Origin of the sequence: Clostridium sp. chh4-2, assembly GCF_002899675.1 — a bacterium.
Lineage (GTDB): Bacteria > Bacillota > Clostridia > Lachnospirales > Lachnospiraceae > CHH4-2.
The window spans coordinates 230,321-284,073 of sequence record NZ_PKUU01000005.1 but is presented as its reverse complement, the minus strand read 5'-3'; the positions used below and the strand labels follow the sequence as shown (position 1 = coordinate 284,073).

The 53,753-nt window shown below is 43.9% G+C and carries 51 protein-coding genes and 2 pseudogenes (1 of these 53 cut by a window edge); 24 read left to right on the top strand and 29 right to left on the bottom strand.

Going from position 1 to position 53,753, the window contains the following annotated elements:
* Window positions 1–972: 972 nt before the first annotated feature.
* The gene (locus C0033_RS07650; RefSeq protein WP_103227274.1) at window positions 973–2,268 is read right to left on the bottom strand and encodes a HAMP domain-containing sensor histidine kinase; all 1,296 of its coding nucleotides are present in this window, start codon (window positions 2,266–2,268) and stop codon (window positions 973–975) included.
* Complete coding sequence (locus C0033_RS07645) at window positions 2,265–2,948, bottom strand: response regulator transcription factor (protein ID WP_103227273.1); 684 nt, start codon at window positions 2,946–2,948, stop codon at window positions 2,265–2,267. Before C0033_RS07645 ends, C0033_RS07650 begins: the two co-directional genes overlap by 4 nt.
* A 226-nt stretch (window positions 2,949–3,174) precedes the next feature.
* Between C0033_RS07645 and C0033_RS07640 the strand changes: the two genes are divergently transcribed.
* The 6 genes from C0033_RS07640 (at window position 3,175) to C0033_RS07615 (ending at window position 11,385) form a co-directional block, all read left to right on the top strand.
* Complete coding sequence (locus tag C0033_RS07640) at window positions 3,175–5,436, top strand: hypothetical protein (RefSeq protein WP_242984439.1); 2,262 nt, start codon at window positions 3,175–3,177, stop codon at window positions 5,434–5,436.
* On the top strand, window positions 5,399–6,265 hold the full coding sequence (locus C0033_RS07635; RefSeq protein WP_103227272.1) for a sugar ABC transporter permease: 867 nt from the start codon (window positions 5,399–5,401) through the stop codon (window positions 6,263–6,265). The genes C0033_RS07640 and C0033_RS07635 overlap by 38 nt, the downstream gene beginning before the upstream one ends.
* Window positions 6,262–7,101, top strand: coding sequence for a carbohydrate ABC transporter permease (locus tag C0033_RS07630; protein ID WP_242984438.1), 840 nt, complete (start codon window positions 6,262–6,264; stop codon window positions 7,099–7,101). The genes C0033_RS07635 and C0033_RS07630 overlap by 4 nt, the downstream gene beginning before the upstream one ends.
* Window positions 7,102–7,105: 4 nt before the next feature.
* Window positions 7,106–8,818 (top strand): HlyD family secretion protein, encoded by a 1,713-nt coding sequence (locus C0033_RS07625; protein WP_103227270.1) that lies wholly within the window; start codon window positions 7,106–7,108, stop codon window positions 8,816–8,818.
* Window positions 8,815–9,807 carry an ABC transporter permease gene (locus C0033_RS07620; RefSeq protein ID WP_103227269.1) on the top strand — a complete coding sequence of 331 codons (993 nt, stop codon included), beginning with the start codon at window positions 8,815–8,817 and terminating at the stop codon, window positions 9,805–9,807. Before C0033_RS07625 ends, C0033_RS07620 begins: the two co-directional genes overlap by 4 nt.
* 402 nt (window positions 9,808–10,209) lie before the next feature.
* Window positions 10,210–11,385, top strand: coding sequence for a malic enzyme-like NAD(P)-binding protein (locus tag C0033_RS07615; protein WP_103227268.1), 1,176 nt, complete (start codon window positions 10,210–10,212; stop codon window positions 11,383–11,385).
* Between the two features lie 7 nt (window positions 11,386–11,392).
* Here the strand turns inward: C0033_RS07615 and C0033_RS07610 are convergent, their stop codons facing one another.
* Entirely contained in the window at window positions 11,393–12,298 is a 906-nt protein-coding gene (locus tag C0033_RS07610) for a radical SAM protein (RefSeq protein WP_103227267.1), read from the bottom strand.
* Window positions 12,299–12,432: 134 nt separating this feature from the next.
* Here C0033_RS07610 and C0033_RS07605 point away from each other — a divergent pair, with 134 nt between their 5' ends.
* On the top strand, window positions 12,433–13,134 hold the full coding sequence (locus C0033_RS07605) for an AzlC family ABC transporter permease (RefSeq protein ID WP_103227266.1): 702 nt from the start codon (window positions 12,433–12,435) through the stop codon (window positions 13,132–13,134).
* Window positions 13,127–13,459 (top strand): AzlD domain-containing protein, encoded by a 333-nt coding sequence (locus tag C0033_RS07600; RefSeq protein WP_103227265.1) that lies wholly within the window; start codon window positions 13,127–13,129, stop codon window positions 13,457–13,459. The genes C0033_RS07605 and C0033_RS07600 overlap by 8 nt, the downstream gene beginning before the upstream one ends.
* A gap of 18 nt (window positions 13,460–13,477) precedes the next feature.
* On the opposite strand, the gene C0033_RS07595 is transcribed toward C0033_RS07600, so the two are convergent.
* Window positions 13,478–14,362, bottom strand: a complete 885-nt coding sequence (locus tag C0033_RS07595; protein ID WP_103227264.1) for a helix-turn-helix domain-containing protein — start codon at window positions 14,360–14,362, stop codon at window positions 13,478–13,480.
* A 478-nt stretch (window positions 14,363–14,840) separates the two neighbouring features.
* Here C0033_RS07595 and uxuA point away from each other — a divergent pair, with 478 nt between their 5' ends.
* A complete protein-coding gene (uxuA, locus tag C0033_RS07590) occupies window positions 14,841–15,887 on the top strand; it encodes a mannonate dehydratase (RefSeq protein ID WP_103227263.1) in 1,047 nt (348 codons plus the stop codon).
* Between the two features lie 79 nt (window positions 15,888–15,966).
* Window positions 15,967–16,815 carry an SDR family oxidoreductase gene (locus tag C0033_RS07585; protein ID WP_103227262.1) on the top strand — a complete coding sequence of 283 codons (849 nt, stop codon included), beginning with the start codon at window positions 15,967–15,969 and terminating at the stop codon, window positions 16,813–16,815.
* A 125-nt stretch (window positions 16,816–16,940) separates the two neighbouring features.
* Here C0033_RS07585 and C0033_RS07580 read toward each other — a convergent pair whose 3' ends face one another.
* The 4 genes from C0033_RS07580 to C0033_RS07570 all read right to left on the bottom strand — a co-directional run bounded on the left by C0033_RS07580 (window position 16,941) and on the right by C0033_RS07570 (window position 20,841).
* On the bottom strand, window positions 16,941–18,314 hold the full coding sequence (locus C0033_RS07580) for a [FeFe] hydrogenase, group A (protein ID WP_103227261.1): 1,374 nt from the start codon (window positions 18,312–18,314) through the stop codon (window positions 16,941–16,943).
* 400 nt (window positions 18,315–18,714) lie between these two features.
* Window positions 18,715–18,870 (bottom strand): hypothetical protein, encoded by a 156-nt coding sequence (locus C0033_RS26930; protein ID WP_180994616.1) that lies wholly within the window; start codon window positions 18,868–18,870, stop codon window positions 18,715–18,717.
* The gene (locus C0033_RS07575; RefSeq protein WP_103227260.1) at window positions 18,867–19,064 is read right to left on the bottom strand and encodes a hypothetical protein; all 198 of its coding nucleotides are present in this window, start codon (window positions 19,062–19,064) and stop codon (window positions 18,867–18,869) included. Before C0033_RS07575 ends, C0033_RS26930 begins: the two co-directional genes overlap by 4 nt.
* A 178-nt stretch (window positions 19,065–19,242) precedes the next feature.
* Window positions 19,243–20,841: a CTP synthase gene (locus C0033_RS07570; protein ID WP_103227259.1), complete on the bottom strand. Its 1,599-nt coding sequence runs from the start codon at window positions 20,839–20,841 to the stop codon at window positions 19,243–19,245.
* Window positions 20,842–21,389: 548 nt separating this feature from the next.
* Here C0033_RS07570 and ftsH point away from each other — a divergent pair.
* From ftsH to C0033_RS07555, 3 genes are all read left to right on the top strand, one after another.
* On the top strand, window positions 21,390–23,360 hold the full coding sequence (gene ftsH, locus C0033_RS07565; RefSeq protein WP_103227258.1) for an ATP-dependent zinc metalloprotease FtsH: 1,971 nt from the start codon (window positions 21,390–21,392) through the stop codon (window positions 23,358–23,360).
* Window positions 23,361–23,557: 197 nt separating this feature from the next.
* A complete protein-coding gene (locus C0033_RS07560) occupies window positions 23,558–24,172 on the top strand; it encodes a sugar O-acetyltransferase (RefSeq protein ID WP_103227257.1) in 615 nt (204 codons plus the stop codon).
* 107 nt (window positions 24,173–24,279) lie between these two features.
* Window positions 24,280–24,681, top strand: coding sequence for a CBS domain-containing protein (locus C0033_RS07555; protein WP_103227256.1), 402 nt, complete (start codon window positions 24,280–24,282; stop codon window positions 24,679–24,681).
* A gap of 9 nt (window positions 24,682–24,690) precedes the next feature.
* On the opposite strand, the gene C0033_RS07550 is transcribed toward C0033_RS07555, so the two are convergent.
* Entirely contained in the window at window positions 24,691–26,073 is a 1,383-nt protein-coding gene (locus tag C0033_RS07550; protein ID WP_103227255.1) for a GGDEF domain-containing phosphodiesterase, read from the bottom strand.
* Between the two features lie 226 nt (window positions 26,074–26,299).
* Window positions 26,300–26,605, bottom strand: coding sequence for a hypothetical protein (locus C0033_RS26925; RefSeq protein WP_180994615.1), 306 nt, complete (start codon window positions 26,603–26,605; stop codon window positions 26,300–26,302).
* A gap of 326 nt (window positions 26,606–26,931) precedes the next feature.
* On the opposite strand from C0033_RS26925, the gene C0033_RS27415 reads away from it, so the two are divergent.
* The 3 genes and pseudogenes from C0033_RS27415 to C0033_RS07530 all read left to right on the top strand — a co-directional run.
* The gene (locus tag C0033_RS27415) at window positions 26,932–27,405 is read left to right on the top strand and encodes a spore coat associated protein CotJA (protein ID WP_103227254.1); all 474 of its coding nucleotides are present in this window, start codon (window positions 26,932–26,934) and stop codon (window positions 27,403–27,405) included.
* Entirely contained in the window at window positions 27,405–27,662 is a 258-nt protein-coding gene (locus tag C0033_RS07535) for a spore coat protein CotJB (RefSeq protein ID WP_103227253.1), read from the top strand. The genes C0033_RS27415 and C0033_RS07535 overlap by 1 nt, the downstream gene beginning before the upstream one ends.
* 1 nt (window position 27,663) lies before the next feature.
* Window positions 27,664–27,858 (top strand): annotated as a pseudogene (locus tag C0033_RS07530) (manganese catalase family protein); the annotation flags it as partial.
* A 28-nt stretch (window positions 27,859–27,886) separates the two neighbouring features.
* Here the strand turns inward: C0033_RS07530 and C0033_RS07525 are convergent.
* A complete protein-coding gene (locus C0033_RS07525) occupies window positions 27,887–29,464 on the bottom strand; it encodes a recombinase family protein (protein ID WP_103227252.1) in 1,578 nt (525 codons plus the stop codon).
* Window positions 29,465–29,590: 126 nt separating this feature from the next.
* Here C0033_RS07525 and C0033_RS07520 point away from each other — a divergent pair, with 126 nt between their 5' ends.
* Window positions 29,591–29,785: a hypothetical protein gene (locus C0033_RS07520; protein WP_103227251.1), complete on the top strand. Its 195-nt coding sequence runs from the start codon at window positions 29,591–29,593 to the stop codon at window positions 29,783–29,785.
* A 75-nt stretch (window positions 29,786–29,860) separates the two neighbouring features.
* Here C0033_RS07520 and C0033_RS07515 read toward each other — a convergent pair whose 3' ends face one another.
* Both C0033_RS07515 and C0033_RS07510 read right to left on the bottom strand, forming a co-directional pair.
* Window positions 29,861–30,313 (bottom strand): VanZ family protein, encoded by a 453-nt coding sequence (locus tag C0033_RS07515; RefSeq protein WP_103227250.1) that lies wholly within the window; start codon window positions 30,311–30,313, stop codon window positions 29,861–29,863.
* Between the two features lie 195 nt (window positions 30,314–30,508).
* Window positions 30,509–30,655 (bottom strand): AE-binding protein, encoded by a 147-nt coding sequence (locus C0033_RS07510; RefSeq protein ID WP_103227249.1) that lies wholly within the window; start codon window positions 30,653–30,655, stop codon window positions 30,509–30,511.
* Window positions 30,656–30,913: 258 nt separating this feature from the next.
* Here C0033_RS07510 and C0033_RS07505 point away from each other — a divergent pair, with 258 nt between their 5' ends.
* From C0033_RS07505 to C0033_RS07495, 3 genes and pseudogenes are all read left to right on the top strand, one after another.
* The gene (locus C0033_RS07505) at window positions 30,914–31,153 is read left to right on the top strand and encodes a helix-turn-helix transcriptional regulator (RefSeq protein ID WP_103227248.1); all 240 of its coding nucleotides are present in this window, start codon (window positions 30,914–30,916) and stop codon (window positions 31,151–31,153) included.
* A gap of 86 nt (window positions 31,154–31,239) precedes the next feature.
* A pseudogene (locus C0033_RS07500) lies at window positions 31,240–31,668 on the top strand (manganese catalase family protein); the annotation flags it as partial.
* 431 nt (window positions 31,669–32,099) lie between these two features.
* Window positions 32,100–32,264: a DUF1540 domain-containing protein gene (locus C0033_RS07495; protein ID WP_103227246.1), complete on the top strand. Its 165-nt coding sequence runs from the start codon at window positions 32,100–32,102 to the stop codon at window positions 32,262–32,264.
* Between the two features lie 482 nt (window positions 32,265–32,746).
* Here C0033_RS07495 and C0033_RS26915 read toward each other — a convergent pair whose 3' ends face one another.
* Complete coding sequence (locus C0033_RS26915) at window positions 32,747–32,890, bottom strand: hypothetical protein (protein WP_180994614.1); 144 nt, start codon at window positions 32,888–32,890, stop codon at window positions 32,747–32,749.
* Window positions 32,891–33,144: 254 nt separating this feature from the next.
* Here C0033_RS26915 and C0033_RS26910 point away from each other — a divergent pair, with 254 nt between their 5' ends.
* The 3 genes from C0033_RS26910 (at window position 33,145) to C0033_RS07480 (ending at window position 35,069) form a co-directional block, all read left to right on the top strand.
* Complete coding sequence (locus C0033_RS26910; protein ID WP_180994613.1) at window positions 33,145–33,297, top strand: hypothetical protein; 153 nt, start codon at window positions 33,145–33,147, stop codon at window positions 33,295–33,297.
* A 257-nt stretch (window positions 33,298–33,554) separates the two neighbouring features.
* Entirely contained in the window at window positions 33,555–34,358 is an 804-nt protein-coding gene (locus C0033_RS07485) for a gluconate 5-dehydrogenase (protein ID WP_103227244.1), read from the top strand.
* A gap of 24 nt (window positions 34,359–34,382) precedes the next feature.
* Window positions 34,383–35,069: a GntR family transcriptional regulator gene (locus C0033_RS07480; RefSeq protein ID WP_103227243.1), complete on the top strand. Its 687-nt coding sequence runs from the start codon at window positions 34,383–34,385 to the stop codon at window positions 35,067–35,069.
* A gap of 308 nt (window positions 35,070–35,377) precedes the next feature.
* On the opposite strand, the gene C0033_RS07475 is transcribed toward C0033_RS07480, so the two are convergent.
* A complete protein-coding gene (locus tag C0033_RS07475; protein WP_242984437.1) occupies window positions 35,378–35,692 on the bottom strand; it encodes a hypothetical protein in 315 nt (104 codons plus the stop codon).
* Window positions 35,693–35,951: 259 nt separating this feature from the next.
* Between C0033_RS07475 and C0033_RS26725 the strand changes: the two genes are divergently transcribed.
* Window positions 35,952–36,146 carry a hypothetical protein gene (locus C0033_RS26725; protein ID WP_146043748.1) on the top strand — a complete coding sequence of 65 codons (195 nt, stop codon included), beginning with the start codon at window positions 35,952–35,954 and terminating at the stop codon, window positions 36,144–36,146.
* A gap of 91 nt (window positions 36,147–36,237) precedes the next feature.
* On the opposite strand, the gene C0033_RS07470 is transcribed toward C0033_RS26725, so the two are convergent.
* The 14 genes from C0033_RS07470 to C0033_RS07410 form a co-directional block, all read right to left on the bottom strand.
* A complete protein-coding gene (locus tag C0033_RS07470) occupies window positions 36,238–37,035 on the bottom strand; it encodes an N-acetylmuramoyl-L-alanine amidase (protein WP_103227241.1) in 798 nt (265 codons plus the stop codon).
* Window positions 37,036–37,095: 60 nt separating this feature from the next.
* On the bottom strand, window positions 37,096–37,197 hold the full coding sequence (locus C0033_RS27620) for a CD1375 family protein (protein WP_278320744.1): 102 nt from the start codon (window positions 37,195–37,197) through the stop codon (window positions 37,096–37,098).
* A gap of 3 nt (window positions 37,198–37,200) precedes the next feature.
* Window positions 37,201–37,602, bottom strand: coding sequence for a hypothetical protein (locus C0033_RS07465; RefSeq protein WP_180994612.1), 402 nt, complete (start codon window positions 37,600–37,602; stop codon window positions 37,201–37,203).
* 10 nt (window positions 37,603–37,612) lie between these two features.
* A complete protein-coding gene (locus C0033_RS07460; RefSeq protein WP_180994611.1) occupies window positions 37,613–38,932 on the bottom strand; it encodes a hypothetical protein in 1,320 nt (439 codons plus the stop codon).
* A complete protein-coding gene (locus tag C0033_RS07455) occupies window positions 38,925–39,551 on the bottom strand; it encodes a hypothetical protein (RefSeq protein WP_103227240.1) in 627 nt (208 codons plus the stop codon). Before C0033_RS07455 ends, C0033_RS07460 begins: the two co-directional genes overlap by 8 nt.
* Window positions 39,538–41,070, bottom strand: coding sequence for a DUF5048 domain-containing protein (locus C0033_RS07450; RefSeq protein ID WP_103227239.1), 1,533 nt, complete (start codon window positions 41,068–41,070; stop codon window positions 39,538–39,540). Before C0033_RS07450 ends, C0033_RS07455 begins: the two co-directional genes overlap by 14 nt.
* 8 nt (window positions 41,071–41,078) lie before the next feature.
* Window positions 41,079–41,993 (bottom strand): hypothetical protein, encoded by a 915-nt coding sequence (locus tag C0033_RS07445; protein WP_103227238.1) that lies wholly within the window; start codon window positions 41,991–41,993, stop codon window positions 41,079–41,081.
* A gap of 5 nt (window positions 41,994–41,998) precedes the next feature.
* A complete protein-coding gene (locus tag C0033_RS07440) occupies window positions 41,999–43,081 on the bottom strand; it encodes a hypothetical protein (RefSeq protein ID WP_103227237.1) in 1,083 nt (360 codons plus the stop codon).
* A 57-nt stretch (window positions 43,082–43,138) separates the two neighbouring features.
* A complete protein-coding gene (locus C0033_RS07435; RefSeq protein WP_103227236.1) occupies window positions 43,139–44,308 on the bottom strand; it encodes a hypothetical protein in 1,170 nt (389 codons plus the stop codon).
* Between the two features lie 387 nt (window positions 44,309–44,695).
* Window positions 44,696–46,144 (bottom strand): hypothetical protein, encoded by a 1,449-nt coding sequence (locus C0033_RS07430; RefSeq protein WP_103227235.1) that lies wholly within the window; start codon window positions 46,142–46,144, stop codon window positions 44,696–44,698.
* A gap of 17 nt (window positions 46,145–46,161) precedes the next feature.
* Window positions 46,162–47,241, bottom strand: coding sequence for a hypothetical protein (locus C0033_RS07425; protein ID WP_103227234.1), 1,080 nt, complete (start codon window positions 47,239–47,241; stop codon window positions 46,162–46,164).
* A gap of 17 nt (window positions 47,242–47,258) precedes the next feature.
* On the bottom strand, window positions 47,259–48,122 hold the full coding sequence (locus C0033_RS07420) for a hypothetical protein (RefSeq protein ID WP_103227233.1): 864 nt from the start codon (window positions 48,120–48,122) through the stop codon (window positions 47,259–47,261).
* A gap of 147 nt (window positions 48,123–48,269) precedes the next feature.
* Window positions 48,270–48,581, bottom strand: coding sequence for a hypothetical protein (locus C0033_RS07415; protein ID WP_103227232.1), 312 nt, complete (start codon window positions 48,579–48,581; stop codon window positions 48,270–48,272).
* Window positions 48,582–48,634: 53 nt separating this feature from the next.
* Window positions 48,635–53,753: the 3' portion of a DUF6273 domain-containing protein gene (locus C0033_RS07410; protein WP_103227231.1), read on the bottom strand. It continues 1,862 nt past the right edge of the window; the window shows 5,119 of its 6,981 coding nt (coding positions 1,863–6,981); its start codon lies off the right edge, out of view; its stop codon occupies window positions 48,635–48,637.

Sequence of the window (53,753 nt, the reverse complement as noted above, 5' to 3'; positions counted from 1 at the left end):
GGCGGAACTGGAGAAAGACAGGGGATTCGGGTTACGACCAAGTATCACTAAGGGTCTGCACACGATCCCCTGTCTTTCTCCAGTTCCGCCGCCCGCCCAGGTTTCCCCTTCTTTCCGGCTGTTGATTGGCTAGCTGAGGGTAAAAAAGATTTGGTGGATTGTGAGTAAATTTTACATCAAGGGTGAGGTCTTTTCGCGAAATGCCTTGACGTTTAAAGTAAAACCCGAAAGCATTTCTGAAAATCCCTTAACGATTAATGTAAATGTGATGCTGCATAAATAACTAGGCACTCATATTGTTTTTAACCAGGCTAGTGAAAATCAGCACGGAATGGGGAGGCGGAGCCGGGAGAGGCAGGTCGGAGGAGCCGTCCGGTCCGGGGAAGAGGATGTTAATTGTGCGAAAACTAGAGAATAGTCTGAAAATAATAAAATTATAAAAAAGAGTATTGACAAATGAGAGGGTATTGGATATAATAAAGACAACAAAAAGAAATACGAAACAAAATCTAAACAAGGAGGTACGGACCACCAAAATATTAAGCTTCGTTTAGTTTATTACTTAATAAACTAGACAATAGGACAAACCAATCTACCAAAGCAAAAAACAAAAGATGAATCAAATCTAAGAATAGTTTATCTAATGAAATACGAAATGGATCGTTTGGTGATATGACGAGAAAGTATTGCTGATGCGATAAGAATTTTCGAAAAGTTACAGATAACACTTAGAAAAGAAAATGGAAAGAAAAGTGATTCGAAAAGGTTTGCAGCAGAGGAGAATGGGTAACAATTAAATAAAGAAATGTACATATCTACAAAAGATAAGAAGATGTACAACATACTAAAGAATTGAGAGGTATATACTCCAATGGACGAGATAGTTTGAGAACGAGTATCGAATGAAAGTTAAATCGATACTCGTTCTTATTTTTTTGTTTTAGAAGAAGCGGTGATTCTTTACCGGCTCCCCTATTTAACAGGAAGCCGGATGAGAAATCGGGCGCCGCCGATGCTGCTGTCTGTTACTGAGATGGTGCCGCCATGTAATGAAACTAATTCTTTTGCAATACTCAGACCAAGGCCATAGTGCTGCTTTCCGGTTCTGGAATCATCTGCCCGGTAAAAGCGTTCAAAGATATGTTTTTTAATTTCATCCGGTATTCCGCAGCCTTCATCTTCCACAGCCAGAATCAGGCTGCTTTTTTTTTCGTTTAATGCGGCGGATATCCGTATGGTTCCTCCGGCCGGAGAATAGGTAAGAGCATTGTCCAACAGAATGGTGAGCACCTGTAACAGGCGGTGTTTATCGCCCATAATGTGAGGCAGGGAGGATTCCGGAAGATCCAGGGACAGCTTTAAGTTTTTTTCAAGGCAGATCGGTTCAAAACATTCGTAGGTTTCGATGAGAAGCGTGTCCACGTCCAAGGGTTCCGGACGGAAAGACCAGCTGCCGGCATCTGCGGAGGCCAAAAGCAGCATGTCGTTGATTAAGTGGGACATGCGGCAGCATTCGTTGTCTATATTTTTTAAAAACTGCTCCTGACGGTCCGGGGCGGCCGGAATTGCCGACAGGCTGGACCGTATCACCGACAGGGGAGAGCGCAGCTCGTGGGATGCGGCAGCGATGAATTCATTTTGCTTTTTTCTGCTCATTTCAATGGGCTTTAATGATCTTCCAACGAAAAACCAGCTGACAGTAAAGAGGGCTGCAAGTCCGGCAGCTTCTAAAAACAGCAGGAAAAAACGCTGCTTATATAAGCCGGATGCGGCCGGGTTCTGATAGGACAGCAGGATCAGGCTTTGAAAGCCATTTTGTGAAGGGAAGACAAGGGCGGAAGCGTAATAGTGGTCATTCTGATCTCCGGCAATTGTGAATACGGAACTACGGAGAAGGGAAGAGGAGACAGGAGGAACGCTTGTATTAATTCCTTCCGAAAGCGCCTGTTCACGGGCCCGTTCCAGCAAAACGGAACGGGCGGTTAATGGAGTCCAGGAACCGGAATAGAGAAATGGAGTTCCGTTGTCTTCAATATGTATGATAAGGTCTCCCGAATTTTCCATCTTGGACAGCCAGGTCCAGTCGATCGTCGTTCCCGCCTGAATCCTGGCGGCGATATTTAAAATGTTATTCTGAAAGTTTTCCAGACTTTTTTGTCTGGCATCTCTGGTGCTGGCGGCCAGGACTCCGATCACAACCGCTGTCAGAATCAGGCCGGTGGTGATGGTATATAGGGCGGTCAGCTGTTTGCGCAGTTTTTTTATCATGAAGTGCCACCTTCTTCCAGCCGGTAACCGACTCCGTGTACGGTTTTAATCTGTGCGGCTGCCTGTACGGATTTTAAACGCCTTCTTAAAAAATAGATGTAATTGTCCAGGTTGCCTTCTTCCACCTCCGAATCAGGCCCCCATATGTAGGACAGAATCAGGCCTCTGGGCAGAATCTGTCTGGCATTGCGGATCAGATATTCTAAAAGGGCGGATTCCCGTTTGCTTAAAGACACCGTGCCTCCGGGGCCGGTCAGTTCGTGCCTGTCCGTATCCAGGCTGATATTGGAAAAGGATTGGTTTAAACTGTGTTCCAGTCTGGCAGGACGTCTTGCGATGGCGCGGATGCGGGCCAGCAGTTCTTCTACTGCATAGGGCTTTACCAGATAGTCGTCGGCTCCGGCGTCCAATCCATCAATTCTGTCGTTGATTCCGTCTAAAGCGGTGGTGATGATTACCGGCGTGGAGATCTGCTGGTTTCTCAGACTTTTTAAAAGGCTGATTCCATCGATGACCGGAAGCATCCGGTCCAGGATGATCACGTCATAAGGGTGTTCGGAAGCATAGTAAAATGCGTCCTGTCCCGTATAGCAGGCATCCGTATCATAACCTGCGTGAATCAGCTGTAATTTTACCGTATCGCATAATTCTCTGTCGTCTTCTACCAATAGAATTCTCATAATAAATTCCCCATTTATAAATAGATTTATTTCTTGCTTATGTTTCGGGAGGCAAGACCTTTTGCACCCCAATCTACTTAATAGTATAGCAGACAAATCTCTAAAAAATCTAAAAGAAATTATTACCATTTTCCAGTTTTTTTAGAGATCTGTTTGATATGATAATGGCAGAAACAAATAAACGGAAAGGAAATTTTCGTCAAAAGGACGGGAAGAGGGAGAAGTTATGATAAGAAAGAAGATTATATCAGCAGCGCTCGCAATGAGCATGGCCGTCGGTTTGCTTGGCGGATGTTCTTCTGCATCAAATACAGATACGAATACAGGCACAACCGCCGGTACAACGCAGGCACAGACAGAGGAAAAGCCGCAGGCGATGGGAAGATATGCGGAAAGCAGCGTGGAGTTTCCGGGAGAAAGCGGGGACAGGATTGTGGATATGATACAGTTGGAGGATAGAAGCCTCGAACTCTATATAAAAGAAAGCAGTGGAATTAACCGGTATCTGCTTCGTGACGGTCAGTGGGAAAAACAGGAGAAGTCATTGCTGGAGGAATTAGAATTTCCATATTATTTTAATATGATATATGGGGAGGATAAAAACAGGTATGTTTCCTATCATGACGCAGAAGAGTATAAGGCTCATCTGGTGAAGCTGGAAGAAGGGCAGCCGCCTAAAGAACTGTTGGAAGACATTTTGTCGGTGAAAAAAGACAGTGGATATTATGCAGTCTATCCGGATTATTATGGTATCACGGCGGACGGAACCATATTGATGTCTGACAAAGATAAGACTGTTGCATATACCCAGGACGGAAAAGAACTGTTTTCCATGCCCCAGATTTGGAGTTCGATGGAATGGAGGCCGGGCGGATTTCTCTATGATGATATTTATCTGACCATCGGAAATAACTGCTTCTTAAAATATGATGTAAAAGAGCAGTCGGGAATTGCCAAAGAAGAGATTCCCTATCAGTCCCATTCTGAATACGGCGACAGTTCATCTCCGACGGCTGCCGACCGTAAAGGCGGTTTCTTTGTGGCCAATGCAGATGGAATTCATCATATGGCACAGGGGGGCAGCATTTGGGAAACGATTGTGGACGGAAAGCTGAATTCTTTGAGCATGCCCAGCGTTTATCTCAATAAATTATTTGTGGGCAATGAGGACGATTTTTATGTATGGGTAGGAACCGGGGAAAATGACCAGCTGAAACACTATGTTTTTGACCCCAACATGCCCTCTGTGCCCAGCCGGACGTTAAATGTATACGGGCTGGATCTCAGTAAAGATGATACGATCCGTCAGGCTGCATCCATGTTCCAGCTGGAACATCCCGATGTTATTGTGGAACTGATCGATGGGGCGGAAACTTCGGGAAGCACCACAGTTTCCGATACAATCAGGGCTTTGAATACGGAACTTTTGGGAGGAAATGGGGCGGATATACTGGTTTTGGACGGCCTTCCAGTGGACTCCTACATAGATAAGGGGATTTTGGCGGATATGAAGGATGTGCTGAAACCGATGATTGATTCAGGCGAACTGATGGGAAATGTTGCCGCGCCTTTTACTGAGGCGGATGGAAGCATCTATCAAATGCCTTCCAGGATGACCCTTCTGGTGGCATATGGTGATCAGAAGGCCATTGACAGCCTGGGTTCGTTGGAAGGGATTAAAACTTATCAACAGAATCCGTCCAATCTGCCGATCCGGCCTAAGACAACGTATGAAAACCTGCTGAGACAGATAACAACGATTTCTTATAATGAAATTGTGGATGGACAACAGAAAAAACTGGTTCCGGGAAAGATAAAGGAACTGCTTGAGACGGTTCAGACCGTTGGAGAAGCCTGTGGGGCCCAGCCATCGTTTGGCGAAGACGAGGAGTCCGGAATGGGGCGGGTCTATAATATGAGATTTGGCGCCAGTGGATTTATGGACAGTGAATACGAACGGGTGGATACGGGAAAAAGCAGCATAGCCATCGACAGTGCCAATGGTTTGAGCGGGCTGATAATGTCATTTGCAGTTATTAATAAGAACCAGTTTACTTTGCAGTCCGTTAATAATTCTTATATTCCAAAAGGCGTGCTCGGCATTAATAAAGGGAGTCAAGATATGGAACTTGCTCAGGAATTTGTCCGCTATGTGCTGGGCAGCCAGGTTCAGGGCAGTGATTTATCAGACGGGCTTCCTGTTAACTTAAAGGCTGTGGATGAGTGGATGGTCGACAAAAAGAGCAGTGAATACATGGTTGCCGTGTCGGGCGGCGATGGATATGAACTGGCCGGATCATGGCCTAATAAAGAAGAAAAAACGCAGCTGTTCCGTCTGGCAGAAGGGGCGGACCGTCCGATCATTGTGGACCGCGTTTTGTTGGGGATTATTATAGATGAGACGAAAGGATTCTTCGACGGAAGCCTGTCGCTTGAACAGGCGGCACAAAATGCAGAAAACAAAGCGAACCTGTATTTCTCAGAATAAAAAAGCCTTTTTGTTCCTGGCCCCCAGCCTGATAGGAGTTACTGTCTTTGTGTTGATTCCATTTTTGAACGTAATGTACAGATCCTTTTATCAGGCGGTCGGCGGAACCTTTGTAGGGCTTCGTAATTTCAGGGAGGTTTTAAGCAGTCAGGCATTTCGCCTGGCTGTTTGGAATACATTCCGTTTTACTGCGGTCTGTATTCCCACCCTGTTGGTTTTATCCCTTTTCCTGGCACTTCTGGTGCTGGGAATAAAAAAGGGAACGGGGCTGTATAAAACCAGTATCCTGCTGCCCATGGCAATTCCGGTGGCGTCCATTGTGCTGCTGTGGAAATTAATTTTTCATTCCAAAGGACTTTTCAATCAGCTCCTGTTACTGTTTGGGGTGACGGGAGGGGATTGGATGGGAGATAAAAGCGCATTTTATGTGCTGGTTGCCACCTATCTGTGGAAAAATACGGGATATGATATGGTGCTGTGGCTGGCCGGGCTGGATGGAATCTCCAAAGAGCTGTATGAAGCTGCGGAGGTGGACGGAGCCGGAGCATGGCAGAAATTTATCTATATCACCATGCCCGGGCTGAGGCGTACGGTGCTTTTGGCGGGCATTTTATCCGTGGTTAATTCATTTAAAGTGTTCCGGGAGGCCTATCTGGTGGCAGGTGACTATCCAAATGAAAGCATCTATATGCTGCAGCATTTGTTCAACAACTGGTTTGTATCCCTGGATATTCAGAAAATGAGCGCGGCCTCTGTTTTAATCGAAACGGTGGTTCTGGTTCCTATTGTTTTATGGATTCTTGTGAGAAAGAGGAGGAAGAGCCAATGAAAAGGTTTTGCATGAAAGCAATTCTGACCTTTTTCTGTATTCTGGTGTGGATGCCCCTCCTCATGATGGCAGGCAATTCCCTGATGTCGGAAAGCGAGATGCTGGACCGGTTTGCCATAATATTTGGAACAGGAATGACTCCGGTAAAGGAAACGCTGATTCCGACTTATCCTACGCTGCGGCCATATATTGAGCTGCTCTTTGATTCACCAGGATTTTATGTGATGTTTTGGAATTCCTGCTTCCAGACGGGAGCTGTTTTAGCGGGACAGATGGTAGTTGCCCTTTTGGCGGCCTGGGGATTTGCCAATTATAACTTTCGGGGAAAAGGGGTTCTGTTTTTTATCTATATCGTTTTGATGATTTTGCCGTTTCAGGTAACCATGGTGCCTAATTATCTGGTGCTTAAAAATTTAAAACTTTTGAACAGCCATTTTGCGGTGATTCTGCCAGGGATTTTCTCTACGTTTCCTGTATTTATCATGACGAAATTCTTTGAAGGAATACCGGTTCCGCTTTTGGAGGCGGCAAAGCTGGACGGAGCCGGGGAATTGACCGTGTTTTTCAAGGTGGGAATTCCCCTTGGGATGCCGGGAATTATATCCGCAATGGTTTTAGGGTTTTTGGAATACTGGAATGCGATCGAACAGCCGATGGCATTTTTAAAGGAAAGGCGGTTGTGGCCTTTGTCGCTTTATTTGCCGGAGATCACTTCGGATAAGGCGGGGGTTGCGTGGGCTGCTTCGATCGTTATGATGATTTTGCCGGTTACTCTGTTCATACTGGGACAGGGAAATTTAGAGCAGGGAATTGCTGCTTCCGGAATAAAGGAATGAGGAAATGGATAAAGAGAGAATCAGTAAGGAAAAAATAGGGATTTTATGCAAAAAAACATTGATTATTTTTCTCGTATCCATGGTGATCCTCACTTTTTTGTCCAGGGCGATGGATGCGGTGACCGTTGCGAAAGTACAGACCGAAAGGGCCAAACAGGGAGTGGTGGACTATGAATTTAAAGGGGAAGGAACTTACGCGGCGGATAATATGGTTTATATAAGCCTTCCGGAAGGGCTGAAGGTGGGAAAGATCGAGAAGATGCCGGGACAGGAAATAAAGGCTGGGGAAAATGTGCTGACAGTGCAGCAGGAATCGTTAGAGGAGGAAAGGGAACGGCTTCAGACCGAACTGGAGAAGGCGAAGCTTTTGCTGGAGCAGGAAAAACTGTCGGCCACGCCGATACCAAAAGTGACCCAGGAAACTCTGGCGCTTCAGGCCATTGAGGCGGATCAGAAGGCGCTGGAACTGGGAAATCAGGATTTGACGGAAGCATTGGATGAGTATTCCATTAAAACAGCTGATTTAAAGCAGGAATATCAGAGAAAGCTGGGAAGGTCCCGGGAAGAAGTGAAGGAAGAGGCGAAGAGGACATTTAAAAGTGCGAAACGCATGTATGAAACCGCGCAGATCAGCCGGGATTCCGCGGTGAGACGGGCGGAGAGGGAAGTGGATGACAAACAGAAGAAGCTGGATAAGCTGATAGAAAAGGATGAATCGGAAGAGGCCATCGCCGATGCGGAGTTGGCGTTAGAGAGAGCCGAGGAGGATTTGGAAGAGACAAAGGATGAACAGGATGTGCTGGTTGAAGAGGCCAGAGCGAAGATGTATGCAGCTGAATCGGATTACGAAGATGTGGATTATGGCAGCGAAGAGGCTAAGGAAGAATTGAGGAAAAATTATGAGACGGCCATGGAGGCGGAGGAAGACAAGTTAAAAGAAGCAAGGCGCAAGGTCAACAGTTTGGAGGAAAACCTGTACCAGTCCATGCAGAAACTGGAGAATGCCAGAGTTTCTGATGCGGGCGCAATGGCCGAAGAACAGGTGCAGAGGGAATCATCCCGCCTGAGACAGCGGTCCATGGAACTTGACCTTCAGGCAATTGAAAAGAAGCTGGAAAAAATCGACCGGCTGGCCGGACAAAACGGTCAGATTCTGGCCTCATCCGATGGGATTATGGTGGATTCAGGGCTGAATGACGGAGATTCCATTCCGGAAGGGAAGCAGATAAAAATGGCCTGTGGAAGCTTGAAGCTCAAAGCACAGATCGATAAAGAGGATTCCAAGCTGATAAAGCCGGGGCTGAAGATGAAGGTGAAAAATCCCGGAGAACAGGTCGGTATTGAGGCGGAGATTGAGACGGTGAATCAGATGTCCGAAGAGGATAAAGCGGAAATAACGGCAGTGATGCCGGAAGGCCAGGGTGTTTTAGGCGGAAGCGCCAGTTTCAGCATCAGGATGGAATCCGGAATATATCCAACCGTCATCCCTATTGAAGCGCTGAGAGAGGACAATACCGGATATTTCTGTCTTGTGGCGGAACCTAAGAAAACCATATTAGGTGAAGAGCTTGCTGCGGTGAGAGTTCATCTGGATGTGATTGAGAAAAGCAGCACGTCTGCCGCCGTATCAGGACCTTTAGGGGCGGATACAAAAATCATCACATCCGGAAATAAAGAGGTCAGGGAAGGCGACCGGGTACGGGTGGTGACAAAATGAAGCGATGGATAAGCATTGGGGCGGCTGTCCTCCTGCTGGGAATCAGCATGGCGGCCGGTTCCTCCGTTCTGAATCACAGCGGCCAGGTATTTTTTCATTATGCCGCCCAAAAAGGGCCGGATCAAAAAGCGTTGGAAGAGATGGAAAGCCGGGAGAAAGAAGACGCCATACGGGAACTGCCCCAGTTTGCCGCCTGGAGAGTGGAAGAAGGGGTGGAGATAAAAAGCGGCACATTGGGAAAGCGGATTCTGGCGGATTGCGTGACTGTATATGGGGCCAAGGAGCTGGCGAATCCGGTGCGTTTATCCGTTGGAAGTTTTGGGTATTCCAAGGATAAAGGCGGCTGCGTAGTCAGCCGCGGCCTTGCCATGGAATTGTTCGGCTCCGATCAGGTTATAGGAATGGAGCTTCTCTGTATGGGAAAATCATATAAAATCAAGGGCGTTATGGATGAAAAGAAAAAGCTGGTGCTGGTGCCGTCCGATGGTCAGGAGAAGTTTGAATATCTCCTATTCGATTACGGAAAAGGAGAGAACGGAAAAACAGAAGCGCAGACGCTTTTATTCCGCTATGGGATCGGTTCGGAATCCGTGTGCGCAGACGGTGCGCTTTTTGGCGCGGGTTCCGTACTTTTTCTTTATGGGGCCATTATTTCTTTTTTTTTCTGCGGCTTGTATGAATTCAGAAGACAATATAAGAAAAGCAGTTCCATGGACGGAATACCGATATTTTTAATTCTGTTTTCGGCCCTGGCATTTTTCTTTCTGTTAAACAGCCAACAGATGACATTTCCCCAGGAGTTCATACCTACCAAATGGTCGGATTTTGATTTCTGGGCGGCGAGGTGCAGGGAGATAAAGGAGAATATGAGCCGTCTTTTCTCTGTACCTTCCGCTCAATGGGTCCGGATTGTGGTGAAAAAGACCGCGGTGGGAATGGGGGCTTCCCTGCTTTCCATTCTATGTGTGGTGAAAATGATTTTTGGGTAACAGTTCAGCCTTCCGATACCTGCGCGGGCTCCGTCTGTTTCCATGGCCTTTCCTGTTCCAGTTTCGGGTATAAGCACTTCTAAACGTACAGGATTTTTCTAAAAGCCAAGGAAAATGTCCAAACTCGCTCCGCTCAAACAGGTGGACATTTCCCTTGAACGAAAAATTCTGCGCGTTAAGAAGTTCTAATACCCTGCAAAGTCACAGGAAAGGCCATGGAAACAGACAGAGCCCGCGCAGGTATCGGAAGGCTGAACTGTTACATTTTTTGGCCTGGAAGAGCATAAAACATTTACAAATCATGCCATTTGGGGTATTCTTTTAAGTAAGGAAATTGCAAAGTTTTATGCCGCGTCAGGATGGCGGTAAAATCGCGGACATGCGGTGAGAATGGAGGAAAACATGAATTACAATGAAGAAGCGCTGAAATTGCATGAAGAAAACAAAGGAAAGATCGGTGTGGTCAGCAAGGTGCCCGTTCAGACGAGAGATGATCTGAGCACAGCATATACTCCCGGCGTTGCGGAACCATGCAGGAAGATTCATGCGGATAAAAAGGATGTATATAAATATACGGCAAAAGGCAACCTGGTAGCAGTCGTATCCGACGGAACCGCTGTTTTGGGACTTGGCAACATCGGGCCGGAGGCGGCTATGCCGGTTATGGAAGGAAAGGCGATTCTGTTTAAAACATTTGGCGATGTGGACGCATTTCCCATCTGTCTGGATACAACGGATACGGAAGAGATCATAAAGACGGTAAAATATCTGGCTCCTACATTCGGCGGAATTAATCTGGAAGATATCGCTTCTCCCAAATGTTTTGAGATCGAAGAGAGGCTGGAAAAAGAATTGGATATTCCGGTATTTCACGATGACCAGCATGGAACGGCTATCGTTGTCACAGCGGCTTTAATCAATGCATTAAAGGTTGTGGATAAGAAGATGGAAGAGATTCACGTGGTTTTAAACGGACCCGGTTCAGCGGGTACGGCGATCATCAAGATGCTGTTAGCGGCAGGTGTGAAACATATTATCGCCTGTGATGAGAACGGAATTTTATATAAAGAGCGGGAAGTGGGAATCAAGGATCATAAAAAGATGCTTTGCGATATCACCAATTTAGAGGATAAGAGAGGAACCCTGGCGGATGCTCTTGTGGGAGCGGACGTGTTTATCGGTGTTTCCGTGGCCGGAGCGTTAAAGCCGGAGATGGTGAAGAGCATGAACCAGGATCCGATTGTATTTGCCATGGCAAACCCAACTCCTGAGATCATGTATGAAGAGGCGATTGAAGCCGGGGTTAAGGTGATGGGAACAGGGCGTTCCGATTTCCCAAATCAGATCAACAACGTGCTGGCATTTCCGGGAATTTTCCGCGGAGCGCTGGATGCGGGAGCGCGGGATATCAACTATGATATGAAGGTTGCCGCAGCTTATGCAATTGCCGAACTGGTAGAACCGGAAAAATTATGCGCGGAATATATCATTCCGGCGGCATTGGACCCAAGAGTGGCTCCTCATGTGGCAATGAGAATTGCAGAAGCTGCTGTTAAATCAGGAGCGGTGAGAAAATAGGGATTGATTACTGGACTCCTTCCAGGTTAAAAGGCGGTGTGTATTCTTCTTTCGCACTGCTTTTTTCCTGCATAAAACCCTGATCCAGCCCAAGCTCCAGCGCCAGGTCCACCACCTTCTGATATTCATAGGAAGTGATCCTCCGGTTGATTTCCGGGAAATCTTTGCTGTGGTAAAAAGGGGTGTACTGGCTCATAAGGCTGATGTAATACCGGCCTTTAGGCAGGTTTTCGCTGATCCAGTGGAGGAGTGCAAAGGAATCGGCTTTGCATCCGGGCAGGACCATGTGGCGGATGATTACGCCCTTTTTCATGAGGGGCTGGCCGGATGACTGGCAGTCAAAAACAGGCTCGCCGGTTTTCTCTATCATCCGGGCGATGGCTTGGGAAGCTGTTTCAAAGTAGTCGGCTGCATTGGAGTAACGTTTGGCCAGATCATTGTTATAATATTTAAAATCGGGAAGCCAGATATCCACATAGCCGTCCAAGCGGTCGATGGTTTCTGTCCTTTCATATCCGCCGCTGTTATAGACCACCGGGATTGTGAGCCGGTGTTTTACCAGATCGAGGGCTTTCATAATGGAAGGCAGAAATTGGGTGGCGGTGACCAGGTTGATATTATGGGCGCCCTGATCCTGAAGCCGGAGGAAAAGATCGGAAAGCTGGCGGATGGAGATCTCTTTTCCGAAGCCTTCCTGGCTGATCTGATAATTCTGGCAGAAACAGCAGCCCAGTGTGCAGCCGGAGAAAAAGACGGTGCCGCTGCCATTGGCGCCGCTGATACATGGCTCTTCCCACATATGAAGAGCGGCTCTTGCTACTTTGACGGCGGAGCCGCTTTTGCAGTATCCGGTGGTCTGGGTGCGGTTTACGCGGCATTTTCGGGGGCATAACTGGCAGGATTCGTAGTTCATGTTTAAACCTCGTTTCTTACTTTTGAGTTTTATTGACAAAGAATGAAATTCTCTATAAAATGATTTTTAATGGCCTTATTTTGTATACCCAGTATACGAAAATTAGCAGAATAACGCAAGAAAAAGGGAGTATTATGGAAAATAAAAGGATAGCGGCATTAAAATATGCGTTCCCACGTACCGTCCCGGTGATGGTGGGGTATCTGTTTTTGGGGGCGGCATACGGAATCTTAATGAATGTAAATGGATATGGAATCTGGTGGGCGCTGGCGATGAGCGTCTTTGTCTATGCGGGAAGCCTGCAGTATGTGGGAATTACTCTTTTGGTGGCGGCGGTGAGCCCGTTGACGGCATTTTTGATGGCCTTGATGATCAATGCCAGGCATCTGTTTTATGGGCTTTCCATGCTGGATAAATACAGGGATGTGAAAAAGTTCAAGCCATATCTGATCTTTTCCCTGACGGATGAAACATTTTCTGTTTTGTGCAATGAACGGGTGCCGGGGACGCTGGATAAGGATTGGGTTTATCTTTGGGCTTCGCTGCTGGATCAGTGCTACTGGGTGGCCGGGACTCTGATCGGCGTGCTTTTGGGAAATCTGATCACATTTGATACCACAGGACTTGATTTTGCGCTGACAGCCTTGTTTGTGGTGATCTTTGTGGATCAGTGGAAGGCGAAAGAAGGCCATGCATCGGCGGTGATCGGCATATTGGCTTCCGTGGTCTGTCTGGTGATATGGGGGGCGTCCGCCTTTATCATTCCGGCCATGATTTTGATTCTGCTGGTTCTGACGGTAAAATATAAGAGGGAAGGGGAGAAAGAACGTGATTGATGTGACTCTTGGAATTTTGATAATTGGAGCGCTGGTGCTGGGTACGGTGATCACCAGGTTTCTTCCGTTTCTTTTGTTTCCGGCGGGAAAGAAGACTCCTAAATATGTGGAATTTCTCGGAAAAACCCTGCCTTATGCGACGATCGGGCTTTTGGTTGTCTATTGTTTAAAAGGGATTTCCTTTCAGGCTTATCCCCACGCACTGCCGGAGCTGATCGCAGTGCTTGCCATCGTGATTCTTCACCGGTGGAAAGGGAATTCTCTGCTGAGCATCGGAGCGGGAACCATTCTCTATATGATATTGGTTCAGGTTGTATTCGCTTAAAACGGCTGGGCCGGAGGGTTACATGACGTAATCCTCCGGCATTTTATGTTGTTCTTTAAATTCTTTTGGTGAGGAGCCGAATTCTTTTTTAAATGCCCGGTAAAAGCTGGTGTAATCGTTAAATCCATACTGCTGATAGACCTGTCCAAACGGAATTCCGGAAAGAATTCCGTTTTTGCTTGCCTGGAGACGTTTTTTGGTGATGTACTGATGGAGGGAAATTCCCATATTATCCTTAAAAATGTGGGAAATATGGTATTTGCTCACATAGAAAAAGGATGCCAGCTGCTCTAAGGAAAGATCTTCGTCCAAATGGTTGTTGATGTAATCACAGAGATTCAGATAGAGCACATTTTCATAGGAAGGAGAAACCTGATGCAGCAGATCATAGCTTAAACGGTTGATATAGAGCAGAAAGGAAGCGCTCATCAGCTGTGTCTTCATCTCCTTAAACGGCCGGTTTCCATTGCATTCTTCTATTAAATCCAACAGATACCCCTGAATTTCCTGCGCGGTAATAAAATCAGGCCGGAAGTGATAATGCTGGTTTTTCAGGGCATAATCATAACCATAGGCAAAATCACGGTCCGTTTGGCAAAGCTTGTCAAAATAAGCCGGGCTCATCCAGAAAACAAAACGCCGGTACGGAATATCATCGCTGTGAAAATGGGGCTGGTGGAGGATTTGGGGCGGAATCAGCATATAATCCCCGTATTGAAGGGAATAGGTGATTCCATTTACCTCATAATCCATGTTGCCTTCCAGAAAAAAATAAAATTCATAGTGGCTGTGGGAATGCGCCGAGATCCGGTTGATCTTAGCATCATTATAATAGAAGATTTCATAATTTCCGGGCATCATATATTGCCTGGTATCAAATCCGGTGGAGAGATCTTTTTTCATCAGAGTTCCTTTCTATAGGGATTGGTTGTTACTGTTTACATTCCCGGCGGTCTCTGCCGTCCGTTCCGGTTTTGGCAGTTTGCAGGAACTTTCCAGTTCCGGTTTCGGGCATAAGCACTTCTAAACGTGCAGGATTTTTCTAAAAACCAAGGGAAATGCCCAAACTCGCTACGCTCAAACAGGTGGACATTTCCCTTGAACGAAAAATTCTGCGCGTTAAGAATTGCTAATGCCCTGCAAAGTCACTGGAAAATTCCTGCAAACTGCCAAAACCGGAACGGACGGCAGAGGCCGCCGGGAATGTCAACAGTAACGATTGATTGTATTTATTATAGTGCATAACAGCAACTTTTGCAATGTGAACGGCAATTATCTCAATGGTATTTGAAGGCAGTTTTGTTATAATGAGATCAGAAACAAGAAAACGTGAAATGCTCAAAACAGAGCAGGCCGTTAACGCGGCAGAATGGAGGAAAAGATGAAATTATCATTCAGATGGTATGGCGAGGACGATAAAGTTACCTTGGAGAATATCAGACAGATTCCAGGTATGAATTCAATTGTAACAGCGGTTTACGATGTTCCTGTCGGTGAGATTTGGAGCAAAGAGAGCATCGCAAAGCTGAAAAAGCAGGTGGAAGATGCGGGACTTGCATTTGACGTAATTGAAAGTATCCCGGTACACGAAGATATTAAGTTAGGTAAACCGAGCCGTGATAAATACATCGCCAACTACTGCGAAAACATCCGCCGCGTTGCGGAAGCCGGAATCAAATGTATCTGCTACAACTTCATGCCGGTATTCGACTGGACAAGAACCCAGTTGGATCATGTGTTAGAGGATGGTTCCACATCCCTGGTTTACTATCAGGAGCAGGTGGACAAAGTGAATCCGCTTGAAAGCGAAAGCGATTTAACCCTTCCCGGATGGGATTCCAGCTATACAAGAGACGGTTTAAAGGCAGTGGTAGCGGAATACAATGCGATGACGGAAGAGGATCTCTGGAACAACCTGAAATATTTCCTGGAAGCAATTATTCCGGTTGCAGCTGAATGCGACGTTAACATGGCGATTCATGAGGATGATCCATGCTGGAGCATTTTCGGCCTTCCAAGAATCATCACATGTGAAGAGAACCTGGATAAATTCCTGAAATTAGTGGATGATCCTCACAACGGAATCACGCTCTGCACCGGTTCTTTAGGATGTTCCGCAAAGAACGATGTGGTACGGATGGCCGGAAAATATGCAGCCATGGGCAGAATCCATTTTGCACATGTGAGAAATGTGGCTGTTCTGGACAATGGTTTTGAAGAGAGAGCCCACCTTTCCAGCTGTGGTTCCTTAGATATGTTTGCCATCTTAAAAGCGCTTCATGACAATGGATTCACCGGATATGTGAGACCGGATCACGGACGTATGATCTGGGGCGAGACAGGACGGGCAGGATACGGCCTTTATGACCGTGCTTTAGGAGCAACTTATATCAACGGTTTATGGGAAGCAATTGAAAAGATGAGCTAATGACCTGGATGGAAACGGTTTAAAACTGCATAAAGCTGCAGAAGTTTTATATAAAATAAAAGGAAAGCGGGTATTTATCATGGGATTATCATTCGGAACAGATTTATCAGGTAAAGTGGCAGTTGTAACAGGCGCAGGCGGCGTTCTTTGCGGTATGTTCGCAAAAACTCTTGCAGAAGCGGGAGCAAAGGTGGCAGTTCTGGACTTAAATGAAGATGCGGCTAAAAAAGTGGCGGACGACATCGAAGCGGCAGGCGGCGTTGCCAAAGCATATAAAACAAATGTGCTGGAAAGAAACAGCCTGGAAGAAACCCATGCAAAAGTATTGGTGGATTTAGGACCTTGCGATATCTTAATCAACGGCGCAGGCGGAAATAATGCGAAAGCACAGACAACCAAGGAATATTTTGAAGTAGGCGATATCGAGGCGGATACGGTTTCTTTCTTTGACCTGGATCAGGGCGGAGTGGAATTTGTATTTAACTTAAACTTTATCGGAACCCTGCTGCCAACCCAGATCTTTGCAAAAGATATGGTGGAGAGAAAGGGATGCAATATCGTTAACATTTCCTCTATGAACGCATTTACACCACTGACTAAGATTCCTGCATACAGTGGCGCAAAGGCTGCTATCAGCAATTTTACCCAGTGGCTTGCGGTTCATTTCTCAAAGACGGATATCCGCGTGAATGCAATTGCACCTGGATTCTTTGTTACAAAGCAGAATGAGAAACTTCTGTTTAACGAAGACGGAAGCGCAACGGCAAGAACCGCTAAGATTCTGGCGGCAACTCCGATGGGAAGATTCGGGGAGGCGGAAGAATTGAACGGAACGCTGCTGTATCTGCTTAACAATCAGGCGGCCGGATTTGTTAATGGAGTTGTTATACCGGTTGACGGTGGATTTTCAGCTTATTCTGGAGTGTAGTTGGCTGATTATAGAAATGAGAAAAAGATTTATATCAAACGTGAAGGCATTTCTGGAAATGCCTTGAGGATTTAATGTAAAGGGTGAAGGCATTTTCCGAAATGCCTTCACCCTTTATGTAAATTTTAAATTCCCAAGTCCCCGCTTCTGTCAAAATACACCGTATGCAGCATTTCCTCCGCCTTTTCACTCATGGGTTTCTCATAAAATTCCTGATAAATTTTAATAATATCAGGATTTTCATGACTCAGCCTCAGTGTCATGCTGCTGTCCCGGTTATAAAGGGAAGCGATTCGCGCGAACCGGACCATATCGGTCATGGGGACTTCTGTTTTGGGTTGTCCGCCTCCTCCGATGCAGCCGCCGCGGCAGGTCATCACTTCGATGAAATCGTAGGGGCTGCTGCCATTTCTCAGCTGTTCCAGGACCGGAACTGCGTTTTTGATTTCGTGAATGACTGCTATCCTTAATGGGATGCCGTTGATTGTTACATTGGCTTCTTTTATGCCGTCTACGCCGCGTACCGGAACAAGGGTGTAATAATCTTTGGGTGGATTTTCACCTGTGATCAGGTGGTAAGCGGTTCGGGCGGCGGCTTCCATGACGCCTCCGGTATTGCCGAAGATCACGCCGGCTCCGGATGCAGTGCCCATAAGGGAATCATAGGTTCCTTCAGGAAGTCCGTTTAACTGGATATTTTCTTCTTTCATCCACTTGGCCAGTTCCCGGGTGGTGATCACATAATCCATATCGCGCATATCTTCTATGCCGTAATATTTGCCGCTGGCATTCATTTCTTCACGGCGAATCTCAAATTTTTTAGCAGTACAAGGGGTCAGGGCTACATTTACGATCTTTGTCGGATCGATTCCCATCTGTTTTGCAAAATATGTTTTAATGCTGGGGCCCTGCATGCCGATCGGGCTTTTTACTGATGAAATGTGGCTGCGAAGATCGGGATAAAAGGTTTCCACAAATTTTACCCAGGCGGGGCAGCAGCTGGTAAACTGTGGAAGAGGAGCGGATTTGCTCTGAATCCGGGATACCAGTTCGGAAGCCTCTTCCATAATGGTTAAATCGGCCGCAAAATTTGTATCCAATATGTAATCGCCGCCTAATGCGTGGAGCGCGGATACCATCTTGCCTTCTACAAAGCTGCCGTTTGGCATGCCGAATGCTTCGCCTAAACCAACTCTCACCGATGGAGAAGTGCTGAAAATGACGATGGCTTCCGGGTCCCGGATGGCGGCTTTGACCTGCTGGTATTCTTCCTTTTCAGTCAGGGAATTGACCGGGCATACATTGGTGCATTGACCACAGTGAATACAGATTGGCTCATCATTTGTTTTAAAAAGATCGTAAAGCTTTCCAACTACCACGTCTTCTTCGCAGACGCGGCGGCATTGGCCGCATTTGACACAGAGGTCCTCGTGGCGGAAAATGGAAGGGTTGGATTCGGAAACGGGAATTCGGATGTCGGAAAATAGATGCTTTGTCATTGGTGTGGTATCCTTTCTTTTAAAATATAATAATAGTAATTAATACTAATATTATAATTTAAATGAGAAATAATGTCAAGAAGTTTAGAAATGGAATGAAAGAATTTTAGAGACATAGATGAATAAGGATAGAAATTGGGACAGGCGTGGCGGTTCTTTCTTAGCTTTGGGTGCGGGGCTGTGCCGGAGGGGTAATATCCCAGTGTACCGCCATCTGGATACGAACCGTAAAAATGAACGTGACCTGCGAACACATGCGTTTTGTGTCCGACAGTCACGTTCATTTTTACGGCGAGTAGGAAGCCCGGCGGACACGGGATATTATCCCTCCGGCACAGCCCCGCACCCATAGCTAAGAAAGAACCGCCACGCCTGTGCTGTAATAACAGAATACATGGTTTTAATCCTTGGCTGTTGGTTCAAAAGGATAAAGGTCATTATAGTTTTCCAGCTCCTCGTCATTTTGCGGGAGAGAGGGGATCAGGCCGGTGCAGTCCATTGTGGAACAGGCCATAATATCGATGTCATCCATTTCGGATACTTTTTTGTCTTTCATGAAAATTTGCCTCCTTCATTTGACGACAGATTACTCACATATTGGTGCATTTCTTTTCTGGATTTGATCTGCCGGGCGCGGTCGATGATACGTTCCTGTTCGCTGGTGGACAGATTGGAAAATTTTATCATGGAGTCCGTGTTTTGTGACAGAGCCAGGGTAAATCCGATTGGCATTTCTTCGTTGTCAATCATTTGCCTCACCTTCTTTCTTTAAAGGAATATTCGCAGCTGTTCAGTGGATCTGAGGGTACTGAACAGTTAAGAATATTATTTATTATGTCCGGGAGGGAAATTTTGATAAGGCGGAAGAAGAAAAACCAGAAGACATTTTTAGCATCTTCTGGTTTTTTATATTTTATGATTAATTGGTTCAGGATTTTAAAGACGCTTCGATAAAGCCTTTAAATAAAGGATGAGGGCGGTTTGGCCTGGATTTTAATTCAGGGTGCGCCTGAGTGGCGATAAACCATGGGTGGGCAGGGATTTCTACCATCTCCACGATACGGCCGTCGGGGGAAATTCCGGAAAGCATCATGCCGTTGCCGGTCAGGACGCTGCGGTAATCGTTGTTGACTTCATAGCGGTGTCTGTGGCGCTCGTGAATGGTTTCTTCCTTATATAATGCAAATGCTTTGGAAGACTTGTCCAAAACGCAGGGATAGGAGCCTAAACGGAGGGTTCCTCCGATATCTTCGATACCATTTTGATCGGGCATCAGGTGAATCACGGGATGGGTTGTGGAGGGCATCAGTTCAACGCTGTGGGCATCCTTATAACCGATGACATTTCTGGCAAATTCTACAATGGAAAGCTGCATGCCCAGGCAGAGGCCGAGGAATGGAATACCGTTTTCGCGCGCATACTGAATGGCAAGGATCTTTCCATCGATACCGCGGTCTCCGAAGCCGCCGGGAACCAGGATTCCTTTTACATCGCCCAGGATTTCGTTCACATTATCGGAGGTCACGGTTTCGGAATCCACCCATTTGATGTTGACTTGGGTATGATTGGCTACGCCGCCGTGTTTTAGAGCTTCTACCACGGAAATGTAGGCGTCGTGAAGCTGGGTATATTTGCCTACAAGAGCAACCGTCACTTCGTGTTCCGGGTGTTTCCAGGCATCGATCATCGCGCGCCACTCGTCAAGGTCGGGCTCCGGGCAGTCCAGTTTCAGGCTTTCGCAGGCAACTTGGGCCAAATGCTCTTCTTCCATGGCTAATGGAGCTTCGTAAAGAACTTCCACATCCAGGTTTTGAAGAACGTGGTTTTTCGGAACATTGCAGAATAATGCGATTTTACCGCGGATTCCGTCATCTAAAGGCTTTTCAGAACGGCAGACCAGAATGTCGGGCCAGATTCCCATGCTCTGCAGATCTTTTACGCTGGCTTGGGTGGGTTTTGTTTTCAGTTCGCCGGAAGCTTTTAAATAGGGAATTAGGGTGACGTGAATCAGGATGGCGTTATCGTGGCCGACTTCGTGCTGGAATTGGCGGATTGCTTCCAGAAATGGCTGGCTTTCGATGTCGCCAACAGTACCGCCCACTTCGATGATGGCGATTTCTGTCTCATTAGTAGAATAGTTTCTGTGAAAACGGCTTTTGATCTCGTTGGTGATGTGTGGAATTACCTGGACGGTGCCGCCGCCGAAATCGCCGCGCCGTTCTTTTGAAAGAACCGTCCAGTATACTTTACCGGTGGTAACATTGGAGTTCTTTGTAAGGCTTTCGTCGATAAAGCGTTCATAATGGCCAAGATCCAGATCAGTTTCAGCACCATCGTCGGTTACGAAAACTTCCCCGTGCTGTACGGGGTTCATGGTTCCCGGATCGATATTGATGTATGGGTCGAATTTCTGCATGGTGACTTTGTAGCCGCGAGCTTTCAGCAGACGGCCTAATGATGATGCGGTGATGCCTTTTCCAAGACCGGATACAACGCCGCCGGTGACAAAGACATATTTTACTGGCATAATCTTAACCTCCTTCATGTGTACGTAGCAATTGATTGGTAGTTATTATGTGCATATGCAGTCCTGCATATGTACGGCAGAGATCGCTTAGGCCGTGAATAGTAACACGGCGGATATTCCGCCTCTGAAAAATAACTTTCATATTATACAACTAGGGATGGAAGAAATCCAGAACTTTTTAAAAAAGTTAAAAAAATAAAGTGGGAGCTTTTTAGACAGTAAAAAGGCCAGCGGGGTAGCTGGCCTTTTCAAGGAGAAGGTATTTCGTTTCTTATGGGGTGTAGCAAAAACTATATAATGTATTGGGGGGGTTTACGTTAATTATAATAACATACCAGTAAAAAAATGTCGATTATAAGGATATACAAAAATTTGGGAAATATTTAAGTTTTTTTATTCATTTTCTTCAATGGCGAATCTGTGGACAGAAACAGGATGAGTTCACTTTATAACAATTTTATATTTCTTTTCTTGATTTATGTTTGGAGGAACACTATAATAGAAAAGAATGGTCATATCAGGCTGTTCAGATAGGAGATTATACACATATGGAGAACAAGAACAATCAGGATAATAAAAATGGCAAAGCGCCCAAGAATGGACAGACGCTACTCATATTGGTGATTGCTGCTGTGATTACATTTTGTTCTATTACCTTGATGAAGGATTTAATGACGAAAAGCTCAACGGAAGAGCTGACATATGATCAGTTTGTCGGCATGCTTGAGAATAAAGAAGTTGAATCTGTTATCATTGACAGCTCAACGATTCAGATTACACCTAAGAAAGGCATAGAAGGTTATTCGCCGCTTATTAAATACTATACGGTCCGCATGAGTGATTATAAATTATCAGACCGTGTGCTGGAATCAGGGGCTGTGGTCAAGCAGGCCAAGCAGGACAGCAGTATGATTTTGGAGACGATTTTGAGTTTCCTGCTACCGTTTATCTGTATCGTATTCTTTATGAATTTGATGATGAAGCGTATGGGCGGCGGAGGCATTATGGGAGTTGGCAAGAGCAATGCCAAAGTCTATATGCAGAAGGAAACCGGAGTTACATTTAAAGATGTGGCGGGACAGGATGAGGCCAAGGAATCACTGGTAGAGATTGTGGATTTCCTGCACAACCCCGGGAAATATACCCACATCGGTGCAAAACTTCCAAAAGGAGCCCTGCTTGTAGGACCTCCCGGAACCGGTAAAACGCTTTTGGCAAAGGCAGTGGCAGGCGAGGCGAAAGTTCCGTTTTACTCCCTGTCCGGTTCTGATTTTGTGGAGATGTTTGTTGGTGTGGGCGCATCACGTGTCCGCGATTTATTTAAACAGGCGCAGGAATCTGCACCGTGTATCATATTTATCGATGAGGTGGATGCCATCGGTAAGAGCCGTGATTCCAAGTTCGGTGGCGGCAATGATGAGCGTGAACAGACATTGAACCAGCTGCTTTCTGAGATGGACGGTTTTGATTCATCCAAGGGACTTTTAGTGCTGGCGGCCACCAACCGCCCTGAGATCCTTGATCCGGCTCTGTTAAGACCGGGCCGTTTTGACCGCCGTATTATCGTGGATAAGCCGGATTTGAAGGGCCGTGTCAATATCCTCAAGGTTCATGCGAAGAACGTCTCTCTGGACGATACGGTTGATCTGGAGGCCATTGCACTGGCCACATCCGGCGCAGTTGGTTCCGATCTGGCGAACATGATTAATGAAGGCGCCATCCTGGCCGTTAAGAACGGAAGAAATGCCGTATCACAGAAAGATTTGTTCGAAGCGGTGGAAGTGGTTTTAGTTGGTAAAGAGAAAAAAGACCGTGTGCTCAATAATGAAGAGAGAAGAATTGTATCTTATCACGAGGTTGGACACGCGCTTGTCAGCGCTCTTCAGAAGGATTCGGAGCCGGTTCAGAAGATCACCATCGTTCCCAGAACCATGGGAGCATTGGGATACGTGATGCATGTGCCGGAAGAAGAGAAGTTCCTGAACACGAAGAAAGAGATTCATGCAATGCTGGTGGGATATCTGGCAGGGCGTGCGGCTGAGGAGATTGTTTTCGATACCGTCACAACGGGCGCGGCAAATGATATCGAGCAGGCCACCAGACTGGCACGCGCTATGGTTACCCAATACGGAATGTCCGATAAGTTCGGATTGATGGGACTGGCGACTCAGGAAAACCAGTATTTGACCGGACGTACGGTTATGGACTGCGGGGATGCCACCGCTGCTGAGGTGGATCAGGAAGTTATGAGAATCCTGAAAGAAGCCTATGATGAAGCGATGCGTCTTTTGAGCGAAAACCGAGATGTGATGGATAAGATCGCTGAATTCCTGATCGAGAAAGAGACGATTACAGGAAAAGAATTTATGGAAATATTCCATCAATGTATAAATATGCGGAACGCAGGAAACGTTGAGGCAGCAGAAGAAGAGAAGGCCGCTGATATTCCGGAAGCTGCTGTGAATGCAGAGAGGGATCAGGATTCGAAAGAAACGGCAGAGGAACCGCAGAATTTATAGAATAAAAAGGCGGAATGCCGAAAAAGTCACTTTGTTGACCGGAGGATGCCGGGAAGAAGAAAGAAGGGAAATGGGACGAGGGACAAGAGCCGGATTGGAGGAATCTTGGTATTCGTTCCATTTTCTATTTTTAATTTTTAAAGCAATCATGGCCGGTAAGTTGTAATTTATGTAAAATCAAAACAGGGAGATTACCGATGAATCAAAAAGAGAGAATGCTGGCAGGACTTCCATATAAAGCCTGGCTGGATGGTTTGGATAAAGAGAGAATGGAGAATAAACTGAGAATTTATGAATATAATGCTGTCCGTCCGGATGATATGGATCAGTTAACTGCTATGATTAAAAAGATTCTTGGAAAGACAGGGGAACAGGTTTACATTGAACCTCCATTTCGCTGTGATTACGGTTATAATATTGAGGTGGGCGAGAATTTTTATGCCAATTATAATGTGGTAATTCTGGATGTGGCGAAGGTGACCATCGGAAAGAACGTGATGTTCGCGCCGAATGTGGCTGTCTATACGGCAGGGCATCCGATTCATCATGAGCCGAGAAATATTGGCTACGAGTACGGTGTTCCGGTAACGATTGGAGACAATGTGTGGATTGGAGGCAATACGGTGATCAATCCGGGGGTAACCATAGGAAATAACGTGGTGATCGGTTCCGGCAGCGTGGTAACGAAAGATATTCCGGATAATGTGATCGCTGTGGGCAATCCCTGCAGGGTGATTCGGGCGATTACGGAAGAGGATAAAAAATATTACTATAAAGATCATTTGTTTGATGTGGACGACTACTGTCTATAATGGTAAATTTTAGGAAAAATTAGGAAAGTTTAAAAGATTTTTTAGATATTTTTTGCATATTCGTGTTATACTGGTTGTGATAAAAGATAGCAGATAGGAGATCAGATATGAATATATTGTTTTTTTTGACACCAAAAAGTGATGTTGCCTATATCTATGATCATGATACATTGAGGCAGACTCTGGAGAAGATGGAATATCATAAGTATTCTGCACTGCCGATGATTAATAAAAATGGAAGATACATAGGAACGATTACGGAAGGAGATCTGCTTTGGGGAATTAAAAACCAGTTTGACTTGAATTTGCGGGATGCGGAGATGGTGCCCATAACCGCGATTCACAGACGCTTAGACAATCAGCCGGTAAGGGCCGATTCCAATATGGAGGATTTGGTGGACAAGGCATTAAATCAGAATTTTGTGCCGGTTATTGATGACCAGAAGAATTTTATTGGAATTATAAAACGAAAAGATATAATAAAGTATTTTTATGAAAAAGCGAAGTAGGCCGGCGGCCTACTTCATTTTTTCTTTCTCTGCATTTAAAATCAGTCTGGACTCTTCTAAAGATGTGTCCATGATGTTCATCAGCACTTCCTGGCTGAGCGTTGGGGAATAGTAAAATCCCTGCTGGTAATCGCAGCCGAAGGAAGTGAGTTTTGATATCTGGTTTTCTGTTTCCACGCCTTCTGCGATGATGTTCAATTCCAGATGTTTGGCGATCTGGACTAAGCCGTCGATAATATGGGCGGACTTCGGATTGGTTTCCAGCTGCCATACGAACATGCGCTCTAATTTTAACGTATTGACAGGCATATCCAGGATGTTGGAGATTCCTGAGTAACCGCTTCCAAAATCATTGAGGATCAGTTCAACGCCCATCTCGGAAAGCTGCTGCATCATGATATTAATATTGAGGAAAGCTGTTGTCAGTGCGCTTTCCTGGATTTCCAGAGCCAGTTTTCCTTTTGGAATCTGGTATTTATCCATAATGCGTGTAACTTCGTCTAAAAAGTCTTCCTGAAGGAATAAAACGGAAGAAATTGGAAGGGCGATGGACTCAAATTCTTTTCCGGACTTGATTAAATCGGCAATGCATGCGCCCACATGATCAAGAGCAAAGTATTCTACTGTGCGGATCTGGCCGGAATCCTCGGCGATTGGAAGAAATTCAGCAGCTCCGATCAGACCCAGTCCCTTAATGAAAATGCGCATATAGTATTCGGCGCGGGTAAAACGCTGCCGTCCGATATGATAGGTGGGACGGTAACGGACCTCGATCTCGTTATTCTCCAATGCGGTGGAAAGGTACATGGCAATGGTCTGTTTGCGGATATATTTGTTATGTAAGGAGGTATCGAAAACGGCCGACTGGTTTGGTCCGTGTTCGGAAGCCTGTGCGATTGCAAGATCCAGATACTTTAATAATTCAGAAGCGCTGGCCGGATGTCCCGGATAAGAGCACAGACCAATCTGAACGGAGCACAGACAATCGGTGTTGTCGATCTTCCAAACGGAATCAAACCGTTCCAGCACCTCGTCGGCAAGCTGGGAGGCCTGTCCCTGTGTAAAACGGTCCAATATAATAATAAATTCCACACCAATATAGCGGTATACAACAGATCCTGTCGTTTCTTCCAAGTAGCTGATGATCTGAGTCAACAGCTCTTCGCAATAATTATAGCCGAATACATCATTCAGACGTTTGAAATTCTCAATATACAATTTCAAAACGACGCCTTTTGCGCTGCTGTCGGGAACAAATAGTTTTTCAAGCTGTTTATAACATAAATTACGGCTGTTGTCGGCTGGTTCAGCAGGAACAGATAATGGTGAAGCCGGTTCAACAGACGCTTTCATTTTCTCATTATTGTCTTGCTTTTTCCGGAATAAGCTCATAGTAATAATCCTCCTAAGATTCACTGGTTATGACATTAATTGTAATACAAATCCGGGATAAAAACAAGGATAATCAGTTTTATGAGTTTCCGAACTTGAAAAAAGTTAATCCGTTAAATAGCAGGGCGCGGAATTTGTACCGCGCCCCTGAAAGATAATTATTAGCAGCCGGAGTTGCATCCTGAGTTGCAGCCGGTATTGCAGCTGCCGGAGCAGGTGTCGGCGATTATACCGCTGTCAATCGGCATAGGCATGTTGGTGCGGGCACCGTCTGCGAAGCCGTTCTGATAACCGTTCTGGAAACCTTCACGGTAACCGGCGCGGAAAGCACGGCGGGTTGCAGAGTTGTTGCCGCATCCGCATCCGTTCCAATTGCTGCCGCAGGAACCACAACCGCTGTTGCATCCGCATCCACTGTTGCATCCGCATCCGCTGTTGCATCCGCAGCCATTGCTGATTCCACATCCATTGCTGCCGCATCCTGCATTTGAACCACATCCGCAAGAACCGCATCCACAACTATTGTTACCACATCTATTACAAGAATTCCAACATCTATTACACATAATTTAAATCTCCTTTAATTATTTAGGTTTGTACTATATCATATGAGAAAGTGGATAAAGTGTTCCTGATTTAAAAGAGAATGTCCGGAACGGTAAATAGGACGGCTGAACGGTTAATCTGCAGATGGGGATTGCGGGATGGAAGCAGCGTAATTTAGATAGAGAAGAGATAACCATAGGATAAAGTTCCATATTATAGAAGAAAGAAAATTTTAAGTTGGTTTTGCACAAGACCGTTGGGATTACATAGATTATAAGTATAAGTCTTTATTATGAAAGGAGCAATCTGTATATGGATTGTAATTATACGAATCAGAGACGTTCACAATTAGGATGCCCTCAGTTTACTGCCGGCACATCGCAAAATTGTGGATGTAATGCGGGAACACCTCCCCTCAGGCCTCCTGTTATTCAGCCGCGCCCGGCTATGGAACCGTCCCGCATTGATATGACCGGTAACATGAACCGGAATGCAAGTATTTCACCAAATCTCACTCCGAATGCTGTTTTAAGCGGCAGTACTAATGTAGGTATTTCCGCTCCGGGCACTGCTCCAGCTATGAATTGCGGCAAGGTGTCCCCTGTAATGAACCAGTCTTCTTTCTGCCCTGATACTTCAGTAGGAGGAATGGAAAATTATCCAATTGGCATGTCATATGTTCCATGGCAGCAGTGGAAACAGACATATGCATTAGACCGCGGATTCCAGCGGGGAACCATTTTCCCGGAACTGGATCTTCCGTTTGTGATGGGGAGGTGCCGTTAATGAATTATGACTGCAGCCAGCTTTTGCAGATGATTAATGAGTCCAGCTTTGCTTTAGATGATGTGACCCTTTATCTGGATACCCATCCATGTGATAAGGAAGCCTTAAATTACTATCAGGATGTGAAGAAAATGCGAGCAGAGGCAATGAATGCATATCAGGCTCAGTGCGGCCCTATGATGAAAGATCAGGTCAATCCAGGAAATTACTGGAATTGGGTTGATGACAAATGGCCTTGGGAAGGGGGAAGCAGATAGTATGTGGTCTTATGAAAAGCGATTACAGTATCCTGTAAATATCAGCACACAGAATCCTAAGATGGCACAGTTTATAATGAGTCAATATGGCGGCCCGGACGGAGAATCAGCTGCAGCGATGCGCTACCTTTCCCAAAGATACGCGATGCCGTATAAGGAATGTAAAGCCGTGCTCACAGACATCGGAACGGAAGAGTCCGGTGTCAGAGGGGAGCTGTAAAAATCTAAATCCGAACATGGATCTTCAGTTCAAAACGGTCGTTATGCTCTCCGGTTCGCCCTCCCCGTTCCGTTTTCGTATACTCTACCCGTTCCACAAGCAGTTTGAGGAGCGTATTTTTAAATACAGGATCTTTTGAACGGCGGTAAGAATCCAGCATGTGTTCGAAAAAGGGAACAAATGCCTCCTTCTGTTCTATATGTTCTCTGATTTTAGACAGTTCGTCAATAATACATCTCAGTTTTTCTTCTTTTTCCTCTAATTCTGATTTGACTGCCTGACTTCTTTCTTGGAAGGTATCCAGATCATAAATATCATTTTCAAAACAGGTATGCACTTTGGAAAGCTGACGGCCCAATGAAGCGATGTAAGTCTCCAGTTCCTGTTTGATGCGCTGCCTGGAATCGAATGCGGTCTGCCAGTCTTCGGGGGCGTTAGGGTCAATTTTTATTTTATAATTTTCCAGCCATTGATCCAGTATGATTAAAAGGCGCTCTTCTACCAAATCGTAATAGGAGCCGACCGTGGGGCAGTGATAGGTGCGGCATTGCAGGGTATCCGCTTTATTGCGCGTTCCGGCCGGCCGGCGGCGCATAATTTTACCACAGATGCTGCAGCGGATAAGCCCTGCTAAAGGGCTTTGAACGGCAGGAAACGAGGAGCTTTTTTTCGTGTGATTTAATTTATGGCAGACGCGGTTATAGACGTCAGGGGGGATTTGACCTTCCCAGCGGGCGGGGACGAGGAGGCAGTCGTCGTTGACCGGACGTGAGACTTTCAGAGTGCCGTTTTCCATAACCTTTTTCTGCTTGCGGTATCCAATCCGCACGAATCCGATATTGGCCGGATTTTTAGCGATTCTTGTGATGGAACCGGCGTCCCAGATGTCTCCTTTGGGCGGTTTTATTCCCATGCTGTCTAAAGTGTGAGCGGTCATGGAGGCGCCTGCCGGTATGTAACCGGTTTCTGCGGTTCCGGTATCCATCAAAGTGTAAATGAGTTTTAAAATCCACCCGGTATCAGGACTTGGTTCCAGAATATATCCCTTTTCATGTTCAAGTTTTTTCCGAACCCATCCGTAAGGAGGAATATTGCCGATATATTTTCCCTGCATGGCAGAAGTGGTGCGGCCGTTTTGCATTCTTCGTTTGATGGTTCTGTATTCCATGCGGCTGCGCATTAAACCAAAATCCAGCCATTCTTCATCATTTTCTTTTTGAAGATCATAGATTTTCATAGGCGTTATAATCAAGGTGCCGGCATATTTAAAGGTGTCGGTTACACGTCCCTGGTCCTGAGGATTGCCGCGGCTTAAACGTTCCACCTCCACGGCCAGGACACCGTCAGGGCGTATGTGCTCAATATCCGACAGCATGCGCTGCATTTCCGGCCGGTCTGTGATGGTTTCTCCGGAAACGACTTCTTTATACCAGGCTGCGATTGTTATATGGTAACGGCCGGCCAGATCTTTAATGATATATTCATGGCGGGCCAGCGTATCTTCCGCTCCGTACAGTTCTGCATCCCGATCCTCCCGGGATTTGCGTAAGTAGGCAAAATAGGTGCCGTTTGGGTCAAGCATTGTATCATCTCCTTATTGATTGTATGTGGAAATGAGGAGAAAAAATACAGCGCCTGCCCATTCTTTTTAAGAAATACAGCAAGTCGTACAACCAGCTTCACATACATTTAACGGGAGGTGAATATCATGATCGTTATGGAAATGAAGATCGGAAATAGTGTTCTGAAAATTGACGATGATGCCGGACCTGATTGTGAGGATGAACGAAAACAAAGAATGGATGATGTTGTGAAACTGATTACACAGAATTATATTCATAAAGAAAGGAAGAACGGGGATCAATTTGGCTTTCATGAGGATCATTTTAATAGCAGGGGGTAAATTTTAGGGAAATCAGGAAGCAGCTGCATGGGCAGGTATTTGCAGCTACAGTTTATTTCGGGCCGCATTTACAGACTATAGATTATATAGGAATAGAAAAAGGAAACTGAGAATTCCGACGGTTGGCGCGAGGATTTCAATGAGATGCCTGACTTTATCAGCGTCCTTGAAAATTGACAGCAAAATTTTGTATGCAGCGATTCCTAAAGCTCCGCCTAAACAGTTCAGAATCACGTCGTCAATATCACCAATTCCTAATTTTAAAGTATATTGCAGGATTTCAACGGATAAGCTGAATAAAAATACAAATAAAACATTTTTAAATAATCTTTTGTCAGGATTAAATAAAGCTAAATAAACGCCAAACGGTAAGAATATAACAATATTTCCTATTACATTGGTAAACGCGAAGGAATGAAAAACGATATCTGTACCTGACAAATAACTATAAATGGAACGGAAAGGAACCAGATTGACTGATCTGTATGTATGGCTTGTTCTGAACAGGATTGCCAACAGGAGCAGCATATAAAAAATAAAAACAGCCCCTTTTGATGAAAGTGATCTCTTTTTAACTTAATATGAGTATAAATAAAAATTAGAGTAAGAGATAGCAGCTGATTTATTAATTTTTATTACAAAAAAAGGAAGGCCCTGCTGCCGCTGAGCCTTCCTTTTCCATGGGTATTTCTGTTACTAAATCCTTGTTTTCGTACAACACATTTACTCGCCGCCGGGGCCGTCCCGCCGGGGTCTGGATGATTCAGGCAGCGGTTCTACAATTTTAGCCTGATATGGTTCTGTATCAACCTCTGGAACATCCCCGTCTCCATAAGAATCTGCGTCAGAGTGGACATATAAATCGCTCATCAATTATCACCTCCGATTGTAGTATGTGATGAAATGAGAAAATTTATAAAAATGAAGCCGGATAAAGAAGAGAAGCGTTATCAGTATTATTATAACGATAAACTTGAAAAATCTTATAAATAGAATATATATGCATATACTGTGCTTTAAAATGATTATAATTGTAATTTTATCAAATTATTATTGATTATTTGTAAAAACAATTTGATAAAATAAGGGGCTTGTATTATATTTAGTATATACAAGGGAGATGAGAGCATGACAATACAAGAGGCAACAATAAAACGGATAAAAGAATTGTGCAGGGAACGAAGGATTTCTGAATATGCGCTGATCTATTTGACCGGAATGCCGTCGTCGACGGTTAAAAGCATTCTTCATGGAAAAAGTAAGAATCCTGGAATTGCTAATGTTAAGAAAATTGCAGAAGGGCTGGGGATCAGCATCCGGGAGTTTTATAATTCGGATATATTTGATGATTTAGATCCGGAAGATTAAAACGCATGCCAGAAGGGCGGGAATATATGAATTCCCGTCCTGAATGAAATGCTCTTGTATGAACTGACAGTCACTTTCTGACACCCGACGAACTTGCGCACTGGGAAATCATAGCTGCTATCGTACACCAGCTGACAAAAGGGCTGACGGCCGAGCAGATTGCAGATTCCGGTTTAGGTCCTTATTATATCGATCATACCAACGGTATCTGGCCTCAGGCGGCCGGAGGAATTCCTTTTAATGCATGTGAATTCCAGTCTAAGGGTGATATTATTACTGACCTGCATGAAGATATGGCGGCCGAACAGAAAGCCAGAACCACATATGACAACATCCTGAGAGTGGTGAAAGATCCTGAAGTATGCGATCCGATCCGCTATTTAAGGGAAAGAGAAATTGTTCATTTCCAACGTTTCGGCGAGGCTCTCAGAATTTGTCAGGAGAAGCTTGACAGCAAAGATTTCTATGCATTTAATCCGGGATTTGATAAATTCCAGGGCGGAACAATGAATTAGTTTTGTTTTTGCATCAAGGGGATACAGCCGGGTAAGATAAAATATTAATGGCGGCTGCTGTTACAGGGAGGACTGATCTCTGTAACAGCAGCTGTTTTAATTTTGATAAGATACTCATTTCTTCACAAACTTCTTACAAATCGTTCATATTTCAGCAATAGACTGCTCATATTTTTTCTCTATACTATATCTTGTAAGAGAAAAACGCTTATAAAATTTTTTTCATAATACTCGGCCGGCGGGAGCGATCCTGACCGGCCTCCTCCCTTTTCTGGGGCATTATCCACTGTTTTTTATGGGACGGAGTCTGATTGTATGTTTAACTGCAGTCTGTTAAATTTTTCGGTGATAATTTTACGGAAATTTTTGCTATTATATTTTCTTCTGTTTTGTTAATAATAATAACAAAATCAAAAGGAGGTATACGATCAATGAAAGAGAAGAACCCTAGCATTATGTGTTCCATTTACAACTGCGCTTATCATGCTCAGAACGATGAATACTGTACGTTGGAAAGAATCAAAGTTGGTACTCATGAAGCAAACCCAACAAAAAAAGAATGTACTGACTGCGAATCATTTGTAAATAAGGCTTAATCAGACAAGATAGTTGATTTGGACTCTGCGGGAAGAAGAGTGATTTTTAGCGCAGAGGTTATAAGCCGGTTAAAATAAAAATACGGACTATTGGGAAAAACCCAATAGTCCGTATTTTTTATGGTATTTGAAATGTTATATTATGTCAGGTATCGGGAAAAGTTAACATTTCTCATTGCCACCGGCTAAAGAGAGTGTAACTCTGGCTTTAGTGTAAAAAGGTTTTCATGGTAGCATAGAATGCTATACAGTACTTAATAACAAACGTTAATACAAGAAAAACGATAAGAATTTGACCCAGCATAAAATGCACCTCCTTATGTGATTAGTATATGTCCGATTGGAAATTAAAACAATAGATATGGGGATTCCTTAACTAATCCTTAACTATTTTGGCCGGAACAAAAGAAAAGGATAAGGTGCAGGCCTTATCCTGATGCAGAGAGTTATTCATTTCCTAAGAAGAAGCCGGGATTAAACAGTTAATCGGTGAGCGCCGTATGATATTTTATCCTGCGGTAGATTTTCCAAATGATAAGACCGGGCATGCCTAAAAAGAGAAAAAGTGTGGAAAGTCCGCCGATCAAGCCATAGATGATCATGATAATTATAATGCCTATATTCATTAATGAATGCCTCCTCATGCTTTTTTGCATATTATATATTTATTTGATGTGTGAAAAAAGAGTTTCCGGCCGATTGTAACGGAATCTGAACGAAATATTTGCAGAGTTTTAACACACCGGAAAAATGAGAGAGTTCGCCGTTTTCTACATATTAAAGATGCGCCGGGATCATACTAGTACTGAAGCGGAATCCGGAGTAAAATGAATTGATATGCATCAACCGCGCCGGGCGGCAGTACAGAAAGGCGGAAGGCATGGAAAAAGACAAACAGGAAAAATTAAATCAAAAGAAGTCCAATGAGAAGTTCAACAGCATCACAGAAAAAGTGAAGCCGGAAAATCAGAATCAGACCCACAATTCCAGAAGAGAAGGCATGGGACCAAATACGAAAAGAAAATCCGATTGATGAAATATGAAAAAGGCAGCTCTTATTATGCGGGGATAAGAGCTGCCTTTTTCAGGAGTCACGAATCTCTGCGGGTCAGACAGAAAAAAAGTGAAAAGTCAAAGTGCACTAAAATATTTTTCTCCTTTGTATAAAATAGGTATTGCAAAAGCGGCACAGATGTGCTAATTTATATACATAACAACTTGTATACAGATTATAAAGTTTGTATACAATTAGAATCTAATAATCTATTATTTAAGAAAAGGAGAATGAACATGAATAACATTAACAATTTTTCATTGGACGGCAAAATTGCTTTAATTACAGGTGCTTCTTACGGTATTGGTTTTGCAATCGCACAGTCAATGGCAGCAGCAGGAGCAACAATCGTATTTAATGATATTAAACAGGAATTGGTAGATAAGGGAATCGCAGCATACGAAGCAGAAGGCATCAAGGCTCATGGCTATGTTTGTGACGTTACAGATGAAGACGCTGTTAACGCTTTAATCGCTAAAATTGAAGAAGAAGTAGGCGTTGTTGATATTCTGGTTAACAATGCAGGAATCATCAAACGTATCCCTATGATCGAGATGGCAGCAAAAGACTTCAGACAGGTTATCGACGTAGACTTGAACGCTCCATTTATCGTATCCAAAGCAGTTATTCCGAGCATGATCAAAAAGGGAAGCGGAAAGATCATCAACATCTGCTCCATGATGTCTGAATTCGGACGTGAGACAGTTTCTGCATATGCAGCAGCTAAGGGCGGACTGAAAATGCTGACAAGAAATATTGCATCTGAATACGGCGAGTACAACATTCAGTGTAACGGTATTGGACCTGGCTATATCGCAACACCTCAGACAGCTCCTCTTCGTGAGAAACAGGCTGATGGCTCCAGACATCCATTTGACCAGTTCATCGTTTCAAAGACACCGGCAGGACGTTGGGGTGAAGCTTCCGATTTAGGCGGACCAGCTGTATTCCTTGCATCTGAAGCATCTAACTTTGTAAATGGACAGATTCTGTACGTAGACGGCGGTATTCAGGCTTATATCGGAAAACAGCCACAGTAATTATTTTCAGACAGGGAGGCTGACATGGTGGAAAAAACCTATAGAAACCGCGGGGAGATGGTATTCGATGTCCTGAAGCGGGAAATTCTGGATCTGGAATTGAAACCAGGGCAGTCGATCAGTGAAAATGAGATCTGTGCCAGATTTGAAGTGTCGAGGACGCCTGTGAGGGACGCTCTGCAGCGACTTCAGGAACAGGGATTTGTACATACGGTTCCCTATTCCGGCACTTACGTAACTTTGCTGAACCTCAATAATATCAGACAGATGATTTATATGAGGATGGCAGTAGAGAGCATGGTGCTCAGAGATTTTTTAGAGATTTCAACGCCTATGCTTTTGGAAGATATCAGATATATGATCAGAAAACAGCAGCTTCTGATTGAACAGCCGGGTTTTGAGGCTGAACAGTTTTACCGGATGGATGCGCAGATGCATGCGCTCTGGTTCGAAGCGACCAATAAGATGAAGGTTTGGGGCGTGATTCAGGAACAGCAGCTTCATTATACCAGATTCCGAATGCTGGATTTTGTAACAGAAACTGATTTTACAAGGATTATAAAAGAACATACAGAGCTGTTTGATCTCATCCAGGCCAAGGATATGAACCGGCTGGAAAAAGCGTTAAGCGCCCATTTGTATTATAGTATGGAACGTATGAGACATACGATAGAAGTGGATTATAAAGATTATTTTGAACAGCAGGCATAAGTAAATCGGGAAGCGGAAGAAGATTCGGCTTCCCGGTTTTTTCTTTGCATTTTTAAATGTTATTTTCTCTTTTGTGTTTTTTCTTGGCTTTGGGTGCGGAGCAGCGCCGGAGGGTTAATATCCCAGTGTACCGCCATCTGAATATGAGCCGTAAAAATGAACGTGACTGGCGAACACATGTATTTTGTGTCCGACAGTCACGTTCATTTTTATGGCGAGTAGGAAGCCCAGCGGACACGGGATATTAACCCTTCGGCGCTGCTCCGCACCCAAAGCCAAGAAAGAACACTCTTTTGTTTACAGGCTTTTTAATATTGACAGAATACGATGATTTTATGTGGAGTTGTCTGAGGAGGAATGCTCCGGGTTGTGGTATGGTAGTAAACCAGCAGGATATTGCCGCCGGGCTTACAGTTATAATATTGCCCATTGGCTGTCTTAATAACGGTGGATTCGGACAGATTGAGCACTAAGCTGTCATCTGAAGCCACCAAATTATTATTGAAGTAGTGCAGAGCCACCGTTTCATCATCTTTTAAAACCGCAATGGCAACAGCCTGATATCTGGGCGGATAGATCAGCGGAACCGGCTGATTGGTGTCATAGAAAGCCGTAATGGTCATGCCGGGACACAATGTTTCATTCTCTGCCACATATGTGTTGGGAGAAAGGACAATGGAGGCAGGGCCGTAAGCTGTATTTATTGAGATCAGTTGATGGCAGCAATTCTTTTCATAAGAAGTTATCTCAGAAATTGTGCCTGTAATTTGAGAATAGGAGAGAGAAGACATAAAAGTTCCTTTTTTATTTAAGATATGCAGAAGAGGGAGAAAATGTTAAAAAGACGCCGCCAGCAGCCGCGTGTTCACGGGATGGTTGTGTTTGGGACCGGACACCGGCTATACGGGCAAAACCGCACTCTTTTCAGAACTGGCGGGTATAAATAATTGGATAATTATTTATGTAAATATAGTAACTGATTTGGGGGAGTTAGGCAAGGGGGTTTTTGGAAAAAATGGAGGGATTGCCCAATTTTTTATTGAATTTTTGGAGCGGGGGAGGGGAAGAAAAAAATAAGGTAGCTGAAGGGGATTCGGCTACCTTATTTTGGAAGATTGATTTGGGAGTTAAGCTGTTTTTGAAACTTTATAATATATAACATTGGACTTTAGTATTGAATCAAAGCTCCATTGGAATCAGTTTTTAAATGTATATCACCTTGAAACATGCTTCCATCTTCGGTGACCTTATATAAGCGATTATTCCAAATGATCCATTGATTTTTCGCCATACTTCCATCAGAACTTAGATAATACCATTTACCGTCTGAACCTGTTTTCCATGTGTCGGAAACCATCATTCCGGCTCCGTCAAACCAATACCAGTTCTTACTATCCCAGTACCAGTCATTCGATATATAATTGCCAGTGTCTCCCAGATAAAAACGCCAGCCACCGCATTCTTGATGCCACCCGGATTTTTTGGCGATCAATTGTTCTTTAAACTCTGTCCAAAGTTTTGGATTATCCATCATCTTTCGTGGACACCATTTGAGTTTTGCATCGTAATGTCGAATAACATGATCGGCAGCAATGCCTGTTTCCTGGATTAAATATTTTACAAGATCGATACAATTTTTTCTGGCTATATCATAATCACTGTCTGGATTAACACAAATTTCAATGTTGATGGAATTGTAGTTGCTGACTCCGGGGACTGGAGGTGTGCCATATTGATGACCTACAGCCCAAGCGCCATCACTATGGCTGAGAGTCTGATAAATAGAATGATCATCAACATAGTAATGTACAGAGGTGTTCAGATTGCCGTTATTATGCGCTTTTGAATGGGCTTTAGCTCCCGAACCGGCGGTATAATTGTCTGTTTCGTGTATTACGATCCATACCGGGTTATTTTTATCGGCATAGCAGTTAATTTGTTTGATTTGTTTTGTAATGGGTATCATGTTTGGCCTCCGAATAAAAGAGTTTCCGAATGATTATTTAGTAGAGAAAAAATTAGAAGATTAATTATTTAATAGAGCTTTAACTTCTGATCTTATCCTTTCAGGTACCTGTTCAATTGTTTTAAAACCTTTTCGTATTAAGTCTGCATATATTTTTGCCATATTTTATTCCATCCTTTCATAAATTTCTGTTAATGCGATTTGTGTATTGGTAACTTCATCCTCTAATGCGAGGCTTTTCTCATACTGTTCTGTTAGTGCTAGTTGGGTAGATATCAACTCTGCCTCTAGTATTGTTTTATCCAATTCTAGTTTTTGGACTTGTTGTTCCTGTGTAGGAACATACTGAATTGGTGTTTGATCTCCTGTATTGGGATCAACATGATAAAATACACCATTTATGTGTTTATCGCCGATTTGACATGGATATTGCAGGCAGTCTACTGCGATGGCTTCCTCACCATATACTGCTTTTGCAATCCGATTAGCTTCTTCGTAATTTTCACAATGAGTGATATTGAGAATCTCCTCATCTAATATAAATGCATACATTTGCCATACTATCATTTCTTACCTCCTAATATAGTCTTATTAGAACAATGCCACTACCGCCGGCACCACCTTTTCCAGTATACCACTCGTCATAATTATAACTCCATTGTGATCCGCCACCACCGCCACCGCCACCGGTATTTGCGGATCCAGCACTACCATTTCCAGTTTGTGCACCGTTTGCACCACCACCAGCACCACCAGAACCAGGTGCACTGGATTTATTAGTAGAGCCACCACCTCCACCTCCTGAGTATAGGGTACCGTTACTCCAACCATAGGCTCTTGTGGTTCTGCCCTGTCCAGATCCACCGCCGCTGCCATTACCACCATTTGAACCACCGTTACCTCTTATGCCGCCGCCACCAGAACCACCTGATGTTCCATTACCACCATTTGCATTACATAGGGTGATGCCATTACGGGAGACTGATGAAGGACTTCCTGCATAAAATTCAGGTCCATAAGGTTTGCCTTGTGCGCCTCCTGCACCAACAATAACATTTAATACTTGACCAGGGCCGACTTCTAAATCAGCCTGGCTTGTATAACCTCCACCACCTCCAGGAGCACCTTCTCCACCACTAGTGCCATAGCCGCTTGAACCACCTCCAACGCAGAAGATCGTAGCCCTTGTATGCCCTGATGGAATTGTATAATTTTGAGCAGACGTGAAAGTCAAATATAGTTCGTTATTTGTTTTGCAACTAGAATTTAAAGTATTTCCCCATATATCGCCTGCGCTACATGAGCAAAATGCAGTGGCACTGAAATAATAGGTTGTATTTATATTGGGCATAGTGACAATCGTCTGTGACCATCCTCCAGCCGCTGCATTACTACCATATCCAGTATATATTCTGGTTCCACCAGTTCCAGGATAACCACTGGTAGAGTAGTTGATAAAAACTCCGCTAAAAGGTCTTCCAGTCGCCGCATACGGATTTTGCCATTTTAATAAAATTTGCGTGTAATTGTATGCGGCTGCACTAAAATTTAGGATACTTCCTACCGTCATGTTCCCAGTTATCTTGGAACCGTTAACCCACGCAGTTTTACCATTATAAATATATCCGGCAGTAGCAGTAGCCGAAGTCTGACTTGATAAACTATTGGCAGTAACTTTGCCAGATCCATTATGATATCCGGCAGGTATTGTATAACTGCCGCCTGCATTTAATGCTTGGGATACGGCGCCGCGGTTAGGCATGCTTCCGGTCTGAGGTTCGTCGCTGCCGCTGCCGCCAAATATCTTGTTTGTTAAAACGTGTTCCGGAAGCGCATTCAATTCATCGGGATCAATCCCGCCGCCTCCGCCAAAATTAATTCGTCCAGTTTTAGCCATTTATCTTCACCACCTTATAAAAATCAACCGTTATTGTTCCGATTGGAAGCTTCTTTGCTTTTAATTGGAAGTTTCCGGCACCTGAACCGCTTATCAGGCGTATTTGAGCTTTTGAAACAGCTGTATAGCTGTCTGAATGAAAATAAACTTCAATGATGTCATCAGCGCCAATGGAGGCGTCTTCATGGGTATAAATGAAATCATCGCTCCAGTCGGAAGTTTCTATATTAAAAGAATCAGAGTAATACCCAGTCAGCTGATCGATTTTATTGGCAGAGTAGGTATTTGTCACTTTTTCATCATCAGATGCATTATCGTTAATTCCAATTGTGGACTGGGCTACCCGTTCTATAAAGGTCTGCACATCATTGAGATAGTATCTTTCCAACGCGATAAGCCCATCTCTTAATTTGTTCCATTTATCCGCATTAAAAATCGTACTCTTTAGTTTTGGATTGTTTTCCAGTAACGTGTTGGCAGCGTCTATGTCGCCGGCATCCCACAAAGCGTTGTATTGCAGCGCGATTGTGAGAAGGCTGGCTGTAATATCCTGCATTCTCGCCCAGTTATCTTCTGAATCTGGGAAATTGGTTAATGGAAGATCTTCAAATTTCGCCATTACCATCACCTTCCTTATTCTTATTTTGATTTCGTCTGTTGCTGACAAAGGAAAAACTCTCCAGGAATTTATAGAGAGTTAATGTCATCGTTCCAGCGCCAGTTGACCAGCTGAAACTTTTAATAATATATTGATTTTTTTCGTTGCTGTATTTGGGAGTGTACTCCACTTTTGTATTGACTTCCAGCCAGGGAATAACCAGTGTTGTTAAAGTTAAAGTATCCATCATGGCTGTTGTTGAATAAGTTAAATATTCCGCTTGGTTATAGCAGGCCGCATCGTCGCTCAGCGTATCATAATCCAGAGACTGAGCGATTTCATAGCCCAGGTTTTGTACTGAAAATGGACAGAGATCTGAAGTTTCCACATATTTTCCATAGCACTGATATTGACCTAAGAGGAATAAAGCGGAAGAAATGCCGGATTCATCTGCGGTTAACCGCCGATATCTGAATACGTAGGTTGTATCAGATTTTAGTGAATTCGCTTTTAATGGATTACCGTTTCCGTCAAAAATGGGGATGGGAGAGTAGTTGTTAATGGAAAATTGCGGGGAGTCCAGATTGTCGGAACATATTTTTACGGCAATTTGCGTCAAATGATCAATATCATCCCAGGAGGAATAAAAATCAAAATTAATGTGATAAACATTTCCTGTGTATACAGAACTTTTGGCATAGCAGTCTTTATTCTCTAATTCTAAAACCTTTCCCCATACTTCAGTTACATTATAGATATTATCAAAGGATAAAGAGGCTGATTCGTCTATTACAATATTTTGCAGTAGAGAGTCATCAAATGAAATATTGTCCGTCAGACAGTTTGGGATTTCACGCCATATAAATGTTCCGTCCGCATCAAAGAAAAATTCCCAGGCGTCGTAGAGATCGCGTAATTTCGTCCATATTTCACAATAGGTGGTTCCGGTGTTGAATTCAAGATCATAAGGGACTTCCTTTTTTATATCTTCTACAAAGTAATTTTCAATTTGTGCCGTTTTTAGAAGGCTGATGACGGAGGTCCGTATATCTTGTCCGGCAGGAATTGTTAATTTATGCGCAATATCTTCAGAATCAGGGGCGGAAGGGTCATATCCGGCCAGCTGGCCGTTTAATGTTCCGTCGTATTCCGCCATAAGGTCGGCACAGGTGAGTGAAAGGGTACGCTCTGTCTGAGAATATTTATAGTTCATCGAGACATACACAAAGGTGCCGATCCGGTACCAGATAATTTTATTCTCGCGCAGGGATTTTATGCCGTAATAGACTCTAAGCTTTTTATCAAGCCATATTTTTTTATCAGAACCAATCATAAAACTGGAATCAGTTACGTGGAGATCGCAGGTATAGGAACGCCTTTGGACGGAATCATTATTTACACTAAAATTATCGTTGATAATGACGCCTTCTAGGGAATCCAATATCTTATATTTTTGATTGAGCAGTTCAACTTTTAGAAATATTTCCTGCGTCGACTGTTTCAAAAGATTCAGATCGGTCTGTGTTACATCGTATGCCATATGTTCACCTACCGATCCCTGTCTGTATCAATGAAATTGTTGTCGTATAAATCGCCCACATCATAGGCATCCCCGCATTCCGTCCATTTAAAATTGGACGTGATATAAAAGAAGCCGTCATTTTCATAATAGTTATAAGTGCGGTCTGATTCAGAGATCGATCCGCTGATGTTGACCATTAATAAATTGCCTTCCATATCTTTTAATATTTTTGGTTTTCCATTGGTTAAAGCATCGTAGATCAGGTTTCTGTAATCAAAAGAAGTTTTAATTTCAGGGTTAAATTCTTTTAACTCAAGAAACGTGCAGTCCATGCTGCCGGACTTGTAACCGGTATTGCCGTTGACAACCGTGATAGGATATTTTCTGCCAAGCGGTTTTACCTGATTTGATTCGTAAGTTATTTCCTGAGTGTATTTGGCATCCAAAATTAACGGGAAGGATCTTCCTTTTTCACATAGGAAATAGTGATCAAATACAGAGGTTACCTTATTTACGATATAATTGGCCTCACCGCCGGAAATGACGGGAACGTATGCATATTCGATTTCACCGGTTGGTTCAAAGTAATCCAGGTACTCGATTGACAAGTCTTCATTGCACTGTATTTCTTTTTCAAATATGGTTTTGAACTTAGTGTCCTTACCTGTTCGTTTCTTAATTCTGACTAACTCTACAATGGATTCTGTAAAGTTTACATTTCCGCCATACAGATCTCCGTTAAATAAAGCATGGAAACGAGTTGCAAATGTCCAGTCAGAGGGGATTGTGCCGTCATAAGTGTTGGTATCTATGGTATCGATTGTTGCATAAATTTCATCAAAGACCGCATTTTGAATTGTTAATTGTTCGATCGTATTAGCTGAAGCCGCATGAGAGATCAGAGCATCGCTGCTTGAGGTAAAACTATGTCCACAGAACATTTGATTCACTTCCTTTCAGTTGTTTTTGGGAGAAGCAGGGCGGCAATATCAAAAAAGTTACCGGTTCGGGTGGTACAGAAACAGATACATTGCTCATCAGTTGGAATTTCAAAATAGTTGCTGTAGATGACGTAGTTGACGTCGGATGAGGCTGCTGTCAATTCGATCACTGCCTTTTTACCGGAAGAATTATCGAATGTTCCTTCGCGGTAAAAACAATCGATTTGAGTTTTATTCCCATCGGAAAGAGTGAGGATTTTTTGGTTTATTTTGCAGTCAAATAATTTAAATACATGACTGAAATCGCCTTCAATCTGATATCCTGTCTGGAATACGACTGAATTATCTCTGAGATCAGCATATTTATTGTCGATAAAGATAACCGGATTATCTGATTGACCTTCTGTGGAAATCAGGTTGCTGCGCAGTTCGACAGCACCGAGATCAGGCATATTATTTAATTCTAAGGTGGAAAAGGACTGCAAATTCTCATATGCAACCGTAAATAAAATATCTCTGGTCTCAAGATGCATTCCATGTTTTGTGATGCCTGCTGCGCGAATATAATATTGATTGGCATTTTCCAACGAAGAGATCAAGTAGGAGGATTGCGTATCGTAGACTGTGCCGGAAGATTGTATTAACGTTTTTTGGTAGGAATACAAATAAATAGAATAGGACTGCAGTTCTTCATTTTCTGCCTGAGCATATGATAAGCCGACTTCGTAGCTGGATGAGCGGATAACATCATTATTTTTAATTGACAGCTGGAAAACCGGAGTTGTAAAGCAATAAAACTGCGAAGGATCGCTCCGGTCTGATTCGGAATTTTCGGCATCTATGACTGTGATGTAACAGATGTAGTTGATGCCATTTTTCAGCCCGGAATTTGGTGGGATAATAAATTCCTGTTTCATGATGTCAATTGTTTCGTTGTAAATGTAATCTTCGTTAAAGACAGAAGTGCCAAGCTCATTTTCACAGATGGAGCACCGCACTTTATGGATTTGGTTTCCATTCCAGGTAAATCTTATTGTGGTACCAAGAGACGCGTCGAAGGGCTCTATGGGATGTATAGTTGCTTTCAATTTTAATCACCTCTTTCTTTGCAAAGCGCTTGTTTGTTACTATAAATAGATATTTTGTCAGATAGTGTTTCTTAAAAATAAAGTTTCAATTACTAAATCAGCTGTTGGTGCTTTTTTCGCAGTTAGCTTTAATTGTCCGGCTGCTGTTTCGACAGTAATGCCTGCTTTGGAAGCAACAGCTATGGAATCTTTTGCAAAGAAAACATCGGGAACCTGTGTGTCTAAAATGCTGGAATTACTATATGTGGCAACTAATGAGGTTGAAAATGAGGCAGCAGTAATTGTAATATTTTCCAGTATCGTATCACAGATTGTCTGTTTTGGATGGACGTGATCACTTCTGGAAACAGTGGAAGCCGTACCAACAGCGGCATTTCCTGCAATTTTTGGGGGCGTAGAGGAGTAAGTTACATGGGTTCCATGCGATGTGGCAGCTGCTCCAATAGAGGCGGCGGTAACATTAATCGTCTTGGCGGTGGAACCGTCATAACCGCCTTGAGATGTCCCATTAAGAGAAAGGGTTAAGGCGTTCGGGTTTTTTATACTGGATGGAAAGTCTGTAATTTGCGATTTTGTATGGGTATGCGTTATGGGGGTGAAAGAACTGGGTTTATCGGTAATTTCGTTCCATGCATAAGATGGCTTTTTTGCTGATTTGGCCCAAGATGATACATCGCTGGCTGGCAGAGCTGTCGGCTTATTCTTTATATAAGCATCAGAAGTAATATCGGTTGCAGACCAATCCGCTTGTACATTGACTTCTGCACCCGAGGCTACACTGTTCAGTTTCTCTATCATTGCCTGTGTAAGAGTATCTATTACAGCTTTGTTGCTATGAGTGTGCTTTTTACTATTTGCATCGTTCCAGTTGGTTCTTTCAGCAGCGGTTAGGTGGGTAATTGCATCCGCCTTATGGGTGATAAAATCAGCCATACTTTTGGCAATTTTACCAAGCATTATTGTAAAGCTTTCACCGCTGATGATATTGGACAATGTGGCTGCTTGGGTAAATGTTGGAGAGGAGGCAGCAAAGGTATCTTTGGAAACATATGCTGCGCTTCCAAGTCCTTTTACAGAAATATTGTCATGTACTGTTCCATCGATTGTCAGCTTTATTGTGCCATTATTTGTACCGGCGCTTATAGAAAGCGATTGTATTGTGGCTTCTACAATTTCGTTTACCAATACGTTTAGTCCTTCGTTATCTAAAAATTGTTGTTTTTTCATGAAGTCACCTGTTTCTTTTATATAATCTTTAAGGCTTGTAAGGAAATAATAGATGCCTTAGCGATAATGTTAATTTGATATGGTCAGATGTAGACGTTGTAAATGGTTAATTACTGGATGATATATTTTAGATCAGATAATATCTATTATTTTAATGAATAGCTTCGCGAAAATTTTAGTAACATTCGCCAAAATGAATTCGAAGCTATTTGATTGAAGCGCTTAATCTTTGCAATATTACTATTTTTGAGGAGATTTTCGCTTTATTATTAATAAAGGTAATTTTATTGTATACAAAGAAATGGTGCTCCTGCTCAAAAAACTTTATACTCATTTTACTGAATTGCCATAGGTATATAATCATATGCTTTTAATAATTGGAATAAGTTACCATATTTTAATGACTTTCAGGTTATTATTTATGGTTGCTGTAGTAGAGTGATCTACATATATTTGCCCAACGTAGTTTCCGCCTGAAGGAAGGTAGTAAATATTTGTACCAGTCACACCACGTACACATGGAGTTGTACTTCTATCTGTTTGCTGTTCATTATAATTCATAGAAACCGAAAGACCACTTACTCCATATGGAGCTATTGCGGAATGTTTCACTAAGTACAATCCTGGGGATAGAGATTGGTTAAATACGACAACCCAATTTGTTGGTGAAACTATAAGGTTATTGTTATATTCAGTCATGTTTAGCTTGGGGTTTTTATTTGCATTTAATTGAGCATACAAATCATACAACGTCTTCCCATACCGAGCATCCAAAGCATACCCTCCCGCAGTCGTAGACCCATTATTCACCAACTTAGCCAAAGTAAGCAGTTCAGCTTTATGATCATTAAAGTCCTTTATGAACGTATATGTCTGAACCAGACACTGCCGTATATTCCCCAGAAAACTTTCCATAGGCTGATTTGCTTCCGGGTAAGGAAAATCGGTTGAAGTGGAATTGAGGGCGCTTACTGTAGTATCCTTAATATCTCCGCCGGAGGCGGAGACTTTACCATTTAGCGCCGCCTGCTGTTGGGCGGATACCGGTTTATCCGCATCGGAGGTATTGTCCACATTACTTAGGCCGACATCAGATTTTGCGGGTTTTGCCCAGGAGATCGCTCCGGCTGTGGTTCCGGCTTTTAGGAATTTGCCATTATTAGCAGTGCCTGTGGCGGGAACATGTTTATTACCGTCACTTGTGGGATGGATATACTTGTTGGCGTTTTCTTCTATACCGGACAGCTTGGTTTTATCTGCGGAGGTGTAATCATTGGTGGACAGCTGTTTTCCGGCAACTTTGTCCACTTTATTGACGACTGCATCCCATTTTGTTCTTTCTGATGATGTAATGTGTTTAACCGAATCGTTTACATGAGCATATGCTGAGTTCCAGTTGTCCAGCAGAGCCTGGGTTAATTTATCCAGAACGGTTTTATTGCTGTGTGTATGTTTCTGGGAATTTGCAGAATTCCAGTTGGTTCGTTCGTCAGAGGTTATATGGGCGGCAGCATCTGATTTATGGGAGATGAAAGCGGCTAAACTTTTGGAAATTTTGCCGAGCATAACGGAAAGCGTTTCGCCGCTGACAATATTGGACAATGCGGCTGACTGTGTGAAGGACGGAGAGGCCGCCGCAAATGCATCTTTAGAAGCATATGCGGCGCTTTCAAGCCCTTTTACCGGAATATTATCATAAACTGTGCCGTTGACTGTCAATTTAATTGTTCCGTTGTTGGTTCCGGCATTTATGGAAATTGACTGTATTGTTTCTCCAATAATCTCATCTACCAGTACGTTAAGCCCTTCCTTATCCAGGAATTGTTGTTTGGCCATAAGTTCACCTATTTCCTTTATTTATTAAACAGGGACCGGATAGAAGCGGATGGAATTGGTTCAAATCCGTCTCCAACCAAACCCTCCAGGGCTGTGATCTTGGATAAATTATTCTGAATGTTGGAGGTGTTGGTTCCTATATTTGTGTTGGCGGTTTTAAGTCCTTTTTCTACTGTATCGATATCAGTTTCCGCAGTTGTTACTCTGGCTGTTAAAGCGGCAGCAGCTTCGTTAATTGCTGTGACGGCAGCCTCATTTTTGGAAATGCGGCCGACGGCGGCGGTTAAATCGGTTACTAATGCAAATTTTGAGAGATCGATGTTTCCCACAGCATTTGTAACGTATTCTGCAATGTAGGCGATAATTGTTTTTGCTTTACTGCCTTCCGGAAGCTGCCCGATCAATGATTTTAAGGCGTCAATATCGGCTTTATTATCGCCGATTCGGCTGTTCATGGAGGCAGCATCTGAAGAATGGCCCTGAATCCAATCAGAAATTTCTTTCAGGGTATCCATTGATTCCGGAGCTCCGGCGACTACTTCGGCAACCGCATCATAAACGGTTTTGCTGACCGATCCAGTTCCTGTACCATTCAGGATGGCAACCGCATCGGTATTGGCGGTTACTTTGGCCCGCAATTCGGTGTCGTCGTAAGATGCGTCAGCTTTCGCTTTGTCCGCAGCTTCTTTTGCGTATTCGATTACAGAGGATGCATTTGAATCAGCCGGGATTGTGCCGACGTAAGCATTTAAATTGGAGATATCGGATTTAGATGCAAAATCAGCGGCTTTTTTTCCGGAATCGGCAATGCTGCCGTCTGCGGTAAGGGAAGCCAAGTTTCCGGCTGTACTGTTGGAAACCTTGTCAATTTTTCCGCTGATATCCACCGGCGCAGGTAAGGGGATGCTGAAAGCTGCGTCATCAACGGTTACGGGAGCTTTCTTTGTATAGAAATAGAGTGTCTGTTTATCGTCTGACAGTGAGACTGTTTTAATGGCCGGGGATACGGCTTCATTGATTTTTGTTAAGAGATCAGCACCCAGTAAATCATTATATTCTGTTAAGTTAGCGAGTGTCATATATTGTAATTTTGCCATTTTAAAATTCCTCCAATTTATATACGGTTAAATAAAGCCTGAATTTCTTTGGGATCGATACCTGACAGTTTATCGTCCAGCATTTTATCTAAGTTCTCATTAAGCGCTGTCGTTACCATGTCATTTACCGAATCCTGCATTAATAATTTAACATACTCTTTTACCTCAGAACCGGTAATGAAATCCTGGGTTTGAATCCATTCTTCCGTAATATATTTGTTTATAATATAGTCGCCGGTGGGAAAAACAGAGTAGATGGTGATGGAATTGCTGCTGAGTTTTGTGATAGAGACACAGTCCTCTGTTTGCTCAATGGAGAATAAATCAGAGTCAGCAGAATATTGTATCGTATGATTGCTGCATATTTGGAACTGTCCGCATATTTTATATACGCCGTTTGAAAGCTTTGACAGGTCTACGGCTGCGGCTAAAGAGCCTTGAATCTGGGTGATTGGAATATCGTTGATCGCATTGTATGAACGGCTGTTTACAAAATCAGCAACGCTTAAAGCCCCCTCAATGTCTCCGACACGGTTATCTAAAAGCTGGACAACGTCTTTGCTTTTGGCATAACTGGTTAAATCCAGTTTATTTGTTATATTGTCGATAACATCCTGGGCGATATCTTCCGGCATTCCGATGTCCACGCTGAAAAGCAGTTTATTCTTATTGTAAAAAGATAAAACGCCCAATGAGTAATCCGCTTTTGTTATGGCGCCGATATCTGCAATGCATTCCGGAGTTCCCTGCTCTGTTATCCATACCAAAGTATTCAGGCCGGTTACATAGCAGATACCGGGGTATTTCATCAAACCGCATTCTAATGCTTTATTAACAACATCCATCGTAGAGGCCTGGAAATATTGTGGTGTATAAGCCATAATTTTTACCTCACTTTGAAATGATAAATTTGAAATCTGCTTCAGAGATTTCTTTTTCGGAAACCATTGATTTTAGTTTGTCTTCTGTAACTTTTTTTGACGCATACAGCCGTTTAAGGCTTTCCAGAAACATGATTGAATTCATGGTTATAGAATCCCTCCTTCCAATAACTCCAGGGTATATGCATCGATCAGTTCTTCCCGGGTCAGGCCGCCAAATGATTTTCTCTGGTTGTATTCGTGTTTTGTGATTTCGACGATTGATGACAATTCATTATCCGGTTTGTAATGATACAGGCCTTCGATATGCCAGGCATAATTCCCATCAGAAGAGAGAATTGCCTCCGCTTCTTCAGGACCGCACAAAAGGATCAAGTCATTTTTCTCCTGGTATTTCACATAAATAATACGATCTAAAATGTCGACAACTTTGTTGTCTTTAAGCACTTTATAATACATTTGCATTTCCTTTCTCAAAAGGACATGACCCTAAAAAGATCATGCCCTTTTTGTTAATCAACTCCGATTGAGAACATCGGTAAAATGCCGCTTTCATACGACGGATACGAGAAACCGTAATTTGTGCCGTCGGCAGCAATTGTGAACAGATAATTGGCGTGGCTTATATTTGGGCTTCGGGTCCAGTAATCAACGCAGATATCCGGGGAGGAAATGTTGGTACGCTTTCTGGAGTCGGAATTTGTCATATAGGCGATCGTGGCATTAGTTTCGTTGATATAAGGGTCAACGGCATTTCCATTATCTAATTCATATAAGGATGGTATGTAGAAATGACAGGCGGACTGGCTCAGTTCTGTCGACTTATTACCGATCGAAGAGTAGACCTTTACCGGCTTTATCAGGGATTTCCAGGATGGGGAGATCGCTTTTAAAAGGCGGGTGTTCATCCATGTATTTAAGGTGGAGTCGGCCCATCCGCCTGCATTGGTGCTCTTATTGCTGAAAATTCTGCGGATGGAAAGGGTGTTAGCGCCTAAAAATGTGATGGCAGCCCGTTTCGATTCGGCGTTAGCCATATAATATCCTTTGAATTTGGCCAGCTCCATGGGCACGGTTTCGTGAATCCATTGTGAAATATCTGAACAAAGCGTTTCTCCCAGATCCGCATACCATACTTTACACCAATGAACCGTTCCTTTTGCAAAATTTTCATAGACGCCGTCGTCCGCTTTGCTGCATCCCAGCACGAATGTTGAATTGATTGAAGGAATCCGGGTGGATGTCAGGACCTGAGTATGAATGGAAGTACCGGTTATATTGGAGATATAAACCTGAAGCTGACGGCTTCCTGCACGATGGCGGAGAACGACGATTTCCCGGCCCAGCCCGGAGGATGGTGTGAGAGAATCTGTGCCCCAGGAGAGTTTTGGCTCTGTGCTGTACCATAATTTAAAACCATTTGAACCGTCTGATTGGAAGCATTGTGCAAGTACGTTTCCGGTTTTGTTGCCGGAGGCAAATTCGTAGTCAATGGCCAGTGTGAAATCCCGGTCTTCCCGCATTAAATCCAGATTCGTATCCAAATAATTGGAGCCGTTAAATGCCATGTCGGATTCCACAATACGGAATTCTTCAATATCATCATAGGAATAATCAATGCCGAATTTAAAATCCAAACGGTCTTTCAGTGAAAAGCAGGAAGTTTCTTTACCCAATTTCATGGCTGCGTATAATTCGGCCGGGGTGAGATCATTTAATTCTTTGTTGTTAAAATATCCGTCCGTGTATTCGCAGACGCTGAAAACAGCATTGATTGTTTTGGCGCCTGTTACGAGACCGCTTTTATCCCATCGCTCGAACACATAATATTTGAATGCGGTTTCTTCTGCTGTATAGACGGGCAGGTCGCCGTCATAGGAGACCATGGAACCATACGGCGCAGTCATTTCTTTCAGGACAACGCCTTTGGAGACATATTTCACGGTATATTCTCTCACGGCTTCTGTGTAAACGGCAGTGATGGTTTTATCGGAAAAGATGTTCGTAAAGGAATCATCCCAGCCTTCAAATGTATATTGGGTGCTTACCGTACTCGCTTTTTCAGGAACTTTTATCGGGTCTGTTTCCCTTTGGATTGGATCGTCGGCATTTCCGCCCTTGTCGACATACTGGACATCGAGAACCGTGTGATTTTCATCATCGTTGACAAAAGTGACCGTATACTGGGCAATCATGGTATCATATGTGACCGTTAGATCTTTCCAAACAGAATTATAATAATCCAGTTTCTGCTGTCTCATAACCGGAACATGAACGGAGCCGCTGAGAACGGAAGTGTTCGTATTATATCCATTTTCATCTATACCGGATAATTTGGCCAGACGGTCTAATAAAGAAGTATCATCCAGATTCCAGTTTATATTGGTCAGCCTTAAACGGTTTAGATTTTCGGCTTTTGATAATAATTCCATTTCATCGACGGCAGGGCAATTGTCGAGGCGCAGTGTGGTAAGGTTTTCATAGTTCTCGATAGTTAAATCATTGAGATAATATAAATCTGAGCCTGATATGGACGATACTGCCGGAAGATGAGCTGTATGGATCTTTCCGCCAGATGCAAAGATGACGCCGGTGATGCCGGAGCCGTCCGCTAAAAATTCTTCCAAATTGGTACATCCGGACAGAGAGATGGTCTTTTTCAGATTGGGCAGGTTTTGAAGGTTTAGTTTCTCAAGCAGTCCGTTGTTGCCGATATCAAAGTCAGACATATTTGTATTGCTGTAACCTGTTACATCGGAGCCAATGGATAAATCGGTTAATTTAACCGCCTGTCCGAAATCCGTATATCCGGCATAAAAGCCTGATATATCTCCGATACTCTGTACCATTGAAGCGTTATATGTATAAACTTCCGTATCATTCATGGCGGCAATCGGAGATTCTACGGTATAAGTATTTCCTCTCTTTGCTCTCTGTTTGACAATATTAGATCCGTAGCGGTTTACGATATACATATCCGCATATGGTTTTATGTGCAAGGTACCGTCCGGTTCGACGCCGGTCCATTGGGAAGGGGTGTAGCCGCGGATGGTGATAACATCGGAGGTGCAGGCAGATCCTACATATTTGGAGGCTATGTATTTTTCCTGGTATTTTTGATACTGCCTTCTTTGATGCTTTTTATCGCCGTGCATCATCGGAAGATAAGAGGTGGTTCCGTTATCTTCGTAAGTCCTGAAATATTTCCGTCTCATATCGGCAATCCACAAGCGTTCCGGTTTTACGGATTGATATTCCTCACAGGCTTTTAAAATGCGGTCGGAGGACCAGGTCAGCCTGCTTTCCAGGCGGATATACAATGCGGCCAGATCGTCGGCCAGGCAGTCTCTTACCAAGCACCAAAGCCTGCTGTCATGAGCATTGAAAACGGCTTTTGATCCGATGGTGTCGGTGTCTTCATAACCGTAAGTAAAAGTGAGGCCGCCCTCATTATCATTGCCCATGGCGGTGTCGTTATCATAATCGAAGCAGATATCCCAGTGAATCAGGTCTTCTGTATGCCAGAAAGTATTCTTTGCCCGGTTGTCGATCATGGTGTGGCGCTCTGTAAACAGATAATAGAAGAGCACGGAATCTTTAACAAAATAATCTTCAAATTCAGCGGCAAATGTTTCAGGGCTGGCGTTAACGACCCAGGATAAAACTCTCTGCCAAGCGTCTTTTCCGGCCTGAAGTTCTGCTTCTGTGCAATTTGGATTGCTGTAGCGGAATTCGAAGCTGTTGTCGCCGTCCCATGTCTCGCCGGTCAGATCATCCGATAAAAATCTTGTCTGGTCGTCGGTGTTGTTGTCCACTTCGATAATGAATTCTTTATGGTTATCAGGGTCCATGCCAAATACTTCGTCATTTTTCTTGGAGTTTCCAAAATCGCCGCAACCGTAGAAATGCCAGGCCCCGTCGTTAAACACAGTCGCATTGGAAGGATCGGTTTCCTGCACGAAGATAACACAGGGATGGAATTCCATGGTGTCCCTGATCTTTTCATCCTTTAATCTGGCAGGTCTTAAATATGGATTCCACGTATTGTATTCCTGGGTAAGAAATGCATTATTGAGGTTTTCGGATGATGCGACGTTTAGTTTGATGTTAAAATAATTAACAGGTACGGAACTGCTTGTCATGCCGTATTTATCGGCCTTTGTGCCGTCTGCCATGGTAAAGCCGCCGGATAAATTTAAGTCTATATTGCGGGCGGATTCTCCATAGTATTCAGAAGAGGTGCCCTGTCCTTTATGGGAACCAAAAGCAGTCCAGTTATCCTCATTTTCACGTCCGCCGTAATATATGTGCTGCACGGTTGTATCGGATACTTCATTTTTCTTACCGGTTGTAAAATGCGGAGCGGATATTTTGATAACGCGCAGCCCGGGGCATCTTTCGGCTAAGATATCGGGATCGATGGTTCCGTCAGCGCCCACAATTTGATTTTTCATATAGCGTTCAATCATCTCATCCGCATTTTTTGCGTCTGCAATGCGGTTATCGAGGATTTCATCATCAGTTAAATTCATGGTGTAGGACTTCATGCGGTAAATCCACACATCACAGTCATCCGATCCGATCACTATACTTTGAGGATTTGGCTGGGTGAAGGAATCTGAGGATGAATAGAGTTTCACTCTGGTGGGGACTGCATCGATCCACATCACCATTTCCGTGTATTGAGAATCCGGCAGGATATTAAACTCTAATTCCATATAATTGTCTTCACAGTAGGGAACCGTAATATCATTCTGTTCGGAAGTTAAAACCGCATTCTGGGCGAAAACTTTAAAACCGATTCCGGCGTCAAAGCATGAGAGGGCCAGGGCATCATAATCCCGTACATTTGTCGTTTTGTAGATCAGTTTAAAATTCTTCCCGGTCTTCTTGGCATCATCCTCAAATAGTTTGTAATCAATTGAGGCGGTAGTGCCGGCCTTCACGCAGAAGTAGATATCCCCGTCTTTGTCGGTCTGATATCCTCCGTTTGACCAGTCAAAATTATCGGATACGGTCAAATGGGATTTGCCGTCGGTCCATAAACGGTCGGAATCATGGTTGCTTCGTCCGGCCGGATTGAAATCGAGTGCCAGGTTGGTGGTAACGGGAGTGATATCAATGCCCAGTTCTTCTATATTGGCAGAGATGGTCTTAACGGCTTCACCGCAGGTGATGGTTAGAGTCTGTTCTCCAATTTCAGATGATTTATAGCTCCAGATCTGTTTGAGACGGTCCGCGCTCAGCTCAGATACTGTTTTTTCGTCAACTGTCAATGTGACGTTGGCCGGATTATGTTCGGGATCATAGATCACATATGGTATGGTGACGGTATTATACTGTTTGGATGTAAATGAGCGGACAGCGCATCCGATAATCGGAGCGGAGCTTTCTGCATTTACCCAGATAATATCCTTATATACAGAGTCGCTTTGCACGTCCGCCCCATCGATAACTGCAGTCATATATACTTCCAGCAGGTGAGCGCCGTGCTCCTGAGCGGGAATTGACTGAATCATCTGACGGCCTGTAACAGATGTAGTGATATTGCCGATTTCCTTATCATCCAATTTAAATATAATCTTTTTTTGAATGTCTCCATATGGAGTATAGCGGAAACTTACTTCTCCA

Coding starts and splice junctions, on each gene's coding strand:
- C0033_RS07425 (WP_103227234.1), bottom strand. CDS start 47,241: ATGGCAAAATTACAATATATGACACTCGCTAACTTAACAGAATATAAT.
- C0033_RS07550 (WP_103227255.1), bottom strand. CDS start 26,073: ATGAGCTTATTCCGGAAAAAGCAAGACAATAATGAGAAAATGAAAGCG.
- C0033_RS07555 (WP_103227256.1), top strand. CDS start 24,280: ATGAATATATTGTTTTTTTTGACACCAAAAAGTGATGTTGCCTATATC.
- C0033_RS07445 (WP_103227238.1), bottom strand. CDS start 41,993: ATGTTCTGTGGACATAGTTTTACCTCAAGCAGCGATGCTCTGATCTCT.
- C0033_RS07645 (WP_103227273.1), bottom strand. CDS start 2,948: ATGAGAATTCTATTGGTAGAAGACGACAGAGAATTATGCGATACGGTA.
- C0033_RS07510 (WP_103227249.1), bottom strand. CDS start 30,655: ATGAGCGATTTATATGTCCACTCTGACGCAGATTCTTATGGAGACGGG.
- C0033_RS07605 (WP_103227266.1), top strand. CDS start 12,433: ATGGAAAATAAAAGGATAGCGGCATTAAAATATGCGTTCCCACGTACC.
- C0033_RS07595 (WP_103227264.1), bottom strand. CDS start 14,362: ATGAAAAAAGATCTCTCCACCGGATTTGATACCAGGCAATATATGATG.
- ftsH (WP_103227258.1), top strand. CDS start 21,390: ATGGAGAACAAGAACAATCAGGATAATAAAAATGGCAAAGCGCCCAAG.
- C0033_RS07650 (WP_103227274.1), bottom strand. CDS start 2,268: ATGATAAAAAAACTGCGCAAACAGCTGACCGCCCTATATACCATCACC.
- C0033_RS26930 (WP_180994616.1), bottom strand. CDS start 18,870: ATGAAAGACAAAAAAGTATCCGAAATGGATGACATCGATATTATGGCC.
- C0033_RS07610 (WP_103227267.1), bottom strand. CDS start 12,298: ATGAACTACGAATCCTGCCAGTTATGCCCCCGAAAATGCCGCGTAAAC.
- C0033_RS07485 (WP_103227244.1), top strand. CDS start 33,555: ATGAATAACATTAACAATTTTTCATTGGACGGCAAAATTGCTTTAATT.
- C0033_RS07435 (WP_103227236.1), bottom strand. CDS start 44,308: ATGAAAAAACAACAATTTTTAGATAACGAAGGACTAAACGTATTGGTA.
- C0033_RS07585 (WP_103227262.1), top strand. CDS start 15,967: ATGGGATTATCATTCGGAACAGATTTATCAGGTAAAGTGGCAGTTGTA.
- C0033_RS07475 (WP_242984437.1), bottom strand. CDS start 35,692: ATGACCATTACGGCTTTCTATGACACCAATCAGCCGGTTCCGCTGATC.
- C0033_RS07575 (WP_103227260.1), bottom strand. CDS start 19,064: ATGATTGACAACGAAGAAATGCCAATCGGATTTACCCTGGCTCTGTCA.
- C0033_RS07580 (WP_103227261.1), bottom strand. CDS start 18,314: ATGACAAAGCATCTATTTTCCGACATCCGAATTCCCGTTTCCGAATCC.
- C0033_RS07515 (WP_103227250.1), bottom strand. CDS start 30,313: ATGCTGCTCCTGTTGGCAATCCTGTTCAGAACAAGCCATACATACAGA.
- C0033_RS26910 (WP_180994613.1), top strand. CDS start 33,145: ATGGAAAAAGACAAACAGGAAAAATTAAATCAAAAGAAGTCCAATGAG.
- C0033_RS07415 (WP_103227232.1), bottom strand. CDS start 48,581: ATGTATTATAAAGTGCTTAAAGACAACAAAGTTGTCGACATTTTAGAT.
- C0033_RS07535 (WP_103227253.1), top strand. CDS start 27,405: ATGAATTATGACTGCAGCCAGCTTTTGCAGATGATTAATGAGTCCAGC.
- C0033_RS07420 (WP_103227233.1), bottom strand. CDS start 48,122: ATGGCTTATACACCACAATATTTCCAGGCCTCTACGATGGATGTTGTT.
- C0033_RS07615 (WP_103227268.1), top strand. CDS start 10,210: ATGAATTACAATGAAGAAGCGCTGAAATTGCATGAAGAAAACAAAGGA.
- C0033_RS07505 (WP_103227248.1), top strand. CDS start 30,914: ATGACAATACAAGAGGCAACAATAAAACGGATAAAAGAATTGTGCAGG.
- C0033_RS07455 (WP_103227240.1), bottom strand. CDS start 39,551: ATGGCGAAATTTGAAGATCTTCCATTAACCAATTTCCCAGATTCAGAA.
- C0033_RS07625 (WP_103227270.1), top strand. CDS start 7,106: ATGGATAAAGAGAGAATCAGTAAGGAAAAAATAGGGATTTTATGCAAA.
- C0033_RS07480 (WP_103227243.1), top strand. CDS start 34,383: ATGGTGGAAAAAACCTATAGAAACCGCGGGGAGATGGTATTCGATGTC.
- C0033_RS27415 (WP_103227254.1), top strand. CDS start 26,932: ATGGATTGTAATTATACGAATCAGAGACGTTCACAATTAGGATGCCCT.
- C0033_RS26915 (WP_180994614.1), bottom strand. CDS start 32,890: ATGAATATAGGCATTATAATTATCATGATCATCTATGGCTTGATCGGC.
- C0033_RS07430 (WP_103227235.1), bottom strand. CDS start 46,144: ATGGCCAAACAACAATTCCTGGATAAGGAAGGGCTTAACGTACTGGTA.
- C0033_RS07495 (WP_103227246.1), top strand. CDS start 32,100: ATGAAAGAGAAGAACCCTAGCATTATGTGTTCCATTTACAACTGCGCT.
- C0033_RS07525 (WP_103227252.1), bottom strand. CDS start 29,464: ATGCTTGACCCAAACGGCACCTATTTTGCCTACTTACGCAAATCCCGG.
- C0033_RS07620 (WP_103227269.1), top strand. CDS start 8,815: ATGAAGCGATGGATAAGCATTGGGGCGGCTGTCCTCCTGCTGGGAATC.
- uxuA (WP_103227263.1), top strand. CDS start 14,841: ATGAAATTATCATTCAGATGGTATGGCGAGGACGATAAAGTTACCTTG.
- C0033_RS07470 (WP_103227241.1), bottom strand. CDS start 37,035: ATGATACCCATTACAAAACAAATCAAACAAATTAACTGCTATGCCGAT.
- C0033_RS07570 (WP_103227259.1), bottom strand. CDS start 20,841: ATGCCAGTAAAATATGTCTTTGTCACCGGCGGCGTTGTATCCGGTCTT.
- C0033_RS07560 (WP_103227257.1), top strand. CDS start 23,558: ATGAATCAAAAAGAGAGAATGCTGGCAGGACTTCCATATAAAGCCTGG.
- C0033_RS07520 (WP_103227251.1), top strand. CDS start 29,591: ATGATCGTTATGGAAATGAAGATCGGAAATAGTGTTCTGAAAATTGAC.
- C0033_RS07640 (WP_242984439.1), top strand. CDS start 3,175: ATGATAAGAAAGAAGATTATATCAGCAGCGCTCGCAATGAGCATGGCC.
- C0033_RS07450 (WP_103227239.1), bottom strand. CDS start 41,070: ATGGCATACGATGTAACACAGACCGATCTGAATCTTTTGAAACAGTCG.
- C0033_RS07465 (WP_180994612.1), bottom strand. CDS start 37,602: ATGATAGTATGGCAAATGTATGCATTTATATTAGATGAGGAGATTCTC.
- C0033_RS07635 (WP_103227272.1), top strand. CDS start 5,399: ATGCAGAAAACAAAGCGAACCTGTATTTCTCAGAATAAAAAAGCCTTT.
- C0033_RS07460 (WP_180994611.1), bottom strand. CDS start 38,932: ATGGCTAAAACTGGACGAATTAATTTTGGCGGAGGCGGCGGGATTGAT.
- C0033_RS27620 (WP_278320744.1), bottom strand. CDS start 37,197: ATGGCAAAAATATATGCAGACTTAATACGAAAAGGTTTTAAAACAATT.
- C0033_RS07630 (WP_242984438.1), top strand. CDS start 6,262: ATGAAAAGGTTTTGCATGAAAGCAATTCTGACCTTTTTCTGTATTCTG.